Below are 56,509 nucleotides of genomic sequence, written 5' to 3' on the forward strand. Positions count from 1 at the left end.
AGGAATGTTGAAAAAGTAGGAATTAAGAAGAACAGCATTTTGTTTGTTTTTCATAGTGTGAATGAGTAAAGTGATAGGTGAAGTGATGTATAGAAGCTTTCTTGAAGCATATTTTAGAGAGAATAGCCTTGTGCGTCAACATCTTGAATCCTATAATAAATTTATTGAAAAAAAGATACAAGAGATAATTGAGAAAGCAGGACCAATCCAGCCATCTGTAGAGGGTTTTGAGTTAAAATTTGGCTCAGTAAGACTTGAAAAACCGATGATAGTAGAGGCTGATGGCTCAAGAAGACCCGTTTATCCCATGGAAGCTCGACTGAGAAATCTTACTTATTCTGCTCCTATCTTCCTTGAAATCATACCTGTCTTCAATGGAGTAGAGAAGAGGACTTATTCTGAAGTGTTTATTGGTGAACTTCCAGTAATGGTGAAATCAAAACTGTGCCATCTCGACGGACTTTCTGATGAGGAACTCGTTGAAAAAGGAGAGGACTTGTCTGATATGGGGGGTTACTTTATTATAAATGGAAGCGAACGCGTACTTGTTTCTATTGAAGATTTGGCACCCAACAGAGTTATGGTATCGCGTGAAAAGGATAATTCACTCATAACTGCAAAGGTTTTTTCAACAAGATTTGGATTTCGCGCTCGTTGCGTAGTTGAAAGAACTAATGAAGGACTTTTAAGAGTAGCTTTCCCCGCTTCACCAAAGGATCTGCATTTCACTTCCGTTTTGAGAGCGCTTGGACTTTCTTCTCGTGATCAAATACTATCGGCGTTTTCTGATTCAGATGAAATACGCGCAGATATACTACTCAATCTTGAGGTTGATACGACCACCAACAAGGAAAATGCGTTCGAGTATCTTGGCAAACGCGCTGCACCGGGCCAGGCTGAAGAGTATAGGCAAAAAAGGGCCGAAGTACTTTTGGATACGTATCTTCTTCCCCATTTGGGAACTGAACCGGAGCACAGAATAAAGAAAGCATATTACCTTATTAAAATGGCAGAAAAGGCGATTAAAGTAGCTTATAAGAAAATACCGGCTGATGATAAGGACCACTATGCTAACAAGAGGATAAAGCTATCTGGAGATTTAATGGAAGAACTCTTTAGATATGCCTTCCAATTTCTTGTTAAGGATATTGCTTATCAGGCTGGACGTGCTGATGCTAGAGGAAGAAGACTTGCCGTTCAGACCCTAGTAAGACCAGACGCATTGAGTGATAGAATACGCTACTCTATGGCCACAGGTAATTGGATTGCTGGACAGACAGGTGTTTCGCAGCTTCTTGATAGGACAAGTTTTCTCTCAACAATATCGCATCTTCGCAGAGTAATCTCCCCATTATCACGTAAACATCCTCACTTTAAGGCACGGGACTTACACGGAACGCACTGGGGTAAACTCTGCCCAAATGAATCTCCAGAGGGACCTTCTTGTGCTCTTGTCAAAAATCTGGCGCTACTCTGTAATGTTTCAACTGGAGAAGAGGAAGAGCATGTGGAATCTCTTTTGAAGAATCTTGGAGTATTTTTGTGAGGGACGGAAAAATGGCAAAGAAACAAAAGGAGGAGAAGGAAAAGAGGATAAGCGTATTTCTCAATGGACGGCTGGTGGGATTTCACGAAGATGGAGAAAGCTTGTATGTTGCATTGAAGGAACAGAGAAGGAAGGGTGTGTTGTCCCAGCAAGTAAACTTTTATTTGAACGCAAAGTTGGGAGAACTTTACATAAACACCGATAGTGGGCGGGCACGAAAACCTTATATAGTAGTTGAAAATGGAAAGAGCAAGCTCATTCCCTCAATTGTTGAACAGCTAAAAAGAGGGGAAATTACGTGGGAAAAATTGATAGAATTAGGGATAATAGAGTATTTGGACGCGGAAGAAGAGGAGGGAGCATACGTAGCTTTAAGCGAAAGTGAGCTTACGCCTGAGCATACACATCTGGAGATTGATCCTGTTTCAATTGTTGGGGTAACCGTGTCCATCCTTCCGTTCCAGGAACACAATTCTTCCCCTAGAATTACTATGGCTTGCGCAATGGCAAAGCAATCTCTTGGGACTTACACTACAAATTATAATATGAGAATGGATTCAAGGGCCCATATTCTTTATTATCCTCAGCAACCTCTTGTTCAGACACGACCCTATGCATTGCTGGGGTTTGCTGAGAGAGCGGCCGGACAAAATTTGGTTGTAGCTATTGCGTCTTATAGAGGTTATAATATGGGGGACGCAGTAGTAATGAACAAGAATGCTATTGACAGGGGAGTTGGGAGGAGTGTATTTTACAAAACATACGAAACGGAAGAGAGAAGATATCCTGGAGGCCAAAAGGATAAATTTGAGATCCCCCCTTCCACTACAACCGGTTATAGAGAAGAAGAGGCTTATAGGTTTTTGGATACAGATGGACTAATTATTCCGGAAGTTGAAGTTTGTAATAAAGAAGTGCTTGTAGGGAAAACTTCTCCTCCACGTTTTCTTGAAGAAGTAACAGTATTTGGAGTTGTAGAAGAAAAGAAAAGAGAGAATTCGCTTGCAATAAAAGTGGGAGAAGAAGGGATCGTGGATTCGGTTATGATAACTGATTCTCTTGCAGGAAATAGGATGGTAAAGGTTCGTATACGCTCAATTAAAGTTCCAGAGATAGGGGATAAGTTTGCTTCACGCCATGGACAAAAGGGTGTTATAGGACTTCTTGTACCTCAACAGAATATGCCATTTAGCAAGGATGGGATTGTGCCGGACCTTATGATAAATCCACACGCAATACCATCGCGAATGACGGTAGGTCATCTTTTAGAAATGTTGGGCGGAAAAGTCGCAACAGTTACTGGCGAATTTGTAGATGGAACTCCTTTTAGCGGAATGCGCGAAGAGGAACTTCGTGAAGTGATGAAAAAGGCTGGATTTGATGAATACGGAGAAGAGATTCTCTATGATGGAATCACAGGCGAGCAGATAAAAGCAAAAATTTATATGGGCGTTATTTATTATCAGAAACTTCACCATTTAGTTTCAAATAAGATGCACGTCCGCTCACGGGGACCGGTCCAGCTTCTTACACATCAACCAACGGAGGGGCGTGCGCGAGAAGGTGGCTTGAGATTTGGCGAGATGGAGAGGGACTGCCTTATTGGTTATGGTGCATCAATGCTTTTGCGCGAAAGAATGCTTGAGGAGTCCGATAGAACGATTGAACTCGTTTGCACGAAGTGTGGCTCGATTGCAGTTCACGACCATGTAAAGAATCGCGATTATTGCCCCGTATGCGACTCTACAAGCCTGGAGTATGTAGAAATGAGTTATGCCTTTAAGCTGTTGCTTGACGAGATAAAATCAATTGGGATCTTTCCAAGACTTATACTAAAAGATAAATCATAAATGGATGTAAAAGTGCTGTAATAAGAAGTGATGCTATGAGTGAAATTGTTGTACAAAAAATGGTGGATAAGATAAAATTTTCTATCTTTTCACCAGAGATCATTAGAAAGTTGTCTGCCGCAAAGATTACGATACCCGATACTTATAACGATGATTCTTACCCGATTGACGGCGGACTTGTTGATCCACGACTTGGAGTAATCGACCCGGGTTTGCGGTGTAAAACATGTGGTGGAAAGTTAAGGAGCTGTCCGGGTCACTTCGGACATGTCGAATTGGTCAGACCAGTTGTTCACCCTGAATTTGCAAAGAGCATTCTTTATGTTCTCCGCTCAACTTGTCCAAACTGCCATAGGCTGTTGTTAACAACAGAGCAGCTCCAGGAACTTGCCAGGATGATTGATGCAGATATAGAAGAGGAGATGAAAAGCAAAACAAGAAAATCTCCTCATTGTCCTCATTGTAGAGAAAAAATTCCAGAAATAAAGCTTTTGAAGCCCACTACTTTTTTCAAAGACAAGGATGTTATGTTGCCAACAGAAATAAGGGATTGGCTTGCTGCGGTGCCAAATGAAGACCTTCGAATTCTTGGTTTTGACCCTATTTACGCACGGCCAGAATGGATGGTACTGACGGTTCTTCTTGTACCTCCAGTTTCTGTGCGCCCCTCTATAACCCTTGAAACTGGAGATAGGTCAGAAGACGATCTTACACACAAACTTGTGGATATAATGAGGATAAATCAAAGACTGGATGCTAACATAAATGCAGGAGCCCCTCAACTAATAATTGAAGACTTATGGGAACTTTTACAATATCACGTAACAACATATTTCAACAATGAGACTGCTAATATTCCGCCCGCGAGGCATAGATCAGGAAGACCTCTCAAAACACTTTCTCAACGGCTTAAAGGAAAGGAAGGAAGATTCCGCTATAATCTTTCAGGAAAAAGAGTAAATTTCTCTGCCAGAACCGTAATTTCGCCAGACCCCAATATTTCTATTGATGAGGTCGGTGTACCAAAAGCTATTGCAGAAGAACTTACCGTTCCCCTTCGCGTTACTCAGTGGAATTTGGAAGAAGCTCGCCGACTTGTGCTTTCAGAAGACTACCCAAAAGCAGAGTATGTAACTCGAGCAGATGGAAAGAGATTGCGGGTCACAGAGACTACGCGACAAGAGATTGCTGATTCGCTTTCTGCTGGTTATGTAATTGACAGGCAACTCAAAGATGGAGACATCGTCCTTTTCAACAGACAACCCTCTCTTCATAGAATTTCAATTATGTGTCATTCGGTGCGAGTCCTTCCTGGTAAAACTCTAAGGCTAAATCCAATAGTCTGCCCACCATATAATGCTGATTTTGACGGAGATGAGATGAACCTCCATGCTATCCAGACGGAGGAAGCCCAAGTTGAGGCTGAAGTATTGATGAAAGTACATAAGCAGATAATTTCTCCAAGACATGGGATTCCGATTATCAAACCCCAAGAGGACCATGTATCGGGAGCGTATATCTGCACAAAAAACGAAACAGAATTCTCAAAAGCCGAAGCTTGTAATCTTCTTGCAATGGCAGGTATAACTCGCTTGCCAAAACCTGACAGAAAGGGAGGGAAATATTCTGGTAAACTGCTTTTTTCTATGCTTCTTCCAAAAGGATTGAATCTTGTCATAAAGGGGAACGCCGCAAAAAAGGATGTAGCGGAATATTATGATGATATAATAATCAAAGATGGCATTATTGTGTCTGGGGCACTTGAAAAGCGCTCCTATGAAAATCAGATACTTGAAAGAATAATCTCCATGCATGGTACAGAGGCTGCAAAAAGATTTTTGGATTATTCTACAAGAATTGCACTTGAAGTTGTAACCACTCGAGGAATATCAGTTTCACTTGCAAATTATTCCCTTTCACCCGAGGCTCGTAAGAAGCTTGAAGAGATTGATAGTGCACTAAAAGAGGATATCGATGCGGTAGTTACGAAATACAGGAATAAAACACTTGAGAGACATCCTGGCAAGACCCTCAAAGAGACGCTTGAGGACTACATAATGGAAATTACTTCAAAATACAGACAGATGATTGGAAATGTTGTTGAGAAATACTTAGGAAGTGAGAATACCTCCATAATAATGGCAAAAATAGGAGCACGTGGTTCTCTATTGAACGCAATCCAGATGAGCGGTTCTGTAGGACAGCAAGCAATAAGGTCAAGAAGACCGTATAGAGGGTATAGAGGTAGAACCTTGCTTCATTTCAGGCGAGGCGACCGTGGAGCGTCTGCAAGAGGATATGTTTCAAGCTCGTTTGGAAAGGGGTTAAATCCTGCGGAGTTCTTCTTCCATTCAATGGGTGGGAGAGAATCAATGGTTAACACGGCAATCAGGACAGCTAGATCTGGGTATATGCAAAGAAGACTGATAAATGCATTGCAAGATTTGGTAGTATATAGCGATAGATCTGTAAGAGATTCACGTAAGGTATTTGTTCAATTTGTATATGGGGGAGATGGTGTGGACCCTGCAAAAAAAGCGAGCTTAATCATAGATGAAACTGAAAGAGAGTGAATAAAATAGTGAGAAAAGGGGTTATAATGAGTGAGAAGAAAAAAGAAAGGGTAATAGAGAGTGCTTTGGTAGATCCTGGTGAAGCCGTAGGGATAGTAGCAGCGCAAAGTATTGGCGAACCGGGGACTCAGATGACAATGCGAACCTTTCACTATGCAGGTGTAGCTGAGCAAGTGCCAAGTGGGCTTCCAAGACTAATTGAATTGGTAGATGCAAGAAAGGAACCAAAAAGACCAATGATGGATATATTCTTAAAAGAGCCATACTGCAATGATGAAAAAAAGGTAAGAGAGGTAGCTGAAGAAATAGAGAGCACTCTTCTCTCTCAAATTGCACAGATACGCGAGGATTTTGATGACAAAAAGATAGTAGTAGAGATTAATGAAAAGGAGATGAAAAGCAGAGGTATATCCACTGATGAAGTTAAAGAGATGATAAAAAAAATCAATCCTGGTTCTGTTGAAATGAGAGAGCGACTTATTACGATAAAACCAAAAATTACGTCATTGCGCTCAATTAGAAAAATTACAAATAAATTAAAGGAACTTCACATAAAGGGAATTGAAAAGATATCAAAGGCAATGGTTATCAAAGGAACTGATAGGTGGTTCATTAGAACAGGCGGTAGCAATCTCTCAGCCGTTATGAAACATCCAAAAGTTGAATCTAAAAGAGTTTATACAAATGATATAAAAGAGATCGAACGGTTTTTGGGTATTGAAGCTGCACGCAACGCTCTTGTAAACGAGTTAAAACAGGTTCTAGATATGCAGAAATTAAGTGTAGACGTTAGGCACCTCATGCTTCTTGCGGATGCAATGTCAATGGATGGTACTATAAAATCAATAGGTAGACATGGTCTTTCTGGAGAAAAGGCAGGTGTGCTTGCGAAAGCTGCCTTTGAAGAGACAATTAAGCATTTGATAAATGCTGCAGCAGAAGGGCAATATGACAATTTGGTAGGAGTAACTGAGAACATAATAATAGGGCAAACGGTACCTGTTGGAACTGGAATGGTTAAACTTAAAATGAAAAGATTGCCTGAAAAGTAAAACAAAAAAGAAAAGCGGTGTTTTGTGTGGCTGTAGATATAGCAAAACAAATAAGGATGTGCGTTGAAACTGGAAAGGTCGGATTCGGTGAGCGTGAAGCCATCAAGGCTTCTCTTCTTGGAAGTGCAAAGATGATTATAATATCAAAAAATATTAAACCACAAATAAAGAGTGATCTTGAACATAATGCAAAAATTTCAAATATTCCAATAGTTACCTTTGACGGAAATGGCTATGAGCTTGGTTCTGTGTGTGGGGTCCCGTATACGGTTTCAGCAATATCTATTTTTGATGAGGGTAATTCAGAAATAGTTTCTACAATAAAAAAGAAGAAAGACTGATTACATGGTAGAACTTGATAATGATTCTTTGACATGCATCTCCATATTTGAAGGGATAACTGGAGCTAGAGTAAAGGACTGTCTGATACTTGAAAATGGATTTGCATTCATAGTTGAAAAAGGAAATCTGGGACAGGCTATTGGAAAGAAAGGAAGTGCAATAAATAGAGTTAGAACAGCTTTTAGAAAACCGGTTTATGTGTTCGAGGATGCCAGTACAATTGAGGAGTTTGTAAAAAATCTATTTATAGGGGTACCCATTAGGAATATAAATATTCACGAGAAAATGACTGATAAGATAGTATATATAACTGTTTCTCAAGAACATAGAGGGCAGATAATAGGAAAAGGTGGAAGTCGAATAAAGGTTGGGAGGGCACTTTTGAAAAGGCGCTTTGGCTGTGACATTCGTGTAAGCTCGAGGTAATCAAAATGGGAAAGGGAGAATATTCAGCTTTGGATTTGCTACGAAAAAGAAAGAAATTTCGATGGAAAGAAAAGGCGTGGAAGAGAAAGGCGTTACACCTAAAAGAGAAATACGACCCTCTTGAGGGCGCGCCTCGAGCAAAGGGAATCGTTATTGCAAAGAAAGTAATGGAACAGAAACAGCCACATTCTGGACTTATAAAATGTGTCAAGGTCCAGCTTATAAAAAATGGGAAGGTAGTGACAGCATTTGCACCTAGGACCGGAGCAATAAATTACATAGATGAACACGATGAGGTTGAAATTGAGGGCCTCGGTGGTTCACAACGTGGGCAAATGGGCTCGATTCCGGGAGTTAGATATAAAGTCTCAAAAGTTAACGGAGTAGATTTACAAATGCTTGTTCAGAAAAGGAAGGAGAAACCAAAAAGATAGTAGTAGTGATCTAGAATGGATGAGAAGGTTTTTGGGAAATATGAAGTGGGGGGTATTGAGATTAACGATCCCTCTCTAAAAAATTATATTCGGATAACTCCGCGACTTCATACGCACGGAAAACACGCCAAACGTCCCTTTGCAAAGAAGGAAGTATCATTGATTGAAAGGCTTGCAAACAAACTTATGCGCGGGGGTACGGGGGAAAAAACAGGTGGCAAAATAATTCGAACGCATGGAAAGATGCAGGGAAAAAAAACAAAGGCACTTAAAGTTGTTGAGAAAGCATTTGACATCGTTGCAAAGAACACAGGAAAAAACCCGGTGCAACTTTTGGTTGATGCTTGCTTAAATTCGGCTCCACGAGAGGATGTAACGCGTGTCTCTTTTGGAGGGGTATCTTATCAAGTCGCAGTTGATGTATCAGCATCAAGAAGGCTTGATATGGCCCTAAGGAATATTGCTATTGCTGCAATAATTAAATCCTTTGACTCAAAAAAGACACTATCTGAAGCGCTTGCAGAAGAGATAGAGTATGCCAGTAAAGGCGATGCAACCAATTCGTACGCTATAAAGAAGCGAGATGAAACAGAGAGAATTGCGCGTTCCTCAAGATAGGTAGATGCTTGGTCTATTTTCTTGTTTTTTGAGTGGTGTTTTTGTGGTAAGAAAAGAATATGTTGTTGAAGAAGTTCAGCGTTTGATGCATAACATAGACAATGTAAGAAATGTGGCTATTGTGGCTCATGTGGACCATGGAAAGACTACGCTTACAGATTCTCTCGTGGCTCGTGCCGGGCTCATATCAAAAGAACTTGCGGGTGAAATGAGGGTAATGGATTTTGATGAGCAGGAACAAGCCAGAGGGATAACTATAAAGTCAGCCAACATCTCTCTTGGTTTTGAAATGAATGGGCAGGATTACATGATCAACTTGATAGATACGCCTGGTCACGTGGATTTTGGAGGGCATGTCACGCGTGCTATGAGAGCGGTTGATGGGATAGTGCTAGTGGTTGACGCAGTTGAGGGTATAATGCCGCAAACTGAAACAGTCTTGCGACAGTCCCTCAAAGAAAGAGCAAAACCTTGTTTATTCATTAACAAAATAGATAGACTCATAAACGAACTTCAGCTGACACCTGATGCTATGCAAGCGCGTCTTCTAAAAATAATAGCGGGTATTAACAAAATAATAAGCGATTTTGCTGACACTTCGTTTAAGAACGAGTGGCAGATAGACGTAACAAAAGGAAATGTTGCGTTTGGAAGCGCTTTTAACAAATGGGCAGTTTCGATTACAGCTATGAAGCGGTTTAACATAAACTTCAAAGACATATATAATTATTGTCAAAAAGGGGATCATAAAACACTAATAGAAAAATCTCCGGTGGATGAAGTTATTTTAGAGATGGTTATTTCCCATCTTCCAAGCCCAAGAACTGCTCAGGTATATCGTATACCTGTTATATGGAAGGGAGATATTGAAAGCGAAGCAGGAAGAGCAATGCTTTCATGTGATATGAACGCCAAAACCATAGGCGTGGTGTTTGGAGTTGTAAACGATGAACACGCAGGAGAAGTAGCAGTGGCTAGATTGTTCGCTGGATCTGTTACAAAGGGAGATATGCTTTACTTAGCATCAAAGTACCGCTCTGAAAAGGTGCAGCAAGTTGCAATATATATGGGAAAAGACAGGATTCCTTGCGAAAAGGTCGTTGCTGGCAATATAGTTGCAATAGTTGGGCTACGAGACGTTTTTGTCGGCGAAACTATCTCCAGTGAGGAAATTTATCCTTTTGAGCAAATAAAACACTATTCTGAACCAGTTGTAACGAAATCGATAGAGGCTGCAGACTCAAAAGACCTTGCAAAGCTTATTGTTGCTTTGCGAGAGATATCAAAGGAGGACGCAACCCTTAGAGTTGAGATAAATCAAGAAACGGGGGAGCATCTTATCTCGGGGATGGGTGAGCTTCATCTGGAGATAATAGAATATAAAATTGTAAATGAAAAAGGCGTAAAGATAAAGACTTCCCCCCCAATTGTAGTTTATAGAGAGACTATCACAAACAGTGCAGGCCCAATTGAAGGAAAATCGCCCAATAAACACACAAAACTCAAAGTAATTGTAGAGCCTTTGGAAAAGAGAGTATATGAAATGATGGTTGAGGGGAAGATTCCAGACGGAAGACCCAAAGGAAAAACGATTGTCGAGCTATTAGTTGAGGGTGGGATGGACAGACAACAAGCAAAGAATGTTTGGGATATAAAAAATCATTCTGTACTTATCAACGACACGCGTGGAATACAGTATATGAATGAAATCGAAGAGCTTTTGATTCAGGGATTTGAAGAGGCAATGCAAAAAGGACCCCTTGCAAAGGAGAAAGTGGTGGGGGTAAAGGTTCGAATTGTTGATGCCCTAATACATGAAGACCCCGTTCATCGAGGACCGGCTCAGATTATACCTACAATAAAAAGGCCCGTATATGCTGCGATGCTAATGGCTGGTGTTACTCTTCAAGAGCCAAAACAAAAGGTCCTATTTCAGATACCCCAGGAGTATACCACAAATATAATATCACTTATAGGGGCGCGAAGAGGCCAACTTTTAGACATTGTTCAGGAGGGAGAAACGACAACTATAACTGCAAAACTCGCTGTGTCTGAAATGTTTGGATTTTCAAATGATGTAAGGAGTGCAACGCAAGGAAGAGCAATATGGTATCAAGAATATGCTGGTTATGAACCCCTTCCAAAAGAACTCCTATCAAAAACCGTTTCTGAAATCCGCAAGAGAAAAGGGGATAAGCCGGAGGTTCCAAAACCAGAAGAATTTATGGATTAGAAACATGTTATGTAGTAAGGCCGAGAAGTATTATTTTATTTTTATTGTTTATTTTTATTGTTATATTTCCAAAGATGTTTTATTTCCAGAGATAGACAATCATTACCCCAGGTTGTATTTTTCCATCATTTCCGTAGAGGTATACTGGTCTTCGTGCGATACCAATTTCTTCTACAGCTGGAGATGGTGAACGGCCAATTTCTATGTTATTGTTTCCATAAACGATTTCTATTTTGTAGTTTCTGCTGATACCTAAAACATTTTTTCCCATCTCATAGTTGGAGAAAACAAAGGCTCGAAAAGCGCGCACTTTTGCCAAGTCAATACGATTCTTTTTCTGAGCCACTCCAAATCCGATATATCTTATGTTTCTAACATTTTCGCCTTCGCTGAGTGCTGCCTCCCAATTATCTTCTCCTGGCGTAAGCAGAACTTCTGACAGCGATAATGCCTCTGCAAACAGGGAAATTTCTTCTTCTAAAACATCTTGTCGTAGAGGGAACCAATAAAAAAACAAGATAGAAAAAGAAAGAATTAGTATTAAAGTTGCAAGAATCGCATCAAAAGAGAAATACTGCCCCTTAACCATTATAGAGTCACCTTACCTACTACTCCTCTCCTCGCTTGGCAAAATTCTGCTAAACCTCTCATTTACATCCTTATAATTTTGGCTTATCTCAATAATCCCTTGCTTATTTTCAAGAGAGAAGTAGCCTTTGCTCGTATCGATTGATATAAATCCTAAATTATCCACAACAACCCCATTTCCTTCCTTACCACTAATTGATTTCGTATAGAGTGGGAATAGATAATTAAAAGAATTCCTGTCTTCCCATTCGATCCTTACAAAACCATCAGGTCCAAAGGTTGCGTTATAGGGAACTCCAAGAATCGTGGGTTCGAATTCAAAAACTCCAAAAAAGCCATTACCTGCACTCTGAGCAAATCGGATATTATCGGAAAACTGCATTGCGAGCTTCCCTGCTATGTTGCCTCTCCGCTGAGATGCTTCTTGAGTGTATCCGAAAAGAATGGAGGCCCCAACAACAGATAAAAGTAAGAAAAATAAGGAGACATAAACAAAAAGCTCCATTGAAGCCTGCCCTTGAAACTTGATTTTAGTTGGCATGACCTATTCTCACCGAATTGTCTCTGCTGTCGAACTCAAATATGATTTTTTTAATTCCTCCAGTAAGGAATCTTCCGGTCCGCAACCCGCGCCCAAGCTCTCTTCCTTCCCAATCTTTTATTTTTGCTTCTGATTTAACTATTATTTCTTGTCCCACCCCGTTGTAATCAACAGTGAAGATGATTTCATTTGTTCTTTCATCTATATCGAACGAGAGAAGATTCTGTGGAAAATGGATTGAGATGGTTTTCCTAGACCCCTTTCCTGCTGCATAAACCTCAAAGGCGGTTTGAGATATTCTTTCGGCACTCATATAAGTTTGGTTGAGTGATAGGTCATCTAAGCGCTTGTTTACTTCCAAAAAGAAAAGAAAAGCTATAGGCACAACAGAGATGAGAATAAAACCTAGAAGGATGAGCGTTTCAAGGGCGATCTGAGCTTTTATAGTGCTCCCAGAGATGTCGTCACTTAACATCTTCCTTCTCCACACACCATGGTGTGTTGGTCAATTTCATAAAACTCAATGCTTTGGCGGTCTAAGCTAAAGTGTCCTATTGGGCTTTGTGCTTCTTCATCATTACACATTGAAGGTGTCTTACACCCGCTCAGTCCTTTTATACGAAAACCTGATATTCCAGTAAGATATTTGTAGTCAACTCTGCTATATCTGTCGTGAGTTTCTTTCAGCTCATCGCGGAGTCCTCCAAAGGAGATTCCCACAAGGAAGGTTTCTATCCCATATCTACTAGAAAGATATTCTCCACCCTCCAAAAATCGCTGTAAAAACGATGGTGCGCCACTGTTTTGGACATAGAGCTGGCATAGAATGACTTGTCTGAGTTTTTCAATATCGTATATGTGATATTTGGCATTGCCGTGAACAACGTTTGTAGATATCAGAACGTATGTATTTACAAAGTTTCTAAATGAGCCTGTTCCCGAGACGAATGGTTTTTCGCCGGTGTTTTCATTAAAGTTGCGTGTTTCTATTATTAGGGCATCGGCCCGAGATAGCTTTTCTTGAAATTCTCTTACCTCCTCTGCTCCTGCTCCAGGTGATATCCAATTCGTAAGCCATATCACATCTTCGTATCTTGGTTGTGCTCTTGGGTCTAATACAACTTTCCCGTAAAACCAACTTCTTCCATTATCCAATCTTCCCAACTCTCCTTCTTCCTCGCTAACAAGCTTTAATGGGCGTATCTCATCCAAACTATCAACATCGGGTTTATGTAATATTGGGCGGTATAGTTTCTTATCTTGTCCGGGATATAGCCTTTGATAAAGCCTTCCAATAAGAGGGTCAGGGGTCCCATCTATTGGCACAGACGCTTCAGAATGAACCGTTTTTGATAAAAACAGTTTGTTTTCAAAGTCAGTTATATTTATGTCAACATCAAAGCGTATTTTTAATGTCCAGGCGTCTTGCTCGATTATTTCTAAATTTTTGAGGTTTCCAGATGAGAGTATAGCACCAAGTTGATTTGCACTTTTATTTAAGTTTGCAAACCAGCCGCTGAGAGTGGAGACTGATTTTTCTTCGGGTGTGTAAATAAATGATTCACCTTGAATTTCTAGACTGCCGTTTTCAAATAGCGATGCTATTGCTGCTTTTACAGAATCAACATTTCTCCCTTCAAGCCCCCTATTAGTTCTAATTTCATAGTCTGAGAGTCTACCAAAAGAGCGATAAAGTGCAACTGCTGAGAAATTGCTTATTGTTGAGTCAGATATCTGATGAAAAATAAATTCGATGGAGTCGGTTTTTAGTTTTGATGATAGTCGTCTTTCGTTTAGTTTATTCTCCTCTGCCCACAGCATAAGAGTCAATATCATGATTGAGATAAGGACTATAAATACTGAAGTGAAGAGTATTCCTTTTGAAGTGAGGGGCATTCTTTTTTTTCTCATCATATATACACCGTTAATCTTATCAGCCCAACATATGTATTGCCTGGATTATAGCTTCCGGATGGTTCAAAACATATTGCTGCATCTTGTGCACAGCTTATTTGAACCTCTCCGGGAGGTTGGATAAAGCCACTCACCAGTGTTGTTGACGAGACTTCAAATTTTTTAGACACACGAACATGGTTAGATTGCAAGTCAGATGCAGTGTCATAGCAAGTTATCCAACTGTTAGAGACGGGATTGTAGAAATCGAACCTAAAACCGTATTGGGGGGGGATTATATCGTTTATTAGACTGATCGGTCCTCCTCCAATATTAAGATGAACGCAGTCACCGCGAAAGGCAAGCCTTCCTAGATAGTCTATACAGGAGATTGAGTTGCATTCTGCCGCAGTAAGTAGAGAGAGGGTGTCCCTTGAAAGGTAATACGCTTGCAGGTAAGCTGAGTAGTGAGTAGATGTTGTTGAGTGGACCATAAAAAGGATATAGACAGCAATCAATACAATTATGAGTGCTACAAAAGAGTCGATGGTAAAAACAAATCCCCTCTTCAATCTGTCCACCTAAAAATATATTTCAATTTCTTGCTTTTGACTTAATAATAAAAGAATTTCTTTAATAAGCCCTCCAACCCATTTCTCTCCAAGCAGGCCGGTGAAAAAGCCGGTGCTGGGTTTTTCAATTTTACATATGCGAGGGGATTCGCTTTTGATGTCGGCAAGTTGACTTGCGGTTTTTAGCGCATCGTCCTTTCCTCCCACCATATCCACAAGCCCTATATCGTATGCCTGTTTTCCAGAGAGGATCCTGGCGTCAAAGGCCTTTTGGGGGTCTTTGAGCTTATTACTTCTCGCTTCTATTAAGTCATGTTTAAATCCTTCGAAAACCTCGTCGACTATTGTTTGGAGAATTTCTTTTTCTTCATCTGTCAACTTTTTTGTTGGGTCTGCAATACCTTTGAACTTTCCACTTGTTATTAATGTTGAATTAATTCCTATATTCCCAAAGAGATTTGTGACTTCCATTATTGTTGAACGCACACCTATACTCCCAGTTATTGCATCACGTTCTGCTACGATATAATCTGCACCCATTCCTGCATAATAACCTCCAGAAGTAGCAATTTCTCGGAAGTAAGCAACTGTTGGCTTTTTTGCACTTCTAAGCGCGTTGTAAATTTCTCTTGCTCCGACGGGTGAACCGCCGGGGGAGCTTATAGAAACAACTATGGCACCTACTGATGGATTCTCATCCGCCGTCTTGATTAATTTTGCTATTTCCTCTGAACCCGCAACCCCTTCAAAAAAGAGGGTTGGGGGTATGCTCTCTGACTTGATCTCACCTTTTATTTCAATTAATCCTATACATTTTTCACTTAAGACATTGGATATCCCAACAAATGGGAGCAGAACAAGCAATAACAGTAGCAAAGCCACAATCAGAAGACCAAACGAGCCTCCGAACGTTATCTTATTTGGCTTGATTTTCACATAGATCTCCTCCTTCCTCTGATTAAGATTTAGGGTGATCCAATAAAAAGCTATTTGAGATATAAAAATCCATATGCAAGATTCATTTGAGAGCATAATCAAATTAGTTTTATTTATTCTACCCGCCTACTTTGCAAATTCAACGCCAGTTTTATTTGGAGGTGGAAAACATCTTGATCTTGGAATAATGTTTATAGATGGAAGGAGGTTATTTGGAGATGGGAAAACTATAAGAGGATTTTTCTCTGGAATTTTGGCAGGCGGTATTGTTGGTGGGCTTTTGGGCATCATATTGCCTTTTACTTCTTTGTACCTCCTAAGGAACTTTTGGGAGTACTTGCTAGCAGGGTTTGCTTTAGGAACTGGAGCTATGTGTGGTGATGCCTTAGGTAGCTTCATAAAAAGGAGGTTGGCTATTCCGTCTGGTCAACCATCATTTCTTTTAGATCAGCTTACTTTTTTGATTGTAGCAATTGTCTTTGCTTATCCGTTCGCAGACGGTTTATATTCTGTCCCTTCGCTGCTATTTCTATTTATTCTTACCTATTTTCTTCATGTAGGATTCAACATCTTGGCAAATAAAATTGGTTTGAAGAAGGTGCCCTGGTAGAAAAAGAGACTATTTTTTCTTTTTGGATATTTTTTCCAACTTTTCTATTGCCTTTTTTATTGCAGCATGTTTTTTCTTTTTGAGCTCTTCCTTTTTTGCCTTGCTTTCTCTTTCATTTTCCTTTTTTTCCTTAATTTTTTGAACTTGTGGAGAGAGGATTATTCTGTCTTCGCTCTTAGTATCTTGGGTGTCGTAATCGTATGTTGAAGGTTTTATTTTTTCTTCCTCCTCCTGGAGGCGCCTAATAAATTCTTCGGTCATTTTTCTAATTTCCTCATCAGAGAGCTCCTCTTCTTCCTCATCCTCGGCAGGTGTTGGCGCCTCTTCAAGATGCGTGACGTCGCGCGTCTCGGAGCTTATACCTGTGCTTGTCTCTTGGGGCTGGATTATTACTCCTTGCTCTCTTTTTTTTCTTCTATCCGCAAGTATTGATCTTGTTTGTTCTATTGCGCTGCTTTCGGCTACGTTCTCCTGTTCCGAATCTTGTGGTTGTATCTCCTTTTGTAGGGGTTGTTCTTTATCCATGGAGCTAGGAAGGGATTGGGGATATTGTGATTGGACCTCTTCCTCTTCTTCTTGTCTTAAAGACAAGAAAATTCCGATACCCAGCAGGATAGTTGCAATTATTATCAGGCCAGCTATTATTCCTGCAAAATCGCCAAGATTAAAATTAAAGAAGCTAGAGACGTTTTCCTCCTTCTTTGGTGAAAGTTCTGCTGTTGTGAGATAGACAACTGGTTGATTTGCTTTTGTCTGGGGGGCATTAAGAAGACGTAGTTGAGGAACACGGTATGAATATATTCCTTCTTCACGAGCTACAAAATCAACAACTCCGTTCTCATTCGTTTTTATTTTAAGTGCTTTTCCCGTCGGACTTATTATGGTAACGTCGATTCCAATATATGGGATGCCCTGTTCATTTTTAATGGAAACTAAGACGCGCTCCCCAACTAAAACATTGGATGGAGCAGTTATTATTGCCGTTAATGGATCTATAGATATTTCGGGTTTTGGAAGGGTAGCCAATTCCTCTCTGCTAAGCTTAGCTGGTATTTGGATCACAATGACGAACTTCTCTCCGGGCATAAGGCTTTTTTTGCTGTGTGCTATTTTTCCCCATTCAAAGGAGGTTGGCACCGGTTCCCACGTAATACCACTCATTTGTTGGAGATTTGAACCGCTCGAAAGAATCCTCGAGATATCCTGGCTTACATAAAGATTTTTGCGCTCCAGCGTTCCTGAGTTGTTAATAGAAAGAATTATGAATGTGTAGTATTGATGGATGGCTACGTTTAATGAATGGCTGATTGATGGTTTATCTACAACTAAGATTTGGCGTATTACTTCCAAGCCGCCAAAGTCTGAGTAAGTCTGATTGAAAGCAAGGATTGTCTGGTCTGGGGATTTGCTTATGACTAGGTTTGAAAATATAAACAGAAGGGATACGACCAAAATAATTATATTTTTCATTTATAGCCCCCTTGTTCTTATTCAACTTCTTCAACATAATTAAGATTAATGTCTTATTTAAATCTATCGTATTTAGTGGAATTTCGTGATATTACTTAATCAGTAGGAGTCTTCCCTTTGACTCAAGAAACAGGGCCTGCCCAGTTCCATCTTCAGTATCTGCTACATATGCGCCTTCAACTATGAGGTGGTCTCCCACATTAATCCCCTTTCCGCGCAGCTCTGGAAGATATAAAGGGAATTTTCCGGTATTATCGAGAATGAGCAACTTCAGCAATTTTGTTTTTCTTTTCCCTTTTGTCAAATCCACTTCATTCACTTCAGCTACCGTAACCTCTGAGGTCTTTATTTTTCTCATGCCTGGTCTGAGAGATGAAAGAGGAGTAGGCGCATTCTTTGCTTTTTCTCTAGCTGCCTTAAATGCAGCCTTAACTGCAGAAGTCATTTCGGCAATCATCTTTTTCTCCTCTAGAAGAAGTGCTTTCTCATTAATCTCTCCTTCAGATGCAAGAAGATACGCTCTTCTAAAAGCCTCTTCATAAACCGAGGTCTTTTGTGTTTCTTCTAAGATACTTGTACTTGAAGCAGATTCGTGAATAGTTTCTTGTCTTTCTCTACCTTCCGTAATTTCTTTTATATCCAAAAGAGGAGAGTGAGACGGCGAAGTAACGGTTTTTGGTGGAGCAATTTTTTCTTTGTCTTCAAACTCACCTATCGGCTCAATTGGGGAGAGGATTTCAATGTGGTCTTTTAAGACTGTTTGCTTGACATCAGAAGAAACGTCTTCGACTTTAGACTGTCGATGCTTCTTTTTCTCAGAGAAAAGCTTTTCAAGACTTGACATTAAACGGCGTTTTGTTTTTTTGTTTGTAAATAACTTTTCGATAGAAGGGAAGAGCTTTTCTTTAACATCGGTCTCTGTTTCGAGTCTTTCTGCTTCACTTTGAAGGAAAAGTTTTTCTATTGACATCACATCTTCTTTTTGCTTTATCCGTGAAAGTACTTCTTGGGCGGCTGCTCTAACTTTTTCATCTTTATCGGAAGCAAGTTCTAACAACGCAAAAACAGCACCGGGCTCTTCCAAGATAGTAGAAAGTTCTGAAACCACCCTCAAGCGCACATTTGGATTTGAATCGTAAGATTGAGAAATCAGTCTATCTACTCGTTTTAGACTCTCACTCCGCATAATTCTCCCAACTACTTAACTAATGAGATATTTTTAAAGTATTATATACATATTGTGGTTATTGTGGTATATAAGTCTGTTTATTGAGGTTTAGGCGTAAGTTTGCCCCAAGCCATTTTTTAGAGATTAAAAGAAGTGGGAGGTTGAAGTTTTCCAAAAAATAAAAAAGAAATTATTTAAAACTTATCATAGTTAATAATGTTTGCCTAAGAAATTAGGTGAGTGGGAGGCGGGATGGAGCCTATGGGTGTACCATCTCGCTTCTTTTTTATCTAAAAAGCAACCAGTACCGGAACAAAAAAATTTTAAATGGAGTGGTAGAAAAAAGCAATTGTTTGCTCTTTTTCTTTTTAGGGTTAGTGGTGATTTAATGGAAAAAGGACTATATGATGAAAAAATGAGGCAACTTCGCACTGGTACTACCACTGTGGGGTTGACTTGTAGTGATGGTATAGTTATGGCCGCAGATAAGCGGGCATCGATGGGGTATTTTATTGCTTCAAGAGAAATTGAGAAAATATATCCAATAGACGACCATTTATCAATGACTATTGCTGGCTCGGTAGCTGATGCGCAGACGCTTGTAAGAATAATGCAAGCCGAAGCAAAATTGTACAAGCTTAGAGAAGGGAGATTGATGAGTCCAAAGGCTGCAGGGCATGTCCTTGCTGCAATAATGTATCAGTATAAATTCTTTCCATTTATGGTGCAAATACTTATTGGGGGCATTGACAATAATAATAGTGCCCAAATTTATTCTCTTGACCCATTAGGTGGATTAACGGAAGAGGCTTACGTCTCTACGGGAAGCGGTTCGCCTATCGCATATGGCCTTCTTGAAGCCCATTACGAAAAGGGTAAAAGCGTAAAAGACAACCTTTCATTGGCTGCAAAGGCCGTGTCAATTGCAATGAAAAGAGATTGCGCTACAGGCGAGGGTGTTGATTTGGTGAGCGTAACGAAAGCAGGCTTCAAAAGATACAAACCCGAAGAGATAGAAAAGCTTCTTTCACACTAAATGAGCTCTCGAATATATGATTAGCGACTAGACGGAGAGGTTAAAGGGATACGCCTCTCCTAAAGACAAGTTGCAAAACCAACTTAAAAGAGACATAAATTTGACAGATAAGCAGAAAAGTGACAGACTTAGATAGACAATAGGATATACGGAAATCTGGAAGAAAGTCGAGAGTAAGAACAGTTGATTGTACAGGAAGTAAAAGAGGCCGCATTTCCAATTTTTTGACGGTAGATTAAAGTGGTAAATTATTTATCAGAACGTTTTTGTATATCACCCCTAATCAGAAGTAGATTTAAGAGGTAGGTAAATTTGAATTTAAAAGAAATAGAGAAGAAGGTTGTGGAGCTTATTCCACCTGAATGTAATTTAGAAAGAGTTGAAGCTGAAGGGCTGGATATTGTTCTGTATCTGAAGAACATAGGACGGTTTTATGAGGAGGATCAGTTAATTAAAAAGATTGCTGGAGTTGTGAGAAAAAAAGTCCTTATAAGATCCGACTCTTCTATGTTGACAGAACCTGAGAAAGCAAAAAGAATTATTGAGGAACTTGTTCCGAAGGAAGCCGGTGTTTCATCAATTGTATTTGACCCTGTCTTTTCAGAAGTCAATATTGAGGCGTTAAAGCCAGGCCTAGTCATTGGGAAGGGCGGAGCGATGTTAAAAGAGATAATACAGAAAACTGGTTGGGCACCACAGATTTTGAGGATGCCAACGATCTCGTCATCTACAATCTCGGGAATAAGGAAGTCAATGCTAAAAGAAGCAACTGCAAGGAAAAAATTTCTCATTTCTCTTGGAAAGAAGATATGCTCTGACGTTCCAAAAAGCGATTGGCTAAAGGTCACGGCACTGGGAGGATATAGGGAAGTTGGACGTTCCTGTACTCTTCTTCAGACCACAAACAGCAGGATATTAATTGATTGTGGTATAAATCCCGAAACTTCGGAGCCAACTAAAGCTTATCCTTACTTAAATGCTATGAATCTTTCTCCATCTCAAATCGATGCAGTTATAGTAACTCATGCCCACCTTGATCACACGGGATTTATACCCTATCTATTTGCTTATGGTTATGATGGGCCCGTATTCTGCACTCCTCCTACAAGAGACTTGATGGTCCTCTTGCAAATGGATTATCTTGACCTAATGAGCAAGTATTCAAACTATCCTGTGCCTTATTCTGTTAAAGACATCCAAAAGCAACTTGCACACACCGTTACTATAGATTATGGAGAAGTGATGGATGTTACTCCGGAAATAAAACTTACATTTTATAATGCAGGTCATATATTGGGTTCAGCACAAGCACACCTTCATATTGGACAAGGACTCCACAATACGATTTTTTCAGGTGATATAAAATACGGTTTTACTAAGCTTTTTGACCAAGCAAATACTGTCTTTCCGCGTGCAGAGACTTTCTTTCTAGAAAGCACTTACGGTGGGAGAAACGACGTAACTGCTAGCCGATTCGAAGCGGATAAAAATTTGATTTCCGAGATAAGCTCAACCTTGCAAGAAAGGGGAAAAGTGCTGATACCGGTATTTTCTGTTGGAAGGTCACAGGAAATAATGCTTGTATTGGAAGAACACTTCTCAAATAACACAGATTTTAATTTTCAGGTTTATCTAGACGGGATGATTTTGGAGGCATCTGCGATTCATACTGCTTATCCGCAATATCTACGACACAACCTCCAGAGAAGGATTCTTTCTAATGATAGCCCATTTGAATCGGAGATATTTGAGATAGTAAAGAAAGAACGCAAGGAGATTGCTGAAGGAGAACCTTGCGTAATTCTTGCACCTTCGGGCATGCTATCTGGAGGGCCTGCTGTGGAGTTTCTTAAGTTGTTAGCAGATAATCCAAAAAACAAGCTAATATTTGTAGGTTATCAGAGCGCACTTTCGCTTGGAAGAAAACTCCAAAGGGGGTTGAAGGAAATTCCTCTAAATGATGGAAACGGAAAGACAGATACACTTCAAGTAAATATGCAAATTTCGACTGTGGAGGGATATTCTGGACACTCGGATAGGCACCAGCTTTTGTCATTTGCAAGAAATCTGAGGCCTACGCCTGAGAGGATATTTACCCTTCATGGGGATGAGAATAAGGCAGATGACTTGGCAGGTACTTTGAGCAGGATGATGAGAATCGAAGCTAGAGCACCGATGAATCTTGACGCCATTAGGCTCAAATAATCACCGCATCTTATCTGCAAAGAATATTCCACCAGCCATTCCAAAAAACGAATAGAGGAGAAGATTCAAAAAGAACTTCTCGGCTATTATGCTTGTAGAAAGACGCCTCTCAAGCCCTATTGTGCTCATTGTCTGTTCTATCTCATCTGTCTTCATCGCTGGCTTGGTGGCTTTTATAAATGAAAAGACGCTCTCTGCAAAAAGAGTTGAAAACGTTATAAGTAGAACGATGGAGACAAAAGTAGCTGCTATGCCTACGAGTATACCAACTTTTGCTCCCTCTGTCTCACTTATTCTATATTGAAAAAAGCCTTCCATTCTCAAAAATGCAATAGCTGTTGCGGATCCTAATGGGAGAGTTATAAAGAAAAGTAGATTTATAACAGGGATACTTGATAGTAGTCCAGCAACAAGACCACCTAAAAGCATAGGCATTATCATATCCGCACCATGTTCCTTCATTATTGGTAAAGAGCTGTCATGCGGAAAAAGAAGTCGCATAAGCCTTGAAAGCTCGTTCCAAAGTACTATAAGGTCTAATCTCCCTCCGTCTTTTATTTCTTTTTTTGTGGTCGTTGAGGAGTGGAGTTCTTCCCATTTGCGATATTCTTCCAAAAGCTGTTTGCTAATTATTCTGTCAGAAACGAAACCTTCATAATCAACCTTGTTTGCACACCTAAAGCAAACTAGCTTTCCATGCTTTTCTCTTGCGCAGTCTAGACAGATGGCTTTTCCGCAATTTACACATATACCTACTGCTTCGGCTTCTTGATGTCTGTAACATCTCATGCTTTTCTGACCTCAAAGAACGCTGTGTAAAATTCATTTAGTATCGGAATCAAATAAAAAGGCACTACGACGCCAGCAGTTAAACCCGTGAGTATCCTAACGATGTTGGAACTTTCATACAGAGTTAGGAGTTGAGAAGTCCCATCTATTGCCATCGGCATAAGTAGGATAACAAACAACCAAGGAGGAGGAATTTCTTTTCTCTCAACTCGCCCGAAGAGAGGAAAAAGAAGGCCACCAACAAGTAGTCCCGTATAAATACCAACATCTCTTGCGCATACTGGCAATTTATACCCTATTGCATCATCTTTTTCTACTGTTGGAGTCATCCTCCAATCAAGGACAGAGGAATCTTTTGTGCAATCTTCAAGAGAATAAGTGCCTCCACGGAGGAAGATGCAAAGAGACCGAGAATTTATTTGATGGCAACCCAAGTGATAAAGAGGGTAAGCCTTGGCTGCAAGTGGATTATTCCCCATCTGCAAAAAAGGCACTAATATTATAGAAATCAAAAAAAGGGCTGTAGACGCTATGTAGAGGATGTATGGAAGTTTGTTTCGTTGCATACTTCTTTATATCTCTCTTACTTTTATAAAGAATTCCTACCAAAATAGAGACGACATCTAACAGGGCCCGTAACTCAGCTTGGCTAGAGTGTCTGGCTTTTAACCAGAAAGTCATGGGTTCAAATCCCATCGGGCCCGCATCCGCATTTAAGATTATAGATAAAGGAGATAAAGTATGAAGAGATTATTTGACGGCATATTTTTGGTTGGAGGAAGAATTGCTACAAAAAACCTTGTCCCTGGAAAAGGGGTCTATGGAGAGAAGCTTATTCTGGAGGGAGGTATTGAGTATCGGGTATGGGATATATTTAGAAGCAAGCTTGCAGCTGCAATAAAAAAAGGGTTGAAGGGGATGCCAATTAGATCGGGGTCAAGAGTTCTTTATCTTGGAGCAGCAAGTGGCACTACGGCTTCTCATATTTCAGATATAGTAGGAAGAGAGGGAGTTGTATTTTGTATAGAATTTGCGCAACGCCCTATGCGAGAGTTAATTCATGTTTGCGAGGCAAGAGAGAACATGATTCCCATCCTTGCAGATGCAAACCATCCTGAAAGATACAGTGAAATTGAAAACGTTGACGTCATTTATGAAGATGTAGCACAGGCAAATCAAGATGAAATATTAATTAAAAATTCCCAAGCCTTCTTGAAGGAAGGAGGTTATGCCATGATTGCTATAAAATCCCAGAGCATTGATGTAACTCAAGATCCTCACAGAACTTATGAGAAAGTGAAAAAAAGTCTCTTAAGCAAGTTTACTATTTTGGAAGAGATCGAATTGTCGCCTTATGATAAGGACCATCTCTTTTTGCTTTTAGAGGCAAAAAAGTAAGAATGATAATTGCTAATTCTTCTTTCCAAATTCCTTTAAGAGAATTCGATGAATGCCACTTCCGTATTGCATTGCCTTTTTTGGACGCATACGTGCAGAATCAGGGACTCCAAGAAGCATTGCGGATTCTCTCAAAAGCGGTTTTTTGTTTTCTTTTGTTCCGATTCGCTGAGAGAGAGGTAGCGAAAGGACAAACTCTATTAGGGGAGAGTAAAGGAACGGGTATATGGTTATAAGGTTAAAGTAGTTTGCCGTTGCATCTATTCTTTTGCAGTCTCCGTATGGTAGGTATCGTATCTCCTCCTGTAAGATTCTTTCCAGATCCACTCCTTCTTTGAGGTAAGTAAAATATCGATCATAACCTACGAATAGCTCTTCTGAACCGCTCCCAAAAATTATGTGTGAAAAATTCTTCTCCTTTGCTTTTTTGCATGCAAAGTAAACGGGGACCATAAGCTCAACTTTGAGAAATTCTCCGGGCATTATTTTTTGGCACAGAGAATATGCAGATATAACTTCAGCATAAGTAGGGCAAACTTTTTCGTGCGGTAAACCTAAATCTTTAGCAACAATGATAGAATTTTTAATGTCTGAACTGTTTTCCATGCCTACGGTTATGAGGAGTACGTCAAAACCCATATCTCTAGCAGCTTTTGCCAAAACTGAACTGTCAAGGCCCCCTGAAAATGATATTGCAACCTTGGTTGGGCATAGACTCTTCATTGCTTCGATTATGAGGTTGGAAATCTTTCTTGCATACAACATAAACCACCGATAAGGCGGGCCCGGAGAGATTTGAACTCTCGACCTTCACCTTTCTCCCTGTGCATTTGTGGTGCACTGCTTGGAATGTTTTGTAGATTGGTAGGAGAGTGCCGCTCTATCCAAACTGAGCTACGGGCCCATGAATAGCTAATGGATGTTAGGGATTTGAGATTTTTAAGCGTATTTTTAAAAAATTTCTTTGGGTTTACTAAATCATGAAAAAGATCGAAGGAGTATTGAAACAGCCACTATCCTTGCCGGGAATACCAGAAGTCGTCTTATTTATAATTATACTTGTTGCAATGCTGATAACAATTTCTGCGTATTTTCCAATTGCAAAGAAAGATGAGATAAGCTTTAGAATTGGCGATTATATAATACTTAACACGACTTATAAGTATAACAACTTGTTTCCTCAAAATTCGATTGAAGTTTTTAAAGGTGCAAGACTTTTTTATTTCTATTTTCCACCAAATTCTATTCAGTATAATACGCGGCCATTGTATCTACTCTCCGATGCTTCATTTATTAGAGACAATATTGGAATCTTGCAGGAAGGAGAACCGCTTGAGATTTATCCAATGGCCTGCTCAAAAATAGAAGAGGGATATGTGCCCGTAAACTATTTTAACACTAAAAGTGTGCTTGAAGTTAAAGAGAAACAGATTGTGTGTGTGAAGTCACTTTTTGGGCGCCAAAAGCAAATTGAATTTGGTGTAGCGTCTGTTTCAGAAAACGCGATAAGATTGCAGGTTTTGTCAGTAAGGTATGCGGATTATAGCAGGTAAGCCTTAAAAAGTCATAAAAAGAGTTCCCTTACTTTTTGTTCTCCAAGCATTTTTACGAAGGGGACAAGACGGGGACCTCTTCTTTTGGAAAGGATAACCGTATAAGCAGCCTCAAAAAAGTCCTCTATTTTTAAATTTCGTTCTTTGCATATACGCCTTATTTTGGCGTGTAATTCCTCTTCAGGAAGGTCTAATGAGGTGGCAAAATCGAACAAAGCTTGTTTGACGTTTTCTTCTAATTTGTTAATCTCTTCCTTTGCTTGAGTCGGAGAATTTATTTTTATTCTCATTTCCGGGGGGGCATATGTACTTATCCAGAAACGCGCTAATTTTAATCTTTGACGTGCAAGTCGTTCATTTTGTTCTTGCTCGTCTAAATGGCCAAGCGTTCTAAGCTTGAGGATTGCTACATCCTCGCTATATAGTTGAGCAAGAGTTCCTGCAAAGGCATAATTGATCCGTTTAGGGCACTGTGCTGGGAGTTTTAATGCTGAGAGTTCATACATGCGCTTTGTATTCTCGACGCGATTTTCTGTTCTTTCCTCTGCTTTTCCAAAATAAACTTTTTCGGCAAAGTCAAACTCATCAACGAGTCTAAATATCTCTTTTAGATCCAAGTCTCTCTGCTTCTCCGGCCTCTTTGCATAGAAAAACATAAAGACCTCAGGTTCTATTAGCTTTAAGATATCCTGAACAACGTATACGTTTCCCTTGCTTGCACTCATTTTTTCTCCATTTACAAGGAAGAATTCATAAACAAATGGGATGGGAGGTTTGGCATCAAAGACTTTTTCCATTATTTCTTTTCCACTCTTCCAGCTCCCCTCTGCATGGTCCTTTCCAAATGGCTCATGGGTGGTGTGCCATATACACCACTGCGCTGGCCATTCAAATCTCCATTGCAGCTTTCCTTCACTCCACGGAACTTCGCCAGAGAAACCGCAACCGAGCGCTTTTTTATTTTTTATTGATTTTCCACCGCAAGTAAATTTAACGGTTTTTCTTTCTATGTCGAATCCGCTTATGTTTGTTAGAACTCCACATTTTGGGCATATGGCGTCAAAAGGAATATAGCCAGTTTCCTTACTTCCTTGGTACTTTTTTATAATTTCCGAAACAAGGTCGTGTTTTTGGAAGACAAGTTCAATATATTTATCAAATTTCCCTTTTTTGTAAAGCTCGTCTGCTGTATAATAAATGGGATGGACATCGAGCATTCTTATGCCTTCTGCCCATATCTTGTTAAAGTGCTCACTCCAGCTTTTACAGCAGTCAAATGGATCCGGAACTCTACAGAGGGGATGGCCAAGATATTTTCTTATCTCTGAAAATTCGCTGCTTAAGTGCCAGTTTCCATCAAGATCCATTAGTCTCATAGGGATATCTTTTAGTGGATCCCTATCATCTGAGCCGTGAACAAACTCGCACTTTTCTCCACTTAAAATGATTGATTTGTAAACAAAATAAGCCCTCAAAACATCATTGAGATTTCCTATATGTTTTCCCCCTGAGGGGGTCTGTTGGCATTTTATATTTGGTATTCTACCTTCTCGCCTTGCCCGTTCGATAGTTTTTGAAGCCAACTTGTCTGCCCAAAAAAGCGAAGTGGATGTTGAGATCATATATGTGTTTCACCGTTAGATGTTTATAAAGGATCTTTGTTTAGTTTGAAAACACAGATTAAATAAAACCAAAACAATTATAAATCTATATATATAGACTTTTAACCACAACAATTAAAAAGAAGATAAGGCATAAGTATATCTGGTGACGCATATGAATTTACTGAAGAAAAAAGAGGTGGGAAAATACCCCGTATATGAAAATAAGCGTGATTCTTTTATTAGACGTTTCTATTATAAACATATAGACTCTCAAGGAGAATTAGGCTCTCAAGCTAACGCTTTTGAGAAAGGAATCATTAAGCGCTTATACGATAACCCTAAGGTAGTAAAGGTTCTTTTAAAGGTTGCCAAAAGGGTGGGAAATAACACGCTTTTAAAAGTTCTTTATAAACCGGATATTAGTGAAATGTTTATAAATAATCCTGAAAAGGTAAGTAAAATCCTTTTAAAGATTGCCAAAAATGCAGGAGAGCATGCGATCAAGGCAATCGATTTACTTGGGGATGATGTCAGGAGCCCTATATTTGTTAAGAATCCTAGAGTATTTGTTGAAATAGCCAAAATAGCTCGTAAAAGAACACCACTTGCTTTTGAGGCTCTTTCCACAAAAGAGATTGCAAATATATGTTCATATCCTTCTAGTAATTTAGAATTATTCTTAGAGTTTTTAAAAGTAGTCACAAAGCCAGGAATTTTTGGAGAGAGTAGGAGAAAGGAAGAGAATAGGGAATATCTCTTGAAAGTTATTTCTAGTGAGGGGGCGGCTCGATTGTATGAGAACTATCTCTGGGCGCTCCTAGAAATTGCAAAAGTTTCTGCACGTAGAATATATAGCGGTGATTCTATTCTCGGTGGTATTAACTATGAAGATGTGAGTCAATTGGTTGAGAGGTTTCCGTGGGCGGTTGTGGAAATTGAAAAAGTAATTAAGAAAAAGATTTACAAACAGATTTACTGGTATATTATATATGGTAAATGTGGTTCAAAAATGCGTTCGATATTTGAGAAGCACCCGAAGCCATTTGTTGAAATTTTAAAAGCAACTGGGGGGAGGCTAGAAGGGGTGCGTGCTTTAGACCTTCTTTATGAGAAGCCTTTGGCTCCGTTGTTTGATGAGTATCCGTGGGCGTTTGTGGAAATAGCCAGAATAGCTCGTAAAAAAACAGAAGTTGCTTTTAGATATCTTGCAAGTGAATCTCTTTCCGATTCAGAAAGAGTTGACCTAATTGAAAATCCCAACGAACTAATGCGCCGCGTTTAAAGAATTTGAAAAAGGGTTGTAAATGACCATTAAACGATATTACTTTAATCACCCAAGTAGTGGAAGCGGGAGGCTTTTTGAAGAGACGTCTACACCTGCTGAACAGTGAACGATATAGAAGAGGGAGAACAAAATTAGTCACTTATAATAGTAATGGTTATTCGTTTGTTTAAGATAAATTTTACTTGCTTAAATGGGCAAATAGCTGGAAAACGGGACACTAATGGCTTTAATGCTCTTTTTAATCAACACTTATAAGATTCATTAATAAGATTCGTCATTTTCTTATTTGCTGCTTTTATACTTTGGAGTTTGTTGTGAATAAGCCGTAAAAAACTCTTGGTTGCTATATCTTTAATATCTTGCATGTCAAGCACAACCTTGAAAGGATCACTAAGAGGGATATTGCTACAACCCCAAATGCCAAGACGGGTTCTTTTGCAAATATCTTTCCGACATTCAAAAAGTGAATTAGTATAAGCACCAGTGCGATAAAGATAACACGATGGAGGCTCTTCCATTTTGCGCCAAGAAGCTTAACTGAAAAATCATTTGAGGTTATGGCCATAAGGAAGAGCAAACAGAAAGCTACAAACCCGAGTGTAAGGAAAATATAGTTTGGGTTTGTAAACAGCGGAAGAACATCCCACTTAAGGATAAAGTTTAGTACAAGTACTACATGAATGAGTGCAAAAAGGAATGTCCAGATTCCTATAAGGCGCCTATTCTTATAAGCAGATAGAATAATCTTATGTTGCAAAGCTTTGGAAAGATAGGGAAGCGAGAGGATTAGTAACAGGCATAAGAGGGCAATAAAACCGTAGGTGCTTATGTAAGTTAGGCTCTGCCTTGATGGCTGTACTAACTGGCCAGCTAACAAAACAAAAAGTATTATTCCGACAGCAACAGCGTTAATCACCAATTTTTCGTTCATAAATTCCCCCCTCCTGTCTTGCTATCAAGTCAGCGACGCTTTTTACTGGGGTTGAATTAGATATTAATTAAGTTTAATAAAGATTTCTGCTTCTTTTAGCTGTATTGAGGATATTATTATTATGTAGAAGAGATAAACAATGAGAAGAGAGATGCCTTCGGTTTTTGCCAACTTATATCTCTCATGGACAAAATAGTAAAAAACGATATTTGCAATTATTGCAAAGAGCAGTGCAACCGAGAAGATTTTGAGATTTACAGAGATGGGACTTATTGCTGCTGCACTCCCAAGAACAAGGGTTAAATTAACAACATTGCTACCCAACGCATCTCCAATAGCAAGTTTGTATTGCCTTCTTTTTATTGATTGGAGGTCTATGGACAACTCAGGAAGGGAGGTTCCAACAGCTATTATAGTCGAACCTATAAAACTTTTAGCGAGCCCCAATATGTTAGAGAGGTTTACTGCGGAGTCAACAACAAAACCTGAGCTTATTATAACTGCGATAATCACAATCATAAAAAATAAAAACGACTTTATTCCTTCGTACATGTGCACTCTTTTTGTAGGAATGGGTTTCATCCTCTTGTCTTTAAGTAGATTATGCAAAAACCACAATCCTATCAGCAATAAGAAAATGCCCTCATAGAATCCCAGAGCAGAATCGGTGAAATAAGAGTGAATAAGAATGTACGCTGATATGGTAGTAGTAAGCAAAAGAGAATAAGTTAGAGATGGGAGGGAGTCTTTATCAATACGAAAACTGTATAAAAATGCTCCAAGGCCGAGCACGAGCAGTATATTTGCTATGTTAGAGCCAAAAACGTTTCCTGCAGCAATGGAGCCTTCATGAATAACAGAGGATAGGACGGATACGGAGAGCTCTGGCAATGATGTGGAGACAGCTATGAGAATCATTCCTATTGTAAGCTGGCTTATTCCAAAGAATTTAGCAAGTCTTGCAGCATTCTCAACTACTAATTCTGACGACTTTGCAAGAAAGATTGTAGACCCTATAAGTAGAAAAAGCTCTTCGACCGCCATGCCTAGAACATGGAGGAGTTATTTTTTAATGATTTTGTTAGTTATTAAAGAAAACTTAGTAGTTAAGATCACGGCCTAGCCACGGCATGACTAGTAGAAACTGGAAAGCTTTTGTGTGTTTTTGTTATTGGCATCGTTTATTGCGTCCATATTTATTTTCGTATATTTTTTAAGTCTAGAAGCTTGGGCTGGCGTAATTTTCATAACTGCGACTCCCCAATGGGACGCAACAAGATTACCTATTTCTAATTTCGGTAAAAGGTTTATTCTAGCACACACCCGAGAAAGTTTTTTTATGCAGGGCAGAAAATAAAAACGGTTATTGCGACGTACAAGCCTTTGGCTTTTAACAGTAAGGTAATCTCTGCTTATGCGGATTACCCTACCCCATGATGGAAGACACAAATCTAAATTGCGAGTTGTAGGGACTACTGCACCGGTTACTGTATGAATATGAAGAACATGAAAAGAATGATGCGCAACGAACGTGAATGGCATTTTTGCTACAAGATTATTGGCATTTTTTTGTGCTAATAAACCTCTTCCACAAAATCTTTTTTTTATAAGACGGATTACCTCCTCTCGGCTCACGTTTTTGAGAAGGTTATTTCCGATCCAGAACGCTTCTGCAACGCTCTTATCAAAGGGGTTTAGTTGATTAGCTTTTGCGATTAGAGATAGATAGGAGTAATGTACATAAAAACGGGATAGTGCCTTTGAAAGTGCAGTTGCATTCTCATTATTCCTATTAGTTAAATATTTCAAAAGGATTTCTGGAAATCCCGCTTTTCCGCAATAGGATTTGGAGTTAGGAGGCAATGCGAACCTTCCAGCTAATTCGCAACCCAGCATCTAATCCCTTGCCAAAACGTTTGTACGTTTATTTATATCTATTTTAGAATATAATGTTATTATGAACCAGCATACGTATAGTGAGAGGGTTATTAGAACTCCTAAAGATAAATCAGAAATGAGGTTCGAAGAATAAAACAATTCTCCATTCCAGATGTGGTCAATAATCCCAAATATTGAACCTCCCAAAAGAAGAAGATTAAGATATTTGCCCTCCTTATCCGTTCTTTTTTGTATGCGTCTTTGAAGATAAACAGCGATAGCTGTTAGCGTCGGAATCACATAACAAACCATTTACTTCACCTCAAAATTTTTTAGAAGTTGAAGCGACTTTGACCTTATGGAATTAAGAGTCGAGATAGTCTCCGCCAATCCGGTGACGAAGATTGCTCCGACTCCAAGAAGCAAAAAGCCCAAGGCTTGTAACGGGATGATTGCCTTTCCCGCAAATAAAAAGGAGAGGATGGCGGATATCGGACCTCCAAGTGTTAGAATTGCAGTTGCAGGTAATAGAGAGGAATATTTCAAAGCTGAGTACCAGAGTGTTACAAAAAGGACTAAGAATCCGGTAGCGATTGCAATCCAGATAAGAGATTGGGGCGGGATATTCAAGAGTACATCTCCTTTGCCTTGGTATAGAACAATTGCCAATAAAACAAGCGAACCAATACCCATTCTAGCAGAAGCAACTGTAATAGGGGAAAGGCGTTCTAAAGCCTTTTTTGATACTGCATATTCTGTTGCCCATAGAACTGTTGCAAGAAGAACGAGAAAACTACTTGTGTTGAGGGAGATCGAAGAGTTTCCAAGGAGCAGTAAATTGCCTCCAAGGATTGCGACGGCACCCAGGACAACGCGCGGTTTTAGCCTTTCCCTAAAAATAAGAACTGCTAACGGAATTGAGAAAATAAATAAAAGGCGGTAGAGAAATGACCCTTCAGAGCCCGATAGGCCGGCAAGGCCAGCAAAAAAGAGCGCAAATGCTATCCCTCCACCACTAATTCCAACGAAAAGGAGGTATACGATGTGTTTTTTATCTAGAGACAGGATTTCTGTGCGCTTTTTAAAAAAAATCAAAAAACCTGCTAAGATCAGAGTCACAAGCACATTCTTTATGAGGGTATAAACCGTTGAGTCAATGGTCACTACTCCAAAACTATTTGCAAAGACAGCCATACCGCTTACAGCTGCGGTTAAATATGAAAGAGCTGTTCCCTTTTCGTTGCTCATAAAAGAATTGTTTTAGCTCTAGGTTTTTAAATAATACGCAAACGCATTGATTATTAAATTTTGATTATTATGGATTTGTCTGACCGCTTTGCAGGTTTACATATCGAAGCAGGAGCTCCCCCACACTTACGAAGGTGAGCGTTTGGGGATTTCCTCCATATTTTAAAATAAAACTTGCGTTATTCTCTTTTATCTTTTGAAAGTTTATAGGCTGATCTTGCTCAAGAAGTATTTTGACAAGTGCATTTGTAACTTGTCCTCTCCCGGTAGAAGTGTTTGCAATGAATAAAAGATTAGTATTCGGGTTACTCATAATGTACATTGCGGTTGATCCTGCACTGCCGCAGCTGCCCGGTATGAAAAGAATGTTTGCATTTTTATTTTCAAATATTGTAGGAGGAAAGACTCCTTGCAAACTGAATGAATGCCCTCTAAATGTGATTATTAAGTTTCCAAGTTCATCAATTTTGCGTTTAATAAAATCTTGGCTTTTATCATCGGATTCGCCCATGTAAAGGATTACTCTTCTTTTTATTTGATTTTTACCCGTAGTGCCTTCATAAATCAGCTCTCCATCGCTTCCTTTGCTGGGATTACCAAAAATCTCACGAAAAAAATCCTGGCTCATAGGCCAATGGTCTCTGCCAACATCCTCCTTCTTGAATACCTGCACGCAGGTTATGTAACCGTCTTTACCTTTGTATTGGTTAGGATTATAGGTGGTAAGCTTCTTGAGATTAGTTATTTTGCCCTTATTATCCTCTGAGACGTGCTTTGTATCTGGATCAACCATTACAAGCAGATATTCATGAGCAGATATAAGAGATTTGTTGTCGTTTTTTCGTGCCTCTTCAAGTGTCCCTGCAAGATGTTTGATGATTTGGTCTTTAGAGATGAGAGAAGATCTTAGAAGGACTTCGATGCCGTTTGCAAGCATAAAGAGATAGGTGTCATCAAATTTGTTTCCGTCAAGAGGAGATAGGATAGCTTTTCTGGCATCGTCAACTTCACTATCTTGCAGTATTGAATTTTCTGCACCATAGAGTCTATCGTAAGTGATTGCTCTGAAAAGTAAGTTTCTCCCAATAGTAGAATCAAAACTTACTCCTCCAAATTCATTTAGAAGATCTGAAACTGATTTATTATTCAAGTCTTTCTTCAGTTTATCAAAAAGAAGATGATTTGTTGAAGTGTAGAAAAGTTGTGGGTCTGAGCATAGTAAGGAGAGGATGGTTTCTGTAGTTTGACGGTTAATTAGATTCATCCTTTGTGTTTCTCTATCATGTAGATCATCAATACTCCTACCTAATTCTATGGTCTCAGATAAAATAGTTTTTAGGTGAAATATCAGTTGGTTAATGGTTATTTTTTCATTGAAGAAGAGGAGGGTAGCATCTTTCAAATATTGTACTGTGTATGGTGCATCATCTGGAAGGCTCATGAAAATCAGATCTGCGTTTTTACCTGCGGCTTGGGCTATCTCCTTGAAGTTTCTTATAACTTGCTCTGGATCTTTGGAAAACATCCCTGCGATAGTGGAATTGGAAAGGGCTGTGAAGGCCCAACCTGCGTTTTCACCTGTGGCTTGGGCTATTTGGACAAATTCACCTGTGTATTTTTCAAAAAGGGAAGCGACTTTGTCATCTGAAAGGGCTTCGAAGGCCGCCCATACGTTTTTACCTGGGGATTTGACTAATATCTCTCCTTTAAATAATCTTTTATAATTTGATTAAATCTTTATTTGATTAAATATTTTATAATTTGATCTGGAATAATTTGATCTGGATCTGTGGAAAACACCCCTACGATAGTGGGATTGGGAAGGGCTTTGAAGGCCCAATCTGCGTAGATACATGCGGCTTTGGCTATTCGGATAAATACATCTGGGTCTTGTGCAAAAAAGAAAGCAACTTCGTCATTTGAAAGGGATCTGAAGGCCGAAACTGCGTCTTTACCTGTGGCTTGGGCTATTTGGACAAATTCACCTGTGTATTTTTCAAAAAGGGAAGCGACTTTGTAATTTGAAATGGCTCCGAAGGCCAACCATGCGTATTCACCTGTGGCTTGGGCTATTTGGACAAATTCACCTGTGTATTTTTCAAAAAGGGAAGCGACGGTGTTATTTGAAAGGGCTCCGAAGGCCGCCCATGCGTATTCACCTGTGGCTTGGGCTATTTTGACAACTGCATCTGGGTGTTGTGCAAAAAGGGAAGCGACGGTGTTATTTGAAAGGGCTCCGAAGGCCAACCATGCGTTTTCACCTGTGGCGTAGGCTATCTCCTTGAATTTTCTTATAACTCGCTCTGGATCTTTGGAAAACATCTCTGCGATAGTGGGATTGGAAAGGGCTTTGAAGGCCGAACCTGCGTTTTTACCTGCGGCTTGGGCTATCTCATCTAAACTTTTTTTCATTGTCTTCCAAGTTGTGCCGCGAGATTCATTTATATTTGGAAGTAATGCTTTTGCCATTGCTTTGGCCTCATCTTTTTTCAGGCTGTGGCGTCTAAAATAGTTGTAGCGTCTAGAATAGTTCGAACTATTAATAAACTTTGTTTTGACTCTCTCGATGAACCGGTTGAGAGGTATTGACATAGCATCAACTTTTAGTAATTATTTGTAAAATACTCATGTATTTTATTTATGGTAGGAAATGTTTATTATTATGGTAGGAAATGTTTAAAATACTAACGGAATCGTGCTCTGAACTGCGCCTGAAGGCGCCAAGAAGAAAGCTCTGTGGGAAAAAGAAGGTTTTTAGACATGAAAGCTTAACGTTATTGATATTTAACAAATTGGTCTTGCTGGTATATACCACACTCTAAGGATACCAAATTATGAGTTGGTGATTGACGGAGTTTTGAGCTGGAGCTTGGCATTTGGCCTAATTCTTTTGTTGGTCAGGCTAGTGAATTAAGGTCAGTCCGTCCGTCTTTCATCATCGGCAGAGCCTCGGTGATCACCTTCTTCATCAACCTCTTCTGTTTAATGATGGCTAAGTTTATTAAAATGATTTTTGTCGCCGTTTTTGAATGGATCAATGATAAGGAAGGAGGGGGGATTTACTAAAAAATTGAAAGAAGTGGACTCAAAAGATAAACTCGCTTAGAAGGTTTATGTCTGTGCGGGAACGTTGCAACAAGTCGAATTCTCCAATATCCCAAAGTATTTATTTTTATAGTTCAATTCGCTGCTGCGATGCTACTTTCCTTCACAGTTGGCGTGAAATCTTTAAATGTTTAAGCTCAAAAGGAAGGATGAGGACATATGGGCTTGCCGTTTGCAAAAAAGGACAAGATTTCAGTTGCATGGGTTACGTTTGCATGCAGTGAGGATTCTTCAATTCTATTTCTTGAACTCCTCAACCAGCATTTTTTTGAGTGGATAAAAAAATTAGAATTTCGCCATTGTAGGATGCTCAAAGAAAAAGGAAACTCACTTGATGACATTGATGTGGCATTTATAGAGGGAGCCATCGCCACAGAAGAAGATGCTAAAAAGGCAAAGATGATAAGAGAAAATGCAAAACTTGTTGTTTCTGTTGGAGCATGTGCATGCACGGGAATGCCTTCTGCCCAGAGAAATGTCTTTGATGAAAAAACCAAAGAAGAGATAAGATTAGTTATCGAGCGTTTTGGGCACATGGAAAAGGTTCATCCGATAAAAGACATAATAAAAGTAGATTATGAAGTTCCTGGTTGCCCCATGGATGAAAAAATTTTTTTGGAGACTCTTGAAAGGTGCTTTAAGGAGTTTGGGGTGAAATAAGCAGTGCATAAAGAAGGCGACTTTGAAATAAAGGTTGATAGCCTCTCAAAAATAGAGGGGCATGCTGACCTTGAAGTGAAGGTTAAAAACAGAAAGGTAGAATATGCTCATCTTAAAATATCTGAATCAAAAAGATTCTTTACGCAGGCAGTTAGGGGGAAATCGGCTTTAAACGTAGCACAAGTAGTCTCAAGGATATGCGGTACCTGCTCCATTGCTCATTTGCTCTGTTGCATTGAAGCTGTTGAAAATGCTTCAGGCATAATTCCATCTGATCAAACAATGGTTCTTAGGAACTTAACAATGGATGGACTTATGATTAGAGACCACGCTATGCATCTGTATCTCTTTTGTCTTCCCGACGTTATGAATGCTGATTCTATTTTGGAGATAGCAGAAAATGATAGAGAACTGGTTGAGAAGGCTTTTGAGGTAAAAAGTGCAGGAAACGAGCTTTCAAAAATTATAGCTGGGAGAGCGGTTCATCCGCCTTACCCTATAGTAGGGGGATTTAGCAGAGTACCGCCAAATGATGAAGCACGCAAAATAGCGCATCTCTTAAAAGACGCGCGTGACCACGCACTTGAATTTGCAGATATATTCAGAGATGCAATGCCCTTGTTTGAAAGAAAAACACATTTTGTAGCTTTAAAAAACCAAAATTACGAGTTTATCGGTGGAGAACTCTGTTCGTCAGAGGGCTATTGCATCTCACGCAAAAACTTTCTTGAACACCTAAATAGGGTAGTCAAACCCTACTCTCAGGCGACAGGGTTTGAATTTGAGGGAAGGGAGTATATGGTAGGTGCGCTTGCAAGAATGAATTTAAACAGGGAGGCCCTGCATCCAGATACAAAAAGAGACCTCTCATCTATGCTGGCTTATTTTCCATCAAATAATATATATATGAATAATCTTGCTCAGGCTATAGAGATAGTAAATTGCATTGACCACGCAATTGAAAAGCTTGAAACGTCGGATTTTAAAAAAGAGCAGATAAGCCTTCCAAAGTTGGCTGCCGGAGAAGGGGTAGGAGTCATAGAAGCTCCACGGGGGACACTCTATTATAACCTCAAAATTAACAATGGGGGTCTTATTGATTATATAAATCTGGTGATACCAACAGCTCAGAATATGGTTAATATGGAAAAGGACATGGAGAAAATAGTGCAAGACAACTTAGACGTTGGAAGAAGTAAGGAAAGGATCAGAGTCGAACTTGAAAGAATAATTAGAGCCTATGACCCGTGTATGAGTTGTGCTACTCATTTTTTGAAAGTAAGATGGATAGAGGAGGGTTCAAGAAAGAGAACGTAGGAGCTTTATTATTTGCTGGTATGTTTTTTTTGTTGGAGGTCGCGCTGGTAGGCCTATTATGGTTGCTTTTTCTAATTTTTTGAGTTTTTTAAGTAAGAGAAGAGTCCAGGCAAGGTCAAAATCATGGAGTGAATAAGGCTTTTTTAAGGACAGCTCGTCAAGACTTACTAATCTGGGGCTTCGTATTCCAATTACTGTATCCAGGATTAATAGGTCCTTTCCTTCCTTTTCCAAATCTTCGCTTGTATCAAAGGGAACAAAGTGAAATTCAGGCAGCTTTTTCTGTAGAAAGCGAGCCGTTTGAATGGCAATTGAATCATCTTTAAAAAGAGGATTTCCAAAAACCAGAATACGGCGGGGCTTGTGCATCGTCAAAACCGGTTGATTCAAATCTCTGCGAAAGATCTGGAAAAGCTTACAAGTTTCCTGATAGCTAAATCTTCGGAGCCGCTATTTAAATATTTCGTGTAGAGACTGATTAGTTTGCTTCCAACAATCACACCACTAGCTCCATGTTTTAAGAACTCCAATGCATGTGAAGGCGAAGAAACACCAAAGCCAACAAAGAGCTCTTTTTTCTTTCCGGCAACAGAGCGTATTTTTTTTACAAACAGTAAACTGTCCTTTAAAATCGACTTTCGCTCGCCAGTAGTCCCGCTCACTGACACGATGTAAGTGAATGGGTGGCTTGAATTGATAATTTTCTTTGCGCGCCGGACGTAAGTTGAAAGGGAAACCATACCAATCAAGCCCATATTGCTCTTTTTGAGGGCATCAGAAAACGAAGGGTCTTCTCCAAATGGTAGGTCCGGAACGATGAGGGCAGATATACCACATTTTTTTGAATCTGAAATAAACTTTTCTTTTCCATAAGAAAAGATGGGGTTGTAATACGTCATGAAGGCGAGAGGCACGTTTGTGCATGACGATATTTTGTGAGCTATTTGCATAGCTTGTCTTATTCCTCCACCGTTTGAAAGGGCTCGCTGACTTGCCTCCTGAATTGCAGGGCCGTCTGCGATTGGGTCAGAGAAAGGGATGCCAAGCTCTATAAGGTAGGAGTAGGGAGCAAGCGCTATAGCTGCTTTTATTGTAAATGAAGCGGATGGGTCTCCACAACATAGATATGGAATGAATTTCATATAATCACTGAAGGCTACGTACATATTCTAAGTCTTTGTCTCCCCTTCCTGAGAGATTTACTATTACGCAGCTTTCTTTTGGTAAGTAGTGAAGGTAAGCGAGGGCGTGTGCAGATTCTAAGGCAGGGATTATCCCTTCAAGCCTTGAGAGAGTGTAGAACGCAGAAAGTGCCTTTGCATCTGAGATATGGACGTATCGGACTCTTCCGATGCTATGTAGATATGAGTGTTGGGGACCAACAGCAGGATAGTCCAGGCCTGCTGAAACAGAATGTGTTTCTCTTATTTGGCCATCTTGAGTCTGAAGTACATATGTAAGACAGCCGTGTAATATTCCTTTTTGTCCATCACCGCTTAAGCGAGCAGCATGCTTTTTTGTGGAGATTCCCTTCCCTCCGGCTTCTACTCCAATCATAGAGACGTTGTCATTAAGAAAAGCCAAAAAAAGTCCTATGGCATTGCTTCCGCCACCAACACAGGCTACCAAATAATTTGGCAGTTGTTTTTCTAATTGTAGAATCTGTTTTCTTGCTTCCTTACCGATTATTGATTGAAAATAGGCTACTATTGACGGGTAGGGATGGGGCCCAAGTGCAGAGCCTAAGAGATAGTGAGTCGTATGATAGGAAGAGGAATAGTCGCGTAAAGCTTCGTTTATTGCATCTTTGAGTGTTTGGGAGCCAGAGCATACCGGAATCACCCTTGCACCGAGAAGCTCCATCTTATAGACGTTTGGTTTTTGCCGCTCCATGTCTTTTTTTCCCATATATATGTCACAGGATAGTCCGAGGAGGGCAGCTGCAGTGGCAGTGGCTAAGCCGTGCTGCCCTGCTCCGGTTTCCGCGATAATTCTTTTTTTTCCCATTCTTTTTGCAAGCAAAGCTTGTCCAAGAGTGTTATTTATTTTGTGAGCTCCTGTGTGAAGTAGGTCTTCACGTTTGAGATATATCCTCATATTAAGCTTTTTGCTCAATCTCTCTGCAAAGTAAAGTGGAGTTGGTCTGCCTGCGTATTGAGAAAGAAGGGAAGCAAGTTCCCTTCTAAATTCGCCATTGCGGATTGCAGATAGGAATGAGGATTCAAGCTCTGAGAGGGGCGCAATCAAAGTTTCTGGTACGAATTGACCCCCAAAAATTCCAAAGTTCTTTTGCATGAGTTAACACCTATTGGTAAAGGAAATGAACTGTTTCAGTTTTTCATAAGCAAGTTCTGAGGATAGCGATTTTTCTGCCAACATGACTCCCTGCTTTAGGGATGTTGCTTTTCCTCCAACATATATTGCGGCGGCAGCATTCAGAATCGCACAATCCCGCCCTGGCCCTTCTTCTTTCCCTGATAGAATGTGAAGCATTATATTAGCTGCATCTTTCCTGTCGCTTGGATGCGGGAGAGGCGCCTTTGAAAACCCAAAGGATGATGCTTCAAAATCATATTTTTTTATTTTACCTCCTTTAATCTCGCAAATATTTGTTTTGCCAAGGCCTATCTCATCCATTCCTTCTGAGTGGACGACCATGGCGCTCTCTGAACCAAGATGAAGAAGAACCGAAGCGAATTTTTCCAGGAGTGCGGGAGAAAATACCCCTAATACTTGTGCAGTTGCTCCTGCTGGATTCGTAAGAGGACCAAGGAGATTAAAGAATGTCCTGAACCCAAGCTCTTTTCTTATAGGCATCACATTTTTCATTGCAGGATGAAAAAATGGAGCGAACATAAAACCCACACCGATTTTTGATATGCATTCCTCAACTTTTTTAGGTTCAAGCATTTTTGCACCTAGGGCTTCAAGCACGTCCGCAGAGCCGCAAAAACTGGAAACTGCGCGATTACCATGCTTTGCTATTGGAACTCCTGCACCGGCAGCTATGAAGGCCGCGATTGTAGAAATGTTAAAGGTTCCTGAATTATCTCCTCCAGTACCGCAGGTATCCACGAGTTTTCTGCTTACTCTAGGATATATGCGTGTTGCGTTTTGACGCATCACTAGTGCAAAGGAAGCAAGCTCCTCTTCTGTTTCTCCTTTCATTCTCATTGCAGTTAAGAAGGAAGCAGTAAGGACTGGACTTAGAGAGCCGCCAATAATAAGGCGCATTGCCTGTGCGGCTTGGTCAGAATTAAGATTTTTGCCATCAACAACTCTTTTTAGGAGTTTTAGCATAATCGGAAACCTCCAAGAAGTTTTTTAGTATGAGCTTACCCTGTTGAGTCATTATAGATTCGGGATGAAACTGAACACCGAAAATAGGAAGAGTTATGTGTGAGACGGCCATGATAGCTTGATCGGAAGTGCTGCGCGCAGTAACTTTGAGGCAGGATGGAAGAGTGGTCTCTTCGGCGATAAGCGAGTGATAGCGCATTACCTGCAACGGGCTTTTAACTCCATTAAATATCCCTTCTTCACTGTGAGTTATAATGTCAGTTTTTCCATGCATAGGTTTTCTTGCGCGGATTATTCTCCCACCAAAAACTGAAATTATACCCTGATGGCCAAGACAGACGCCCAATATTGGAGTGTTGGTCCCAAGTACTGAGATAACCTTGCGGCATATTCCAAAGTCCTTTTCGTTTTCAGGGTTTCCGGGACCTGGTGAAATCACTATGTGGGAATAATGTTTATTGATTATCTCCTCAATCCCAACAGCGTTGTTGCGCACAACTTCTGTTAGGCATCCCAACTCTGAAAGATACTGATACAGATTATAAGTAAATGAATCAAAGTTGTCAATCAACAAAACGCGTTTCATATGTTACACCTCTTCTATTGTCCGATTGCCGCTAGGTATCTATCTTCGCCCAACGCATGCAAAAGGGAGCGCGACTTGTTCTCAATTTCTTCAAATTCCTTTTCAGGTATGCTATCATAGACTATTCCTGCACCTGCCTGCACGTATGCCCTGTTTTTGGAAGCAAAGAGTGTTCTAATTGCTATTGCAAAATCTGCGTTTCCGTTGGGAGAAAAGTAGCCTACAGCTCCCGCGTACGGTCCTCGTGATGTGCCTTCAAGCTCATCTATTATTTCTATTGCCCGTATTTTTGGAGCTCCGGATACGGTGCCTGCGGGAAAGATTGAATTAAAGATGTCATAACTATCCTTCCCTTTTGAAATTTTTGCTTTAACAAGTGAAACAAGATGCTGGACGTGAGAATATTTGTGGATTGACATGATCTCCGGAACCGAGATACTTCCTATTTTAGCTACTCTCCCTATATCATTTCGCGTTAGGTCGACAAGCATCAGGTGTTCGGCTCGCTCTTTTTCATCTGAAAGAAGCTCCCTTTCGAGGAATTCGTCTTCTTCTTTAGTTTTTCCGCGTGGGCGGGTGCCTGCAATTGTAGCGTAACTTGTAATTTCTTTTCCTTCTAACCGAAAAAGATTTTCAGGGCTTGACCCTATTAACTGCCTGTCTCCAAATTTTAGGTAATATAGGTACGGGGAAGGATTTATTGCTTTGAGTTTTTTGTAAAATGGGACAAGGCTTCCAACGAATTTTATTTCGTAGCGGTTTGAGAGAACAACCTGAAAGATTTCTCCAGCTTTTATATACTCTTTAGCTGTGTTTACCATAGATAGAAATTTTTCTTTTCCCACTTTGCACTTTTGGTTATACATCTGCATCGCGTCGTTAGAGAAAGAGGCATCTTTTATATACGAGAGAAGAAGTTCAAGCCTGTTTTCGTTAGAGTAGATGTATTTTATAGTTCCTTTTCGATGGTCAAATACAACTGCATCGCTAAACATCCCAAACTCAAAATCTGGAAAATTTACCTCATCATTAGGTGAGGACTGGAAGTTTTCTATATAGCGTACATAATCAAATGAAAAATATCCCACTGCGCCTCCAAGAAAGCCCTGTCCTTTAAATGAAGACTTACCGACCTCGTTTTTTAAGTGTAGCAGAGGATTTTTAGTGTCAGTTTCCTCTCCATCAATTTTGAGGCATCCGTTTTTTAGGGACATATGGCTGTAAGGTAGAAAGCCGATGAACGAAAAGCGTGCGAGTTTTTTTGGACCTTCGCTACTTTCAAGAAGAAATGCGTCTTGGCTGTTTTCTAAAATAGCTGAGAAGAGGTCTGGTGGGGATATGTGTAAATCTAAGAGTATTTCTTTTGGAGGATTCATAAGGGAAAATTAAAAAATAATGTACTATTTAATACTTTTGCGTACAAAAAAGTACATAAAGAAAATAAAGGGTTTGAGGAGCGCTCTCTGGGTGATGCAGTATGTGGAAATGGGTTTTGGAGGCTTTTTCTGATTCTCCTGCAAAGTTAGCTGTAGCAAGAAAAATGATTGAAAATGGACTCTGTTTGAACAAAGATGGAAAAGTCTGCTGCGGGGATATTGAAATAAAGGAAATTAGCCTTGCAAAAGCTTGTGGCGTTGATAGGAGAGTAGTGTCTGCAACTATAAAAAGGATACTGGCAGATGAGAGGCTTTCAGTCATTTTCTTGAAAATAAGGCCTGCAGGAGCTATGCTCAAAGATATTGCCCAAGAGTTCGGGTTTGGTGTTGTTGAACTCGAGGCTGATGCAAAGAGACCTGCGATTATTGCAAATGCAACGCGCTTTTTGGGAAATGCAGGTATAAGTATAAGACAGATATATGCAAAAGACCCGGATCTTTTCGAGAATCCAACTCTAATAATAATAGCTGAAAAGAGGATACCGGGTAACCTCTTAAATAGTTTTAGGCGGATTCCGGGGGTGAGGAAAGTCAGTATACTATAATTATAAAGGAGTAGGTTGAAAATATTCAGATAGTGCAAGGATGTGCTGCTTCTTTTTTGTAGCTGTTAGTAAAATAGCTGGGTGGCGGCTTTTCTTGCAGATAAATAGAATGTAGGTGAGAAAAGAAATGAATGAAGAACGTGAAGGAAGAGGAAGATTCGGAGCAGGACGGGAGATGTACAATGTAACTTGTTCTGACTGTGGGCAAGGAGCTCAAGTTCCCTTTAAGCCTACCGAAGGAAGGCCCGTATATTGCCGCGAGTGTTATAGAAAACATAGGAAATTCTAAGACTAAGAACAGAATAGTTGAATGGCTATGTTAGAGAGAACATTAGAATTTCCCTTTTTTTCTTTTTTTAACACAAGAAAAAGAATTTAAAGTTTATATAAGTTATGAATGAAACTAGGAGGTGATATTTTAATGGGAAAGGAAACCGGCATATTGGGTATTGTAGGGCCGTATTCTTATATAGTTGGTGTCATAGTTGCCCTACTTGCTGGGATAGTATCGCCTGGCAATGGAGTAATCATGTGGGTATTGGGAGTGCTAGGGTTGCTCGTTGGGTTGTTGAATGTTACTGACAAAGAAGTTCAGTTGTTTCTTACAGCAGCAATTGCATTTTTACTATCAGCCAACTCGCTCGTAGGATTGTCAGCAGTACTTCCAACACTCGGAGAGTGGATGCCAAAGGTTCTTTCTTATTTGGTTGTCTTCACGGCTCCGGCTGCTGCGATAGTTGCAATCAAGGCACTCTATGAAGTATCAAGGGATAGATAAAACAAGAGATGGTTGAAAGAAAGGAGAGATAATGGGCTTCTCCCATCTCTTTGTTGTATTTTTTTCTATTTTTTTGTTTTTTATCATTGGCCTTACGAAAAGCTATTGGAAACTAGAAAGAATATTGCGGCTGCGGTCTACAAGGAGCTTCATTTTTATGCAGTAGCTTTCTTTCGGCTTATAGGGATTTTATGATTTTAAAGTAAAAGAATTAAAAGATTAAATTATGATTCGACACTTTCTATGACTATCTTTCCTTCTTTTATAATTTTTAGCTGGCAAGCAAGTCTCTGGTTTTCGCGAGCAGAAGCCCCTTCAAGAGTCATCTTTTCATTATCTTCTTTTTCGGATAGGCATTCGGCCCCTTCCAGAACGTTACAGAGACAGGTAGTGCAAACACCTGCTCGACAGGTAAAAGGATAAAAGATTTTGTTTTTATCGGAGATTTCTGGAATCGTTGAACCTACAGCGGCTTCAACTTCCTTTTTCTGGGTTTTAAAGATTATTTTTGCCATGGAACTTTTTTAGAGCCGATTAGTTTTTATGAATTGATACTATTTTGTTGGTTAAATCTATTCTGGCCACCATACAGACCCTCTTGCGCTGTTTGAAAGGTCGCTTCCAACAATTGCCATTGGGTCCTCTTTGTTTTTGCGAAGTATTGCCTTTAAGGTATCATTTGCAAGCACAATGCCCTGCTTTGTAATATAAAAATAAAGTTTTTCTAAAAGACCGAATACTTTCTGTGGTAATGTATTGCTCTCCCTCTCTTTTGATATTTTGAGAATTCCGTCTTGCATTTGTGAGTAGATTATAGCGTCTAACCTTGCATTTGTTTCTTTTCCATCTTTTAAATCGTGGAATAGAGCAACGAGCTCTTGAGGGGAAAGTCTCTTATTAGAGTTGGGAGGAAGCCAAAGGCGAGTGTGTCCTTTCCCAAAATCGTTTATCTGTTTTAGCCAGTAGAATATTTTGCCATTAGCCAAAAAAAAGTAGAGGCGAGGTTGGCTGTGAGAGTCTGATTCGTATATCTTCTGTGTTCTAAAACGCTCTGCCATCTCCTGACAAAAGGCAAGGTTTAGTGTAGTCTTTGAAAGCTTTGTGCCATATTTGGCGCTCCATTTGTTTAATATGAGATTAACGAAGGATTCGGCTTCATTTATGTTGCTCATGCGCCGATAAAGCTCTGCATTGTTGCGACCCTCAAATGTGGATTTTACCTTGCTTTTTATCTTTTCAAAATCGACAAAATCGTAAGGATCAACTGTGGAATTAAAGAAAGCAACGGCCTGGGCGTATTTTCTCACAAGATCAAGTCCTTTTTCAACAGATATCTCGCCATAGAGAATTCTCTCCAGAAGTCCCACTTCTGGAAGTTTTGAGTCGCAGGCTGGATGGGCAACAACTATAAGAAGCCGCTTCCCATAGTTTTGGGTAAGTTCAGATAGGATTTTTTCTGCATCTTTTGTTACGTGGGTGCTTGGAGCATAATCATAGTAGCCGCCAATAAAGTATTTTTCATAGATCTCCCTTTCAAGTTGGGGAGAATTTCCAATGAGGAGTATGTGTGGCCCGTTGGGGTTGGGGTTTGGCCCGGTATGCTTTGAAGGAAGCCAAGGTTCACGAAAATAGAGAGGTAGAGTTGCTTCTATGCCTGGAAGTGCAGTTATGTTGGCTTGAGAAAGGGTTTTTTCCATCTTCAGGAATAGGATATATTTGAAGTTGTTGTGCATCGTTTGGATAAAGTAATCAGTGTGAGCAAATGCAGCATTGATTGCACAGGAACCAAATGAAGAAACGCCATCATCAAGCATCATTTTGGTGGTATTTAATAGCACTTTATCTATCTTGCCAAGATGAAAGTGCATCTGAATAAAATAAACATTTTTGGGTTTTTTTGAGCTTTCCCGCTGTACTGCTTCTACGAGGGTATCAATGAATTTTGTGCCTTTGAGGCCCATCTTCTCAGACAAAGAAATTACAGTATGTTTATATGCGAGAGCTGCAGCTTCTCTACTCTCATCTGGATTTAGAAAAAACGCCCTGAACTTATCTCCTGCCGTTTCAAGAAGTACAAAGAAATTGGAGCCGCCTTCAAGCCCTCGATTAAACATAAATCTTGCGTTGCTTGTGAAGGGTTCACCATCTACAAGCGGAAATCCTATGCGTTTCATTTCTGCTATTACGTCTCGTGTTCGAGTCGGGACTACGCTCTTTTTTATTATTGACATACGCACGGCAGACATGTTTATTTTATTGGAAAGAAATGGATATAAAGGTTTATGTTTTGATTGCTGGTAGGTTAAAGCTTTAAAGGCATGGAAGGGACTAATAAAAGAAAGTTCCTAAGCTAGCTAATAATGATTAATAAGACAATTTGATTAAGATGAAATGTATGAACCGGATAGTCTTATTACGACATGGGGAAAGTATCTGGAATAAGGAGAACAGATTTACAGGGTGGGTTGATGTTCCTCTCTCCAAAAAAGGGAGGAGAGAGGCTAGAGAGGCAGGCAGAATATTGAAAGAGAAAGGATATACGTTTGATGTTGCTTATTGTTCCGTTCTCAAGCGCGCAATAGAGACTTTGGAGATAGTGCTTGATGAATTGGGGATAGCGCCCCAGATAAAATACTCATGGAGACTAAATGAGAGACACTATGGCTCGCTGCAAGGCTTAAACAAAGCTGAGATGGCAAAAAAATTCGGAGAGGAACAAGTAATGGCTTGGAGAAGGAGTTATTCTATAAGGCCGCCTCCGCTTAGCAGGACGGAAGCTGAGAAACTCGTGAAGGCACCTCTATATGCAGGAATAAAAATGTCAGAAATACCGCGATGCGAATCTTTAAGAGACACGGTTGCAAGACTTCTCCCTTATTGGAAAAAAGAGATTGCGCCTATGATAAGAGCTGGAAAGCGGGTGTTGATTTCGGCACACGGAAACAGCATTCGAGCAGTTGTGAAATATCTTGACAGGATATCTGATAGTGAGATTGTCTCGCTTAACATACCAACAGGTATCCCTCTTGTTTATGAGCTAGACTCCAACCTAATGCCTATTAGGCATTATTACTTGGGAGATGAAGAAAAAATCAAAAAGATGATTGAAAAAATAGCCAATGCAGGGAGAGTTAAAGCCATCTGAAAAAGTAGTAGGACTGCTTAAAAAACTTTATGAAGAAAACAACATAGCAGATAAACTGAGATAACTCGCAAATAGATAGATAGCTTCAAATAATAAAAGGAGGTGTTTTTTGTGAGTAGGGTAGTAAGAAAAGAAGAATATGGTCCAATAGAAATCAAAGTTGGAGGAGAGTCAAGATGGATTTGTATGTGTGGACTGTCAAAAAATGGACCGTTCTGTGATGGGTCACACCAAAAAACCAAAGGCGAAGAGGAAGGGGTGTTGTACGAGTATATGCCTGATGGTAGGAGAAGGAAAGTAAAGATACAGCCTATTTGATGTTCTATTTGAATTTGATTATTACTGACTTAATTTATCTCTCAAATTTACGGCTCTTTGAGGCCAGTTCAAAACCTTGTTTGTGGTAGAACCAAAAACGCTATGAGCGGAAACGGCCCAAAAATGAAAAGAGGGAAATAGAAGGGTCGGCTTGTTGGCTTGTTTTTTCATGACCCCAGACTTTCTTTTATGGCAGAGTCAAATGTTTCGTAAGGATAAGCTCCACTTATTATTTTACCATTTATAATAAAGCCTGGAGTGCCAAAGATGCCTAAGCTTTGACCTAATGCTGCATTTTCGTTTATATAAGAGTCATATTTGTTTGAGGAAAAACAGCTATTGAAGGCAGAGACGTTTAGGCCCGGAAGTTTTGAAATCCATTCCTTTAGTTGCTCTTCACTATATTGCACGGTTGAGCCGCCTGTTCCTTGTCCAGTGAAAATTGCATCATGCGCTTCCCAGTACTTTCCTTGTTCTCCTGCACACCTAGCTGCCTTTGCGGATGGAAAAGCTGCTGGATGGAATGATAAGGGATAATCAAAAAATGCTAAAAGAACCTTTCCTGTATCGATATAATTTTTCTTTATATCAGGATAAACAAAGTTGAAGTGTCTTCTGCAAAATGGACACTGATAATCTGAAAACTCAAACATTATGACTTTTGCGTCTTTGCTGCCAAGTGTTGCTGCTGCCTTTGGAAGAAGAGATTTCATTGCGTCATAGGTTAAAACAACCCCCTGTCCTGAAGGGGGGGTAGAGTCAGTTGGTTGTTGAGGAACTTTTGGTAAATTGTCAGACGGGCTTGGAGCCTGTTTTGAATCTGATGGGGGTGGGCTACTTGCAGAACTTATACGTATTTTTGCAAGCTCGTTTGATATGTTTGTTCCTGAATAAACAAGTGAAAGAGATATTAAGATAGCTCCAAGGACGATAGAGGCAGCAAGAATTGCGTGTGCTCCTTGGAGGATGTTTGATTCGGTCAAGATATCACCCCTCTATGAATGCGATACGGGAATTTTATATGCAAACAAATAAAAACCTTTTAACAAAAGGGCAACATACGTTGCTTATTATACCCTTATTATACCATTAATTAAGTATAAAATTGGAGAGAAAAAGAGGTCTCCATCTAAAGATTTTCTTCTTAAGAAATGAAGAGGTACTGTGTGCGTGAAAGCTTTTGAGCAAGCTCGAGTTGCCTTTTAGTTTTCTTTCCTCCATAGAAAAGTCTCTCAAGCCCTACCCAAACTGAAAACCATCCAAACGGAATAAGAAGTACTTCAACCACTTCTGAAAATTCTGAAGATGGAGGAACCTTTTTTAAAATCGAGCTGGAGTAATATCACCAAAAGTCCGCATAGAATGAGGAGAAAGCCGGTTTGTTTTTGCTTTTTATCTTCGCGAAAGAGTTTGAGCATCCTAAGACGAAAGTATCCTTGCAGTCTTTTTATTATCTGCTCCTCAAATTTTTCTTTTAGTCTCTCTTTTGGAAGGTAGAACCTTACCTCTATTTTACCTCCTGCACCCTCAAAGATTCTTCTTTCAAGCTCTTTTAGAAAATCTGCAGATATTTGGCGTCCAGGAAAAAGATGGGGATCAAAATCCAAGAGGGTGTCATCATAACTATTAAGAGCTATACGTATATCTCGGACTTCGACTACAGATTCATATGGTCTTTGTTCCTGAAGCTTCTCTTTTTTTCTCCAATCATACAATTTTTCTTAACTCATACAGTAACATTTATAGAAAGAAAATTTAAATAGCTAAAAACCACAGATTAGCTTGTGAAGTCTTACACGAAATACCTCTGGATGGATACACGCAAGAGGATAGAATTCGTAAATATACATCGAGACGTAGAGGAGGCCATAACCGAATCTGGAGTAAAAGAAGGTCTTGTTCTTGTAAATGCGATGCATATAACAGCTTCAGTTTATATCAACGATGCAGAGCATGGCCTACTTCATGATTATGAGGAATGGCTTAAGAGACTTGTACCAATGGATATTGAATATAGGCATAACCTCACTGGGGAGGATAATGCGTATGCTCATTTGATGAGAACAATAATGGGAAGGGAAGTTGTTGTTGCAATCACAAATGGAAAGATGGACCTTGGGCCATGGGAACGGATTTATTATGCTGAATTTGATGGGCAGAGAAAAAAGCGAGTAATGATAAAGATTATTGGTGAATGAGTGGTTGAGGATTATCAGGGATAGAGTTGGAGAACGCATTTTCTGTATGACGGTAAGTGAATGAATGACCTCTAAGTTTTGGTATAGGATAAGAGTAGCGTAGGATGTTTAACAAAGAGGCACATGACTAAAAGTCGCTATATCGGCTTAGCTTGGGAGCATAATTAACCAGGTTGGGATTTCTTGGGGCAACTTTCACTATAGTCTTGAAGGAGTTCTTTATATCTGAGACAATCATCTGCGACCGTTATTGTATCATAGAGACACTGGGCTTTTTGAGGACCGTAAACTATGTTGATACAAATGGCAGGAGAGTTTAGTTCTGTTGCTTTTAAGTAATAGCACGTATCCCTCTTATCTGAAATTTCGCACTCTTCGATTTTGGATGGAGAGGGAAGCTGCAGTTCCTCAGTTTGGGTGCTTTTAGGCTCGCCGCTAATATCACTACTCTGGGAAGTGGACGAAGTTTGTGAGGGGGGATTGTTGCTTGGCCCTCCTTCAGTTGCCGTCGACTGCGTCTGGAGCGATGTTTGTTGATTTATGCACCCAATGATTAGTAAAAGGAAAAAGGTGGAAAAAACAAAAAGTTCACCGTTCTTCATTGTAGGCTACCCCTGTAAAGGACTTCATCGTATTAATGTTTGAGACGGTTGCTTTAATAAGCTTTTTCGTTGTAGCTTTGGGATGTTATGGAAAGCTTCCTTTATGCTGTTGCATCTGCTCTTTTAATTAGTGTGCTTTCGTTTTTAGGGGCGTTTTTTTTGCTTTCAAAAAAACGGAGAGATAAAGGGCTTATATTGATGATGGTAGCTTTTGCGTCTGGCTCAATGCTTGGTGCATCTTTTTTTGACCTCATACCTGAAGCTTTTGAGGAAGTAGGAACTTTCTCGACCTATTTCATTTTTTTTGGCATAATTATTTTTTTGCTACTTGAGTCGTATGTTCATTGGCATCACTGCACAATTGAAGAATGCGGTATTTACAGTAAAAAATCAATGGGATATATGAATTTAATAGCTGACGGCATACACAATTTTATTGATGGAGTTATTATTGCATCTGCTTATCAAATAGATATTGGAAGCGGAATAGTTGCAACTATAGCGATTGCATTGCATGAGATACCACAGGAAGCAGGCGATTTTGCCGTGTTGATCCATGCGGGCTTTGGGAGATCGCAGGCTTTGATTTACAATTTTGTATCTGCAATACTTGCATTGGTAGGAACTTTTTTTGGATTTTTGTTTTTATCTTTGTTTGAATACCTTATTCCTTATTTTGCATCAGTTGCGGCAGGAGGATTCATTTATATCGCAACGGCTGATTTGTTTCCTGAAATTTCAAAGCATATTTCAAAGCATCGAAACATAAAGCGGCTCTCGTTACAGATTATATCCCTTTTTCTTGGGTCTGGGATTATTTTTATGGTAGTTAATTTTGTTGGCAGGTAAGTATGAATAAGATTAAAGAAGCTGGCTTGTAGAAGGAAGGGAGGTATAATTGGATGGCTGCTCTGGGGAGCGATACTCTACTCATGTTCAACATGCATCCTCGGAAACGGACTTCTTGTTTTGGATGGGATTAAAGAGAAGCTTAAATAAAAACATGAAACAAAAAGAAAACTAGTTTTAGGACTCAGTATTAAAAGGGATAAGATCTTTATCTGAGTATGTAAGTTTTATTATGAAGCTGATAAGTCGATTTGAGAGGTAGTTTAGTACATGGAAAGATTCAGCGAAGAAGAAATGGAGCTTCTGTCTAGGTATTGTACTAACATTGATGGAAATATTTTCGCACTGATTAATCTCCCTCAAACAGTGTGCGGTGCTTTGTTTTCAAGGTATTCGCGCTCGCCAAAATCTCTTCGCCGAGTACTCCTAGAAGAGTTTATTCAAAAACCAGAAAGCGAATTTAAGGAGATAGTTGGCGATGTAAACGCAACAGATAATCAGATTATTGCAACAAAGAAAGCAGAAGAGTTTTATGAGAGAGTGCTGGTAGGGTATGGAGACGATTCTGTGGCTGAATTAGGAGGAGCTCATATCGCATGCGAAAATATTTCAAATATCGCAACAAAGTTTTTGCAGGATTCGAGAATTGGAATATCCCCTCTTGAAAAATCGACCAGATATGTGTATTTTGACCACAAGGACGAGAATGGACAATACGGCTTTTATAGGGATAAAAAAATAATGGAAAGCCGATTTGCTGATGAGTACGTTCAAGTTTGCAATAATTTGTTTGAGTTATATTCGTCCCTCATTGAGCCGATGAGTAAATATATTATGGAAAAACACCCTCCTCCGGAGGGATTAAGCGAAAGAGCTTATGCTTCAACTGTACGAGCAAAAGTGTGTGATGTTTTGAGAGGGATCCTACCTGCTTCTACGCTCACGAATGTAGGCCTATATGGAAATGGAAGGGCATTTGAGTATCTACTTACAAAAGCTTACTCAAGCCCACTTGGGGAAATAAGAGAAATCGGAGCAAAGATGTATGAGGAACTTAGAAAGGTTATTCCTTCTTTTGTAAAGAGAGCGACCGACAAGTATGGGGTTGCTTATCAGGAATATCTCAAAGAAAGTGCCAATGATACTGCAAAGGAGGTTTTGTCCTTATTAAAAAGATATGAAGGAAAGTTTGGAAGCGAAGCCGAAAAAGATGATGTAGTCTTGGTTGACTATGATAGGGATGCAGAAGACAAGATAATCACAGCAATAATTTTTCCTCACGCTAATAGCGGACTTGATAGGATAATGGAGAAAGTTAAGAAACTAAGTCCTGATGAAAAAAGAAGGATAATAGAAGCTTATGTAGGAAAAAGAAAAAATCGTAGGCATAAACCTGGAAGGGCATTTGAACACGTGTATTATACATTTTCGCTTCTTGGAAATTTTGGGATGTACAGAGACCTCCACAGACATAGAATTCTTACGCAAGAACGCCAACTTCTAACTACAAAACATGGCTTTGATATGCCGCCTGAGATAGTTGAGATTGGGCGGGAGAAGGAAGTAAGCGAGGCTATTGGATTGGCATCTGAACTTTTTGAAAAAATGGAGAAAAGCAACCCTCTCGAAGCTCAATATGTCGTGCCTCTCGGCTGTAGGGTTCGCTGGTATATAAAGATGAATCTTAGAGAAGCATTCCATTTTGTTGAGTTGCGGTCAATGATGCAGGGGCATCGAGACTATCGGCGTGTAGCACAAAAAATCTACTTAAAGATAGGCGAAGTACACCCTTATCTTGCATCATATATGAGGTTTGTGGATATGGAAGAGCACCCCCTTGAAAGGCTTGAAGCTGAAAAAAGGATAGATAAGAAGATGGAGAAGCTAAAAGGGAATTAATTCTTCCTTTTGACTGCTCGTTTAAGGGTGTCGAGTGCAAGTAACGCGCATTTTAAACGGGCAGCGGTTGGTACAAATCCTATGTTTTTAAAGAGGTCATCCCCACTAAATGATATAATCTCGTCTATTGTCTTGCCAATAGCAATGGAGCAAAGGATATCAGCACATGCTATAGAAATTGCACATCCGCCGCCTTCAAACTTTATATCTTTTACTTTACCTTTACTTAATTTAGCACTTATTTCTATATAGTCTCCACAGAGATAGTTGGAACTTGCAGATCTGGCATTTGCATCTTTCATCTTTCCCCTGTATTTTGGGTTTTTATAGTGTTCAAGGATTATATCTTTGTATATGTGAGTGTGAGTCACTTGAAAACCTCCTTTGCTTTTTCTAACCCATCAATAAGAGCAGTTACATCGCTTTTGGTATTATATAGATAGAAACTTATGCGCGCTGTGGAGGTGAGACCTAGAGACTCGTGAAGTGGCATTGCACAGTGATGACCTGCACGAATGCAGATATTTTGGTCATTTAAAAAAGTGGCTAGATCGTGTGGATGGATACCCTCAACGTTAAAGGGGATTACTCCGACTCTATGGTGTAATTTACTGCCATAAAGATGCACATTATTTATTTCTTCTAATCGTTTAATTGCGTATTTAACAAGTTCTAGTTCATGTTTATGCACTCGATCCATACCTATTTTTTTGAGGTATTCCACTGCGACTCCAAAGGATATTGCTTCACCTATTGGAGGGGTTCCTGCTTCAAATTTTGCAGGAGGGGAAGCAAATTGTGTAAATGAAAGCCTCACTTCGTTTATTGCTCCTCCACCTCCAAACACGGGCTTTAAGAAATCAAGATGTTCTTTTTTGATGTAGAGGATCCCTAATCCGGTTGGGCCAAGCATTTTGTGAGCAGAAAACGCTAGAAAATCGGGGTCTATGTCACGTACGTTTATTTTGATATGTGGAGCTGACTGAGCGGCATCAATAATTGTTACAGCTCCAACTTCTTTAGCCATTTTCACCATCTGTTTAGCAGGGTTGATAGTTCCAAGGACATTGGATGCTTGAGTAAATGATACAATTGAGGGATTTTTTGCAATAAGTTCTGAATAGTGATTAAGGTCTAGCGCTCCATCGATATTTATATTGACCCAATCAAAAAGGATATTTTTTCCTTCCAGCTTTAATAGATGCCAGGGAACTATAGAGCTGTGATGTTCCATTTTTGTGAGGAGAACCCTTACTCTTTTTGATTTAATAAGTTGAAGAGATAGCCTTGAAGCTATATTTAGTGATTCGGTGGCATTCTTTGTAAATATTATTTCTTCAGTATCTGCATTTAGCATTTGTGCGACTTTGAATCTTGCTTTTTCGTATTCTTCGGTAGCTTTCTCACTTATTGAGTAGATTCCCCGATGGATATTTGCGTTATATGACGAGTAGTACTCGTTTAATTTTGAGATAACTTCTTTGGGCTTCTGGGTTGTTGCTGCATTATCCAGATAGACCAGGGGCTTTCCGTTAATCTTCTTCGTCAGAAGAGGGAAGTCTTTTTTAATTTGAGCACTGTCAAGAAGGACCATTAGAACACCTTATAAAGGATTTCTTTGTGCACACCTATAACTTCACTTATGAAGCCATTAAGTAAGATTTTTTTTGCTTTTTGGAGAGGGATACCGCGGCTTTGAAGATAAAAAAGCTCCTCTTTTTCTATTTCCTTTACAACTGCTCCATGCGCTGCCACAACTTGATTATTGTAGACTTCAAGAATCGGTTTTACTTCAGCGTAACAGTCATGTCCTTCTTTTAGGACTTTTGCTCTTATTGCCATGTCGCTTCCTGAAGCTTCTTCTTTTATCTTTGCATTTACAGTGCAAAAAGACTTAGATGTTGAAAAAACAACATTTCTACTTTCAAAATAGAACCTTCCCCCTTCTTTACATATGACACCCATAGTTTTCTCAGAATAGGTACTTCCTGGTGATGCTGCAGATAGCTGATTAAGAGAAAGTTCCGCGCCTTTATTTATTGAACATTCTGTACTTACATTAACATCCTTACCTCCGAAACTCCCCTGCATGCAAGTTATTTTGGCTAGGTCAGAAATTAGAAAGTGACGATTAATGGATGCCTTCGCTGAAGTCTCAAACAGGATAAATGCTGAAAAATCCATCTTAGCGCCCTCTTCCGCAATTATTATTGTTTTTTCAGAATAACTTTCAAGTTTGCTTGCTTCTAGACCCCCTTCAAGATAAAGTCTTGCACTTGCATCTTTTTTTAGCAATATTAGGTTCTGACTTTGATTATTTAAATTGAGCTTGATTTCTTTTTCTAGCTTAAAATTTGGAGGAACTTCAAGAAATATGCCCTTTCCTCCACCAGCCAAACCATACTTTTCTAATAGGCTATATGGGGCTGCGGAGAGAGGAAGAAAGGCTATGCCTTTTTCTTGAGCCATGTATAGCCCTCCCGTTGTATCTTTTTTATCAGCGGCTTGGTTCCTTCTGCTACTATTTTTCCGTCAATCATAACATAAACTTTGTCTGGAAGAAGAAGATCTATAATTTTTTCATGGTGAGTAATTACAAGCAGACCTGTTCCTTTTTTCCTTTGAAGATGAAGTATTTTACTTATTGTTCTTACACCGTCAACATCCAGGCCTGAATCAGGCTCATCCAAGATTGCGATTTTTGGGTTTCGTATTATAAGTTGCAATATTTCTGACTTTTTTCTCTCACCGCCTGAGAAGCCTTGGTTTAGGTATCTCTCGGCGAAGTTCCGTTCCAAACCAAGCGAAATTAGGAGGCGTTCAACTTTACTTTTGAAATCTAGAAAACTTCCGCTTTCCCCCGAGATTTCTTTTAGATAAGAAAGAAGTGAAACTCCGCTTATTTCTGGAGGTGACTGAAAGCCAAGAAAGATTCCAAGATTCGCCCGTTTGTCAGCATCCATAGAGACTATGTTTTTGCCATCAAAAAGAA

The 56,509-nt window shown here is 39.7% G+C and carries 60 protein-coding genes and 2 tRNA genes (1 of these 62 cut by a window edge); 26 read left to right on the forward strand and 36 right to left on the reverse strand.

Translation table 11 applies throughout. From position 1 onward, the window contains the following. Window positions 1-85 precede the first annotated feature (85 nt). From QXF67_03395 to QXF67_03435, 9 genes are read left to right on the forward strand one after another with little or no spacing between them, the layout of a single operon-like run. Window positions 86-1,546, forward strand: coding sequence for a DNA-directed RNA polymerase subunit B'' (locus QXF67_03395; protein ID MEM3060549.1), 1,461 nt, complete (start codon window positions 86-88; stop codon window positions 1,544-1,546). A gap of 11 nt (window positions 1,547-1,557) precedes the next feature. Further along, window positions 1,558-3,396, forward strand: coding sequence for a DNA-directed RNA polymerase subunit B (gene rpoB / locus QXF67_03400; protein MEM3060550.1), 1,839 nt, complete (start codon window positions 1,558-1,560; stop codon window positions 3,394-3,396). 35 nt (window positions 3,397-3,431) lie between these two features. Next, the gene (locus tag QXF67_03405; GenBank protein ID MEM3060551.1) at window positions 3,432-5,969 is read left to right on the forward strand and encodes a DNA-directed RNA polymerase subunit A'; all 2,538 of its coding nucleotides are present in this window, start codon (window positions 3,432-3,434) and stop codon (window positions 5,967-5,969) included. A gap of 26 nt (window positions 5,970-5,995) precedes the next feature. Then, window positions 5,996-7,021 (forward strand): DNA-directed RNA polymerase subunit A'', encoded by a 1,026-nt coding sequence (gene rpoA2 / locus QXF67_03410; GenBank protein MEM3060552.1) that lies wholly within the window; start codon window positions 5,996-5,998, stop codon window positions 7,019-7,021. A 26-nt stretch (window positions 7,022-7,047) separates the two neighbouring features. Further along, window positions 7,048-7,362, forward strand: a complete 315-nt coding sequence (locus QXF67_03415; protein MEM3060553.1) for a 50S ribosomal protein L30e — start codon at window positions 7,048-7,050, stop codon at window positions 7,360-7,362. A gap of 4 nt (window positions 7,363-7,366) precedes the next feature. Then, window positions 7,367-7,789 (forward strand): NusA-like transcription termination signal-binding factor, encoded by a 423-nt coding sequence (locus QXF67_03420; protein ID MEM3060554.1) that lies wholly within the window; start codon window positions 7,367-7,369, stop codon window positions 7,787-7,789. A gap of 5 nt (window positions 7,790-7,794) precedes the next feature. Further along, on the forward strand, window positions 7,795-8,223 hold the full coding sequence (locus tag QXF67_03425; protein MEM3060555.1) for a 30S ribosomal protein S12: 429 nt from the start codon (window positions 7,795-7,797) through the stop codon (window positions 8,221-8,223). Between the two features lie 15 nt (window positions 8,224-8,238). Further along, window positions 8,239-8,841 carry a 30S ribosomal protein S7 gene (locus QXF67_03430; protein ID MEM3060556.1) on the forward strand — a complete coding sequence of 201 codons (603 nt, stop codon included), beginning with the start codon at window positions 8,239-8,241 and terminating at the stop codon, window positions 8,839-8,841. Between the two features lie 43 nt (window positions 8,842-8,884). After that, on the forward strand, window positions 8,885-11,074 hold the full coding sequence (locus tag QXF67_03435; GenBank protein MEM3060557.1) for an elongation factor EF-2: 2,190 nt from the start codon (window positions 8,885-8,887) through the stop codon (window positions 11,072-11,074). 79 nt (window positions 11,075-11,153) lie between these two features. On the opposite strand, the gene QXF67_03440 is transcribed toward QXF67_03435, so the two are convergent. From QXF67_03440 to sppA, 6 genes are read right to left on the reverse strand one after another with little or no spacing between them, the layout of a single operon-like run. After that, window positions 11,154-11,663: a hypothetical protein gene (locus QXF67_03440; protein MEM3060558.1), complete on the reverse strand. Its 510-nt coding sequence runs from the start codon at window positions 11,661-11,663 to the stop codon at window positions 11,154-11,156. 12 nt (window positions 11,664-11,675) lie between these two features. Next, a complete protein-coding gene (locus tag QXF67_03445; protein ID MEM3060559.1) occupies window positions 11,676-12,203 on the reverse strand; it encodes a hypothetical protein in 528 nt (175 codons plus the stop codon). Beyond that, window positions 12,193-12,678 carry a hypothetical protein gene (locus tag QXF67_03450; GenBank protein MEM3060560.1) on the reverse strand — a complete coding sequence of 162 codons (486 nt, stop codon included), beginning with the start codon at window positions 12,676-12,678 and terminating at the stop codon, window positions 12,193-12,195. The genes QXF67_03445 and QXF67_03450 overlap by 11 nt, the downstream gene beginning before the upstream one ends. Beyond that, the gene (locus QXF67_03455) at window positions 12,672-14,117 is read right to left on the reverse strand and encodes a hypothetical protein (protein MEM3060561.1); all 1,446 of its coding nucleotides are present in this window, start codon (window positions 14,115-14,117) and stop codon (window positions 12,672-12,674) included. Before QXF67_03455 ends, QXF67_03450 begins: the two co-directional genes overlap by 7 nt. Next, the gene (locus tag QXF67_03460) at window positions 14,114-14,668 is read right to left on the reverse strand and encodes a hypothetical protein (protein MEM3060562.1); all 555 of its coding nucleotides are present in this window, start codon (window positions 14,666-14,668) and stop codon (window positions 14,114-14,116) included. Before QXF67_03460 ends, QXF67_03455 begins: the two co-directional genes overlap by 4 nt. 9 nt (window positions 14,669-14,677) lie before the next feature. Continuing rightward, on the reverse strand, window positions 14,678-15,604 hold the full coding sequence (sppA, locus tag QXF67_03465) for a signal peptide peptidase SppA (GenBank protein MEM3060563.1): 927 nt from the start codon (window positions 15,602-15,604) through the stop codon (window positions 14,678-14,680). Window positions 15,605-15,677: 73 nt separating this feature from the next. On the opposite strand from sppA, the gene QXF67_03470 reads away from it, so the two are divergent. Further along, window positions 15,678-16,214 carry a CDP-2,3-bis-(O-geranylgeranyl)-sn-glycerol synthase gene (locus QXF67_03470; GenBank protein ID MEM3060564.1) on the forward strand — a complete coding sequence of 179 codons (537 nt, stop codon included), beginning with the start codon at window positions 15,678-15,680 and terminating at the stop codon, window positions 16,212-16,214. Window positions 16,215-16,223: 9 nt separating this feature from the next. On the opposite strand, the gene QXF67_03475 is transcribed toward QXF67_03470, so the two are convergent. Together QXF67_03475 and QXF67_03480 are read right to left on the reverse strand one after the other, a co-directional pair. After that, window positions 16,224-17,684 carry a hypothetical protein gene (locus QXF67_03475; GenBank protein ID MEM3060565.1) on the reverse strand — a complete coding sequence of 487 codons (1,461 nt, stop codon included), beginning with the start codon at window positions 17,682-17,684 and terminating at the stop codon, window positions 16,224-16,226. 91 nt (window positions 17,685-17,775) lie between these two features. Next, window positions 17,776-18,870 carry a HEAT repeat domain-containing protein gene (locus QXF67_03480; GenBank protein MEM3060566.1) on the reverse strand — a complete coding sequence of 365 codons (1,095 nt, stop codon included), beginning with the start codon at window positions 18,868-18,870 and terminating at the stop codon, window positions 17,776-17,778. A gap of 370 nt (window positions 18,871-19,240) precedes the next feature. On the opposite strand from QXF67_03480, the gene psmB reads away from it, so the two are divergent. Both psmB and QXF67_03490 read left to right on the forward strand, forming a co-directional pair. Continuing rightward, entirely contained in the window at window positions 19,241-19,888 is a 648-nt protein-coding gene (gene psmB / locus QXF67_03485; protein MEM3060567.1) for an archaeal proteasome endopeptidase complex subunit beta, read from the forward strand. A 312-nt stretch (window positions 19,889-20,200) separates the two neighbouring features. Next, on the forward strand, window positions 20,201-22,093 hold the full coding sequence (locus tag QXF67_03490; protein ID MEM3060568.1) for a beta-CASP ribonuclease aCPSF1: 1,893 nt from the start codon (window positions 20,201-20,203) through the stop codon (window positions 22,091-22,093). On the opposite strand, the gene QXF67_03495 is transcribed toward QXF67_03490, so the two are convergent. Both QXF67_03495 and QXF67_03500 read right to left on the reverse strand, forming a co-directional pair. Continuing rightward, on the reverse strand, window positions 22,094-22,882 hold the full coding sequence (locus QXF67_03495) for a B-box zinc finger protein (protein MEM3060569.1): 789 nt from the start codon (window positions 22,880-22,882) through the stop codon (window positions 22,094-22,096). Beyond that, a complete protein-coding gene (locus QXF67_03500; protein ID MEM3060570.1) occupies window positions 22,879-23,448 on the reverse strand; it encodes a DUF2085 domain-containing protein in 570 nt (189 codons plus the stop codon). The genes QXF67_03495 and QXF67_03500 overlap by 4 nt, the downstream gene beginning before the upstream one ends. 63 nt (window positions 23,449-23,511) lie before the next feature. Between QXF67_03500 and QXF67_03505 the strand changes: the two genes are divergently transcribed. Together QXF67_03505 and QXF67_03510 are read left to right on the forward strand one after the other, a co-directional pair. Next, a tRNA-Lys gene (locus QXF67_03505) sits at window positions 23,512-23,586 on the forward strand. A 37-nt stretch (window positions 23,587-23,623) separates the two neighbouring features. Beyond that, a complete protein-coding gene (locus tag QXF67_03510) occupies window positions 23,624-24,280 on the forward strand; it encodes a fibrillarin-like rRNA/tRNA 2'-O-methyltransferase (GenBank protein MEM3060571.1) in 657 nt (218 codons plus the stop codon). 12 nt (window positions 24,281-24,292) lie between these two features. On the opposite strand, the gene QXF67_03515 is transcribed toward QXF67_03510, so the two are convergent. Together QXF67_03515 and QXF67_03520 are read right to left on the reverse strand one after the other, a co-directional pair. Continuing rightward, complete coding sequence (locus QXF67_03515) at window positions 24,293-25,045, reverse strand: asparagine synthase C-terminal domain-containing protein (GenBank protein MEM3060572.1); 753 nt, start codon at window positions 25,043-25,045, stop codon at window positions 24,293-24,295. A gap of 15 nt (window positions 25,046-25,060) precedes the next feature. Next, window positions 25,061-25,184: transfer RNA gene (locus QXF67_03520), tRNA-OTHER, on the reverse strand. Between the two features lie 76 nt (window positions 25,185-25,260). On the opposite strand from QXF67_03520, the gene QXF67_03525 reads away from it, so the two are divergent. Continuing rightward, on the forward strand, window positions 25,261-25,833 hold the full coding sequence (locus QXF67_03525; protein ID MEM3060573.1) for a hypothetical protein: 573 nt from the start codon (window positions 25,261-25,263) through the stop codon (window positions 25,831-25,833). 11 nt (window positions 25,834-25,844) lie between these two features. On the opposite strand, the gene lysS is transcribed toward QXF67_03525, so the two are convergent. Beyond that, window positions 25,845-27,455: a lysine--tRNA ligase gene (gene lysS, locus QXF67_03530; GenBank protein MEM3060574.1), complete on the reverse strand. Its 1,611-nt coding sequence runs from the start codon at window positions 27,453-27,455 to the stop codon at window positions 25,845-25,847. Window positions 27,456-27,609: 154 nt separating this feature from the next. Here lysS and QXF67_03535 point away from each other — a divergent pair, with 154 nt between their 5' ends. After that, the gene (locus QXF67_03535) at window positions 27,610-28,719 is read left to right on the forward strand and encodes a hypothetical protein (GenBank protein MEM3060575.1); all 1,110 of its coding nucleotides are present in this window, start codon (window positions 27,610-27,612) and stop codon (window positions 28,717-28,719) included. A 346-nt stretch (window positions 28,720-29,065) separates the two neighbouring features. On the opposite strand, the gene QXF67_03540 is transcribed toward QXF67_03535, so the two are convergent. The 7 genes from QXF67_03540 to QXF67_03570 form a co-directional block, all read right to left on the reverse strand. Further along, the gene (locus tag QXF67_03540) at window positions 29,066-29,653 is read right to left on the reverse strand and encodes a ferric reductase-like transmembrane domain-containing protein (protein MEM3060576.1); all 588 of its coding nucleotides are present in this window, start codon (window positions 29,651-29,653) and stop codon (window positions 29,066-29,068) included. Between the two features lie 63 nt (window positions 29,654-29,716). Next, a complete protein-coding gene (locus QXF67_03545; GenBank protein ID MEM3060577.1) occupies window positions 29,717-30,697 on the reverse strand; it encodes a sodium:calcium antiporter in 981 nt (326 codons plus the stop codon). Between the two features lie 90 nt (window positions 30,698-30,787). Beyond that, window positions 30,788-31,549 (reverse strand): DUF6390 family protein, encoded by a 762-nt coding sequence (locus QXF67_03550; GenBank protein ID MEM3060578.1) that lies wholly within the window; start codon window positions 31,547-31,549, stop codon window positions 30,788-30,790. After that, a complete protein-coding gene (locus tag QXF67_03555; protein ID MEM3060579.1) occupies window positions 31,550-31,843 on the reverse strand; it encodes a hypothetical protein in 294 nt (97 codons plus the stop codon). It lies immediately after the preceding gene. Further along, entirely contained in the window at window positions 31,844-32,779 is a 936-nt protein-coding gene (locus QXF67_03560; protein ID MEM3060580.1) for a DMT family transporter, read from the reverse strand. A 67-nt stretch (window positions 32,780-32,846) separates the two neighbouring features. Then, complete coding sequence (locus QXF67_03565) at window positions 32,847-34,304, reverse strand: hypothetical protein (protein MEM3060581.1); 1,458 nt, start codon at window positions 34,302-34,304, stop codon at window positions 32,847-32,849. Window positions 34,305-34,516: 212 nt separating this feature from the next. Beyond that, window positions 34,517-35,371, reverse strand: a complete 855-nt coding sequence (locus QXF67_03570) for a hypothetical protein (GenBank protein MEM3060582.1) — start codon at window positions 35,369-35,371, stop codon at window positions 34,517-34,519. Between the two features lie 672 nt (window positions 35,372-36,043). On the opposite strand from QXF67_03570, the gene QXF67_03575 reads away from it, so the two are divergent. Both QXF67_03575 and QXF67_03580 read left to right on the forward strand, forming a co-directional pair. Beyond that, window positions 36,044-36,544 (forward strand): hypothetical protein, encoded by a 501-nt coding sequence (locus QXF67_03575; protein ID MEM3060583.1) that lies wholly within the window; start codon window positions 36,044-36,046, stop codon window positions 36,542-36,544. A 3-nt stretch (window positions 36,545-36,547) separates the two neighbouring features. Next, complete coding sequence (locus QXF67_03580; GenBank protein MEM3060584.1) at window positions 36,548-37,861, forward strand: nickel-dependent hydrogenase large subunit; 1,314 nt, start codon at window positions 36,548-36,550, stop codon at window positions 37,859-37,861. Here QXF67_03580 and QXF67_03585 read toward each other — a convergent pair. The 6 genes from QXF67_03585 to QXF67_03610 are packed head-to-tail and all read right to left on the reverse strand — an operon-like array spanning window position 37,844 to window position 43,123. Continuing rightward, entirely contained in the window at window positions 37,844-38,251 is a 408-nt protein-coding gene (locus QXF67_03585) for a hypothetical protein (protein ID MEM3060585.1), read from the reverse strand. The two genes, QXF67_03580 and QXF67_03585, sit on opposite strands and share 18 nt — an antisense overlap. Beyond that, entirely contained in the window at window positions 38,248-39,027 is a 780-nt protein-coding gene (gene trpA / locus QXF67_03590) for a tryptophan synthase subunit alpha (protein ID MEM3060586.1), read from the reverse strand. The genes QXF67_03585 and trpA overlap by 4 nt, the downstream gene beginning before the upstream one ends. Then, entirely contained in the window at window positions 39,008-40,156 is a 1,149-nt protein-coding gene (trpB, locus tag QXF67_03595; GenBank protein MEM3060587.1) for a tryptophan synthase subunit beta, read from the reverse strand. The genes trpA and trpB overlap by 20 nt, the downstream gene beginning before the upstream one ends. Window positions 40,157-40,159: 3 nt before the next feature. Then, window positions 40,160-41,161 (reverse strand): anthranilate phosphoribosyltransferase, encoded by a 1,002-nt coding sequence (gene trpD / locus QXF67_03600; GenBank protein MEM3060588.1) that lies wholly within the window; start codon window positions 41,159-41,161, stop codon window positions 40,160-40,162. Then, on the reverse strand, window positions 41,133-41,747 hold the full coding sequence (locus QXF67_03605) for an aminodeoxychorismate/anthranilate synthase component II (GenBank protein ID MEM3060589.1): 615 nt from the start codon (window positions 41,745-41,747) through the stop codon (window positions 41,133-41,135). The genes trpD and QXF67_03605 overlap by 29 nt, the downstream gene beginning before the upstream one ends. 14 nt (window positions 41,748-41,761) lie before the next feature. Further along, window positions 41,762-43,123: an anthranilate synthase component I family protein gene (locus tag QXF67_03610; GenBank protein MEM3060590.1), complete on the reverse strand. Its 1,362-nt coding sequence runs from the start codon at window positions 43,121-43,123 to the stop codon at window positions 41,762-41,764. A 101-nt stretch (window positions 43,124-43,224) separates the two neighbouring features. Between QXF67_03610 and QXF67_03615 the strand changes: the two genes are divergently transcribed. The 3 genes from QXF67_03615 (at window position 43,225) to QXF67_03625 (ending at window position 44,506) form a co-directional block, all read left to right on the forward strand. After that, window positions 43,225-43,728, forward strand: coding sequence for a hypothetical protein (locus QXF67_03615; protein MEM3060591.1), 504 nt, complete (start codon window positions 43,225-43,227; stop codon window positions 43,726-43,728). Window positions 43,729-43,855: 127 nt separating this feature from the next. Continuing rightward, window positions 43,856-44,017 carry a CxxC-x17-CxxC domain-containing protein gene (locus QXF67_03620; protein MEM3060592.1) on the forward strand — a complete coding sequence of 54 codons (162 nt, stop codon included), beginning with the start codon at window positions 43,856-43,858 and terminating at the stop codon, window positions 44,015-44,017. Window positions 44,018-44,149: 132 nt separating this feature from the next. Next, window positions 44,150-44,506 carry a hypothetical protein gene (locus QXF67_03625; protein ID MEM3060593.1) on the forward strand — a complete coding sequence of 119 codons (357 nt, stop codon included), beginning with the start codon at window positions 44,150-44,152 and terminating at the stop codon, window positions 44,504-44,506. A 224-nt stretch (window positions 44,507-44,730) separates the two neighbouring features. Here QXF67_03625 and QXF67_03630 read toward each other — a convergent pair whose 3' ends face one another. After that, the gene (locus QXF67_03630) at window positions 44,731-45,021 is read right to left on the reverse strand and encodes a 2Fe-2S iron-sulfur cluster-binding protein (protein ID MEM3060594.1); all 291 of its coding nucleotides are present in this window, start codon (window positions 45,019-45,021) and stop codon (window positions 44,731-44,733) included. A 57-nt stretch (window positions 45,022-45,078) separates the two neighbouring features. Beyond that, on the reverse strand, window positions 45,079-46,752 hold the full coding sequence (locus QXF67_03635) for a hypothetical protein (protein MEM3060595.1): 1,674 nt from the start codon (window positions 46,750-46,752) through the stop codon (window positions 45,079-45,081). 149 nt (window positions 46,753-46,901) lie between these two features. Here QXF67_03635 and gpmA point away from each other — a divergent pair, with 149 nt between their 5' ends. Together gpmA and QXF67_03645 are read left to right on the forward strand one after the other, a co-directional pair. Then, the gene (gene gpmA, locus QXF67_03640) at window positions 46,902-47,651 is read left to right on the forward strand and encodes a 2,3-diphosphoglycerate-dependent phosphoglycerate mutase (GenBank protein MEM3060596.1); all 750 of its coding nucleotides are present in this window, start codon (window positions 46,902-46,904) and stop codon (window positions 47,649-47,651) included. Between the two features lie 111 nt (window positions 47,652-47,762). After that, a complete protein-coding gene (locus QXF67_03645) occupies window positions 47,763-47,969 on the forward strand; it encodes a CDGSH iron-sulfur domain-containing protein (GenBank protein MEM3060597.1) in 207 nt (68 codons plus the stop codon). Window positions 47,970-48,136: 167 nt separating this feature from the next. On the opposite strand, the gene QXF67_03650 is transcribed toward QXF67_03645, so the two are convergent. The 3 genes from QXF67_03650 to QXF67_03660 form a co-directional block, all read right to left on the reverse strand. Next, a complete protein-coding gene (locus tag QXF67_03650) occupies window positions 48,137-48,952 on the reverse strand; it encodes a thioredoxin domain-containing protein (GenBank protein ID MEM3060598.1) in 816 nt (271 codons plus the stop codon). A 161-nt stretch (window positions 48,953-49,113) separates the two neighbouring features. Next, on the reverse strand, window positions 49,114-49,257 hold the full coding sequence (locus QXF67_03655) for a hypothetical protein (protein MEM3060599.1): 144 nt from the start codon (window positions 49,255-49,257) through the stop codon (window positions 49,114-49,116). Continuing rightward, window positions 49,250-49,684, reverse strand: coding sequence for a hypothetical protein (locus QXF67_03660; protein ID MEM3060600.1), 435 nt, complete (start codon window positions 49,682-49,684; stop codon window positions 49,250-49,252). Before QXF67_03660 ends, QXF67_03655 begins: the two co-directional genes overlap by 8 nt. 69 nt (window positions 49,685-49,753) lie before the next feature. On the opposite strand from QXF67_03660, the gene QXF67_03665 reads away from it, so the two are divergent. After that, complete coding sequence (locus tag QXF67_03665; GenBank protein ID MEM3060601.1) at window positions 49,754-50,167, forward strand: secondary thiamine-phosphate synthase enzyme YjbQ; 414 nt, start codon at window positions 49,754-49,756, stop codon at window positions 50,165-50,167. 164 nt (window positions 50,168-50,331) lie between these two features. On the opposite strand, the gene QXF67_03670 is transcribed toward QXF67_03665, so the two are convergent. After that, window positions 50,332-50,769, reverse strand: a complete 438-nt coding sequence (locus tag QXF67_03670; protein MEM3060602.1) for a hypothetical protein — start codon at window positions 50,767-50,769, stop codon at window positions 50,332-50,334. A gap of 87 nt (window positions 50,770-50,856) precedes the next feature. Between QXF67_03670 and QXF67_03675 the strand changes: the two genes are divergently transcribed. After that, window positions 50,857-51,618 (forward strand): ZIP family metal transporter, encoded by a 762-nt coding sequence (locus QXF67_03675; GenBank protein MEM3060603.1) that lies wholly within the window; start codon window positions 50,857-50,859, stop codon window positions 51,616-51,618. 270 nt (window positions 51,619-51,888) lie between these two features. After that, on the forward strand, window positions 51,889-53,517 hold the full coding sequence (locus QXF67_03680; protein MEM3060604.1) for an FAD-dependent thymidylate synthase: 1,629 nt from the start codon (window positions 51,889-51,891) through the stop codon (window positions 53,515-53,517). Here QXF67_03680 and QXF67_03685 read toward each other — a convergent pair. The 4 genes in view from QXF67_03685 to sufC are tightly spaced (each overlapping or abutting the next) and all read right to left on the reverse strand, a layout consistent with a single transcriptional unit that may run on beyond the window. Further along, window positions 53,514-53,888 (reverse strand): iron-sulfur cluster assembly scaffold protein, encoded by a 375-nt coding sequence (locus QXF67_03685; protein ID MEM3060605.1) that lies wholly within the window; start codon window positions 53,886-53,888, stop codon window positions 53,514-53,516. The genes QXF67_03680 and QXF67_03685 overlap by 4 nt on opposite strands. Beyond that, window positions 53,885-55,111 carry a SufS family cysteine desulfurase gene (locus QXF67_03690; GenBank protein ID MEM3060606.1) on the reverse strand — a complete coding sequence of 409 codons (1,227 nt, stop codon included), beginning with the start codon at window positions 55,109-55,111 and terminating at the stop codon, window positions 53,885-53,887. Before QXF67_03690 ends, QXF67_03685 begins: the two co-directional genes overlap by 4 nt. Continuing rightward, window positions 55,111-55,986 (reverse strand): SufD family Fe-S cluster assembly protein, encoded by an 876-nt coding sequence (locus tag QXF67_03695; GenBank protein ID MEM3060607.1) that lies wholly within the window; start codon window positions 55,984-55,986, stop codon window positions 55,111-55,113. The genes QXF67_03690 and QXF67_03695 overlap by 1 nt, the downstream gene beginning before the upstream one ends. After that, a protein-coding gene (gene sufC / locus QXF67_03700) for a Fe-S cluster assembly ATPase SufC (protein MEM3060608.1) crosses the window boundary here: on the reverse strand, window positions 55,965-56,509 show its 3' portion. Its footprint extends 181 nt past the window's final position; the window shows 545 of its 726 coding nt (coding positions 182-726); the start codon falls outside the window, past its right edge; it ends in the stop codon at window positions 55,965-55,967. Before sufC ends, QXF67_03695 begins: the two co-directional genes overlap by 22 nt.

The organism is Candidatus Anstonellales archaeon (assembly GCA_038869735.1).
Lineage (GTDB): Archaea > Micrarchaeota > Micrarchaeia > Anstonellales > CG1-02-47-40 > JAWCQO01.

What these genes read in the sequence shown, in the direction of transcription:
- QXF67_03690 (MEM3060606.1), bottom strand. Translation starts at nt 55,111, where the DNA reads ATGGTCCTTCTTGACAGTGCTCAAATTAAAAAAGACTTCCCTCTTCTG.
- QXF67_03430 (MEM3060556.1), top strand. Translation starts at nt 8,239, where the DNA reads ATGGATGAGAAGGTTTTTGGGAAATATGAAGTGGGGGGTATTGAGATT.
- QXF67_03475 (MEM3060565.1), bottom strand. Translation starts at nt 17,684, where the DNA reads ATGAAAAATATAATTATTTTGGTCGTATCCCTTCTGTTTATATTTTCA.
- QXF67_03560 (MEM3060580.1), bottom strand. Translation starts at nt 32,779, where the DNA reads ATGAGCAACGAAAAGGGAACAGCTCTTTCATATTTAACCGCAGCTGTA.
- QXF67_03445 (MEM3060559.1), bottom strand. Translation starts at nt 12,203, where the DNA reads ATGCCAACTAAAATCAAGTTTCAAGGGCAGGCTTCAATGGAGCTTTTT.
- trpA (MEM3060586.1), bottom strand. Translation starts at nt 39,027, where the DNA reads ATGTACGTAGCCTTCAGTGATTATATGAAATTCATTCCATATCTATGT.
- QXF67_03575 (MEM3060583.1), top strand. Translation starts at nt 36,044, where the DNA reads ATGGGCTTGCCGTTTGCAAAAAAGGACAAGATTTCAGTTGCATGGGTT.
- QXF67_03605 (MEM3060589.1), bottom strand. Translation starts at nt 41,747, where the DNA reads ATGAAACGCGTTTTGTTGATTGACAACTTTGATTCATTTACTTATAAT.
- QXF67_03680 (MEM3060604.1), top strand. Translation starts at nt 51,889, where the DNA reads ATGGAAAGATTCAGCGAAGAAGAAATGGAGCTTCTGTCTAGGTATTGT.
- QXF67_03570 (MEM3060582.1), bottom strand. Translation starts at nt 35,371, where the DNA reads ATGTCAATACCTCTCAACCGGTTCATCGAGAGAGTCAAAACAAAGTTT.
- QXF67_03395 (MEM3060549.1), top strand. Translation starts at nt 86, where the DNA reads ATGTATAGAAGCTTTCTTGAAGCATATTTTAGAGAGAATAGCCTTGTG.
- QXF67_03500 (MEM3060570.1), bottom strand. Translation starts at nt 23,448, where the DNA reads ATGCAACGAAACAAACTTCCATACATCCTCTACATAGCGTCTACAGCC.
- QXF67_03535 (MEM3060575.1), top strand. Translation starts at nt 27,610, where the DNA reads ATGAATTTACTGAAGAAAAAAGAGGTGGGAAAATACCCCGTATATGAA.
- trpB (MEM3060587.1), bottom strand. Translation starts at nt 40,156, where the DNA reads ATGCAAAAGAACTTTGGAATTTTTGGGGGTCAATTCGTACCAGAAACT.
- rpoA2 (MEM3060552.1), top strand. Translation starts at nt 5,996, where the DNA reads ATGAGTGAGAAGAAAAAAGAAAGGGTAATAGAGAGTGCTTTGGTAGAT.
- QXF67_03620 (MEM3060592.1), top strand. Translation starts at nt 43,856, where the DNA reads ATGAATGAAGAACGTGAAGGAAGAGGAAGATTCGGAGCAGGACGGGAG.
- trpD (MEM3060588.1), bottom strand. Translation starts at nt 41,161, where the DNA reads ATGCTAAAACTCCTAAAAAGAGTTGTTGATGGCAAAAATCTTAATTCT.
- gpmA (MEM3060596.1), top strand. Translation starts at nt 46,902, where the DNA reads ATGAACCGGATAGTCTTATTACGACATGGGGAAAGTATCTGGAATAAG.
- QXF67_03625 (MEM3060593.1), top strand. Translation starts at nt 44,150, where the DNA reads ATGGGAAAGGAAACCGGCATATTGGGTATTGTAGGGCCGTATTCTTAT.
- QXF67_03455 (MEM3060561.1), bottom strand. Translation starts at nt 14,117, where the DNA reads ATGATGAGAAAAAAAAGAATGCCCCTCACTTCAAAAGGAATACTCTTC.
- QXF67_03425 (MEM3060555.1), top strand. Translation starts at nt 7,795, where the DNA reads ATGGGAAAGGGAGAATATTCAGCTTTGGATTTGCTACGAAAAAGAAAG.
- QXF67_03695 (MEM3060607.1), bottom strand. Translation starts at nt 55,986, where the DNA reads ATGGCTCAAGAAAAAGGCATAGCCTTTCTTCCTCTCTCCGCAGCCCCA.
- QXF67_03515 (MEM3060572.1), bottom strand. Translation starts at nt 25,045, where the DNA reads ATGTTGTATGCAAGAAAGATTTCCAACCTCATAATCGAAGCAATGAAG.
- QXF67_03545 (MEM3060577.1), bottom strand. Translation starts at nt 30,697, where the DNA reads ATGGCGGTCGAAGAGCTTTTTCTACTTATAGGGTCTACAATCTTTCTT.
- QXF67_03675 (MEM3060603.1), top strand. Translation starts at nt 50,857, where the DNA reads ATGGAAAGCTTCCTTTATGCTGTTGCATCTGCTCTTTTAATTAGTGTG.
- QXF67_03615 (MEM3060591.1), top strand. Translation starts at nt 43,225, where the DNA reads ATGTGGAAATGGGTTTTGGAGGCTTTTTCTGATTCTCCTGCAAAGTTA.
- QXF67_03610 (MEM3060590.1), bottom strand. Translation starts at nt 43,123, where the DNA reads ATGAATCCTCCAAAAGAAATACTCTTAGATTTACACATATCCCCACCA.
- QXF67_03565 (MEM3060581.1), bottom strand. Translation starts at nt 34,304, where the DNA reads ATGTTTTCCAAAGATCCAGAGCAAGTTATAAGAAACTTCAAGGAGATA.
- QXF67_03440 (MEM3060558.1), bottom strand. Translation starts at nt 11,663, where the DNA reads ATGGTTAAGGGGCAGTATTTCTCTTTTGATGCGATTCTTGCAACTTTA.
- QXF67_03420 (MEM3060554.1), top strand. Translation starts at nt 7,367, where the DNA reads ATGGTAGAACTTGATAATGATTCTTTGACATGCATCTCCATATTTGAA.
- QXF67_03510 (MEM3060571.1), top strand. Translation starts at nt 23,624, where the DNA reads ATGAAGAGATTATTTGACGGCATATTTTTGGTTGGAGGAAGAATTGCT.
- QXF67_03630 (MEM3060594.1), bottom strand. Translation starts at nt 45,021, where the DNA reads ATGGCAAAAATAATCTTTAAAACCCAGAAAAAGGAAGTTGAAGCCGCT.
- QXF67_03550 (MEM3060578.1), bottom strand. Translation starts at nt 31,549, where the DNA reads ATGCTGGGTTGCGAATTAGCTGGAAGGTTCGCATTGCCTCCTAACTCC.
- QXF67_03525 (MEM3060573.1), top strand. Translation starts at nt 25,261, where the DNA reads ATGAAAAAGATCGAAGGAGTATTGAAACAGCCACTATCCTTGCCGGGA.
- QXF67_03405 (MEM3060551.1), top strand. Translation starts at nt 3,432, where the DNA reads ATGAGTGAAATTGTTGTACAAAAAATGGTGGATAAGATAAAATTTTCT.
- QXF67_03480 (MEM3060566.1), bottom strand. Translation starts at nt 18,870, where the DNA reads ATGCGGAGTGAGAGTCTAAAACGAGTAGATAGACTGATTTCTCAATCT.
- QXF67_03670 (MEM3060602.1), bottom strand. Translation starts at nt 50,769, where the DNA reads ATGAAGAACGGTGAACTTTTTGTTTTTTCCACCTTTTTCCTTTTACTA.
- QXF67_03450 (MEM3060560.1), bottom strand. Translation starts at nt 12,678, where the DNA reads ATGTTAAGTGACGACATCTCTGGGAGCACTATAAAAGCTCAGATCGCC.
- QXF67_03635 (MEM3060595.1), bottom strand. Translation starts at nt 46,752, where the DNA reads ATGTCTGCCGTGCGTATGTCAATAATAAAAAAGAGCGTAGTCCCGACT.
- QXF67_03495 (MEM3060569.1), bottom strand. Translation starts at nt 22,882, where the DNA reads ATGAGATGTTACAGACATCAAGAAGCCGAAGCAGTAGGTATATGTGTA.
- rpoB (MEM3060550.1), top strand. Translation starts at nt 1,558, where the DNA reads ATGGCAAAGAAACAAAAGGAGGAGAAGGAAAAGAGGATAAGCGTATTT.
- QXF67_03555 (MEM3060579.1), bottom strand. Translation starts at nt 31,843, where the DNA reads ATGGTTTGTTATGTGATTCCGACGCTAACAGCTATCGCTGTTTATCTT.
- lysS (MEM3060574.1), bottom strand. Translation starts at nt 27,455, where the DNA reads ATGATCTCAACATCCACTTCGCTTTTTTGGGCAGACAAGTTGGCTTCA.
- QXF67_03470 (MEM3060564.1), top strand. Translation starts at nt 15,678, where the DNA reads ATGCAAGATTCATTTGAGAGCATAATCAAATTAGTTTTATTTATTCTA.
- QXF67_03540 (MEM3060576.1), bottom strand. Translation starts at nt 29,653, where the DNA reads ATGAACGAAAAATTGGTGATTAACGCTGTTGCTGTCGGAATAATACTT.
- psmB (MEM3060567.1), top strand. Translation starts at nt 19,241, where the DNA reads ATGGAAAAAGGACTATATGATGAAAAAATGAGGCAACTTCGCACTGGT.